Raw genomic sequence first — 55000 nt, 5'->3', positions numbered from 1 at the left:
GGATTCGAACCCCCGTGGGCTTGCACCCTAACGGTTTTCAAGACCGCCCCGTTATGACCACTTCGGTATCCCTCCGCATAAAAATGGAGCGGGTGATGGGAATCGAACCCACGCGACCAGCTTGGAAGGCTGGAGTTCTACCATTGAACTACACCCGCATAAGAATGGTGCCGGTAGAGGGACTTGAACCCCCACGGTTTCCCTCACGATTTTGAGTCGCGCGCGTCTGCCAATTCCGCCATACCGGCAAATATGAAATTACATGGTCGGGAAGACAGGATTCGAACCTGCGACCCCTTGGTCCCAAGCCAAGTACTCTACCAAGCTGAGCTACTTCCCGACATCTCATTATTAAGGGTTAAAATGGCGTGCCCTGAGAGATTCGAACTCCCGACCTTTTGATTCGTAGTCAAACGCTCTATCCAGCTGAGCTAAGGGCACATATATATGGAGCGGACGACGGGGCTCGCTTCCACTGGCAATACCTCGTCGAACATTCTTCTTTGCGTAGCCAGATCTGAAGTACCCGAGCATTTCTTCGTGTTTTACCACGAGGGTAAACCCGGCACGGGTGAGAGACCTGCGTACGCATCATGGAGCGGACGACGGGGCTCGAACCCGCGACCTTCGCCTTGGCAAGGCGACGCTCTACCAATTGAGCTACGTCCGCATATGGTGCGGTCGAGAGGACTTGAACCTCCACGGTGTTGCCACCACTAGAACCTGAATCTAGCGCGTCTGCCAATTCCGCCACGACCGCATATGAATGAAAGAAACTGGTGAGCCATGAAGGACTCGAACCTTCGACCCTCTGATTAAAAGTCAGATGCTCTACCAACTGAGCTAATGGCTCAAACTAAAATGGTGGGGAGAGACGGATTCGAACCGCCGAACCCATAGGGAGCAGATTTACAGTCTGCCGCGTTTAGCCTCTTCGCTATCTCCCCAAAAAAGTGGTGCCGGCGATAGGACTTGAACCCACAACCCCCTGATTACAAGTCAGGTGCTCTACCAATTGAGCTACACCGGCATGGTGTTGTATTTCATAATGGTGGCTCGGGACGGAATCGAACCGCCGACACGAGGATTTTCAGTCCTCTGCTCTACCGACTGAGCTACCGAGCCGAATAATGTTAATCCGCAAACGCTATCCTCAAGGGATAAATGGCGGAGCTGACGGGACTCGAACCCGCGACCTCCGGTGTGACAGACCGGCGTGAACTCCAACTTCACCACAGCTCCATATTTGGTTGCGGGAGCAGGATTTGAACCTGCGACCTTCGGGTTATGAGCCCGACGAGCTGCCAGACTGCTCCATCCCGCGACGATTTTTATATATTTTATATAAATGGTGGAGGCTGACGGGATCGCTTCCACTTGCGACACTGCGTCGATTACTCTTCACATGCGAGCAAGATCTGAAGTGCCCGAGCAATACTCCTTTGCGCTTCTTCGAGGGTGAACCGGAACGGTGAGATCCCGTTACCGATAGCTACGAATAAAGCATATGGTGGAGGCTGACGGGATCGAACCGCCGACCCTCTGCTTGTAAGGCAGATGCTCTCCCAGCTGAGCTAAGCCTCCAAATTATGGTGACCCGTAGGGGATTCGAACCCCTGAATGACAGCGTGAAAGGCTGCTGTGTTAAACCGCTTCACCAACGGGCCATGATGGCGGATGGAGTGGGATTTGAACCCACGAGACGAGTCATCCCCGTCTACACGATTTCCAATCGTGCTCCTTCGGCCACTCGGACATCCATCCATATAGAATCAAAATAGATTGTAAATCCGAGATAAGGTTTGCATTCGCTTTGAACTTTTAACCCCTCACGGAATTCCTATGTTAGCACACTCTTTATCAGAAATCAATAGATTTTTTAAAAGAAGTTTAAAGTTTGTAGCTCATGTGAACGTCAACTCTATTATTATACAAATTGAAAACCTACAAAGCAAGATAAAAAAGCTGGTAATCCAAGAAAACTTGACTGCCCTTTGATTTGCTTAATTTTTAACCCTATTGAATATCGGAATCGTACATCTCTATCATCTCCTGAAGCCTCTCTCTTATTAGCTGTACCATTATTACCGGTTCTTTCACTACAGCATTCCTGCCTAATCCGAGAAAGAAATCGGCAAAAAAGGAGATTTCACTCGTAGGAATCATCCCGTCAATCGTGCCGGAGCCGTCTTCAGCTATGTGCAGGTTTGGCACTTTCCACAGCTCCGCCTCACACCTCTGAACACCTTCTTTGCTCAAAACCACATACATCCGTGTCCATTCGATCTTTTTCCGGGTAAATTCCTCCCAATTCCCCAGATGCACATGCTTTAAATCTAATGGTGCCACATCTGACGAACTGTATTCCGCTGAGCGGATGCGATCTCCTCGGAACAAGCGAAAATCCTCCCGCAAAAAGCAGTACGCCGGACAATACCAGTAGCCGTTTCGTGCATATATTCCCACTGGCTGAATATGACGAATAGATCCGCCTTCCCGAGATTCGTAGTCGATGCTAATCACTTTTTGCCAAATGGCTCCGTCCAACAGAACAGACAGATGCCGGACCGGCTTTTGCCGGGTAGGAGCCACTATGTCGACGCGGTTTTTCATCTGGTCGATTCGATCTCGTACATCCCCGGGCATGTACAAATAAAATTTGTTCAAGGCGGAAGCCGCTTGTGTTTCAAAAGGAAGAGAGGAATAATGACGCAGCGCATGACTGGCAAAAAACATGGCGACTGCTTCATCCTCCTTAAATGCAATCGGTGGAAGCACCCGCTCGCTTAGCACCTGATAGCCGCCATGCGGTCCTACCTCAGAGTACAGCGGGACACCCAGTTCGCTAAGCTCCTGAAGGTCTCGCAAGATCGTCCGCGTAGATACCTCAAACTGATCGGCCAGCTCCTTGACAGTAAACTTGCGTTTGCGGTTAACCGTCATCATCAGTTCCATGAGCCGTTTGGATTTGGGCATGCTGTCCTCCTGAACAAAATAAAATGATAATGATGACAAAACCTGTCACTATTATACGTTACACTTCCTCCTATAGCGAACTTTTTCAGACATAGACATTGAGGTAAAAGTACGATTACCGATGGGAGGAAGAAAAATGAACGCAGTGAACGAGATCAAGGGACTGTTATTCGAGGAATTGGAGCTGATCGTCAGAACGACTTCAAATCTCATCCGCCGCATCGAACAAGATCAATGGGAGTACAAGCCAACTGATCAGATGCGGACATTAAGGGAGCTGGTTGAACATCTGGTAGCGATCCCCTCTGTCGATCTGCTCATTCTCAAAGAAAATCCCCAAGAAGTTATTCGCCAGCTGGAATCGGAAATATCCGCGCTTTCTGCTCCTGAAGAGCTGATTGAACAAATGACGAGCGGCTTGGATGATCTGAAGGATTACATGCAAGGGCTGTCAGACGAGGATTTTTTGCAGAAAAAGACGACGCCGTTTTACCTGGAGCACGGCTCTGTTCAAGCAAAATGGCTGATTGAAATTGCAACTCACGCACAACACCATCGCAGTCAGCTATTCACTTATCTGAAGCTGCTTGGACATGACGTCAATATGTTTGACTTGTACTAACCGGATTGACGGGCTAATAATCGCCCTTCGTGTGCTCCGCTGATTGAAATAAACAGCCCATGACGACTCATAGTGACTGGATATTGGGATTGGTCGAGGTTGAACAAAAGGCTTGATATATGGACATAGAAAAAGACCGGGGCATAATGAATATGCACTCCGGTCTTTTCGTGTTTGTTTCTGAGTATGTTACTTTCTGGTTGCTGCTTCAATATCCTTGTATGCCCAATGAGTTGGAGGTACATCTGGCCAGCTTTGTCCACTTACGGCGCTTAATTGTGTACCGTTCACCAAGCGATTGATGATAGTAACCGTTTCTGCTCGCGTCAAGGTCTTTTCAGGATGGAATGTACCATCTGGGTACCCCGTCATCAAACCTGCTTTGCTTACCGCAGCGATGATCTGTGTAGCCCAGTGATCTGCCGAAACATCCATGGCTGGGTCGAATTTTCCGATTGGAAAGCCTTTCAGTAGCCTGTGCGGTCGCCAGTTACTTCACCCTTGGTCGGGCTGGTTGGCTCGCTAGGCTTTACTTCCGTTTGACCGGAGTTGCTACCCGTGAAGAAGCCGAAGTGACCTTCATCCGTTTTATCACGGCCATTATCGCGGTCTTTATCACGGTCTCCGCCGCGTTTTGTAACAATTCCCAAATATTTACTGACTCTTTTCAGATCAAGCCGTTTTACTAATAAAAAAGCATAAAACAGCCATTGCGACCATTTTATGCTTTCCTTCTATAACAATCGATCCATCGACCGATTCAAAGTCATTATTAAGGCGGAGAGAGTGGGATTCGAACCCACGCACGCCTCACGACGCCTAACGCATTTCGAGTGCGTCCCCTTATGACCACTTGGGTATCTCTCCACTATGTCAGGAAACAAAAATAAATATAGCAGAAATTTTTTTGTTGTGCAAGAGTAAATCATTGGCACCCCTTGATTTGCTGAGGTCATTGGGCCAATATAAGAAAAGCACAGTTGATCACGAACAGAAACGGGGAATTCGCATGAAGCGAGAACGTTTAGATAAGGTACTGGCCAACATGGGCATTGGTACCCGCAAGGAAGTCAAGCAATTGGTGAAACAAAAGCTCGTTGTCGTCGACGGCACCGTTGCGACCGATCCCGGCATGCATGTCGTACCGGAGGAACAGGAGATCAGCGTAGACGGCGAACCCATCAACTACAAGCGTTGGCTCTACATCATGCTGAACAAGCCGCCAGGCGTCGTCTCCGCAACGGAAGACAATCTGCATGAGACGGTTGTCGATCTGCTTCCTTATGAATGGGCGATCAAGGTTTTCCCGGTAGGCCGTCTGGACATCGATACGGAAGGCTTGCTGCTGCTTACCAACGACGGGCAGCTCTCTCATAATCTGCTCTCGCCGAAAAAGAAGGTGGACAAGGAGTACTTTGCCCGCATCCAAGGACGTGTGACCGAGACCCATGTCCAGGAATTCGCCCGCGGTGTAGAGCTGGAGGATTTTACGACCCTTCCCGCCAAGCTGGAGGTGCTCTCCTCCGGGGAAATTTCCGAAATTCGCGTCACGATCATGGAGGGAAAATTCCATCAGGTGAAACGGATGTTTGCCGCCTTTGACCTGGAGGTTATTTACCTGCAGCGCATTCGCATGGGCCCCATCCGGCTGGATGAATCACTCAAGCCAGGCGAGTACCGCGAATTAACCGATGAGGAAATGGAATTCCTGAAAGCCTATACACAAAAAGAGGGGCCCGCTCAATCCTGAGGGAGCCCCCTTTTTTTGCGCAATCCACGGAAAAAGCTCTTGAGCATTTGGCCGCACTCCTCGGCCAGCACTCCTTCAATAACAGGCACCTGATGGTTGAACCTTTGCTCGTCGAGGAGGTTCATCAACGTCCCCGCGCAGCCCGCTTTGGGGTCCCTTGCTCCGTATACGACCTGCTCGATCCGGCTTTGGACAATCGCTCCCGCACACATCGGGCACGGCTCCAGCGTGACGTACAGCGTACATCCGATAAGCCGCCATCCTCCCAAGCGGGCACTCGCCTCCCGGATCGCGATCATCTCAGCGTGAAGTGTCGGGTCCTTTTTGGTCTCGCGCAAATTAAAGCCCCGTCCGACAATTTCTCCATCCCGGACGATGACCGCCCCGATTGGCACCTCTCCCAGTGCTGCCGCTTTCTCCGCTTCTTGCATTGCGGCTCTCATGTATTTTTCATGATCGCCTTCGTGTATGCTTTGCTCTTTATTCACTTTTCTTCAAATACTCCTTCAAATACGGTTTGCGACAGTTCCCGGCGGCCAGACGGCTTTTCCCGCTCCTGCAGCTGCTCAGGCAGCGCTTCTTTTTCCCCCTGATACCCGATGGCGATCACGGCATGAAGCTCGTAGTCATCCGGAACTCCCAGTACCTCTTTCGCTTTTTCCGGGTCAAAGCCGCCCATGGCATGGGTGATCAGGCCTAGTTTGGTTGCTTGCAGAGCCAGATAGCCCCAGGCTGCTCCCGCATCGAAAGCATGGGCGCGATTGAAAGTACCCCGTCCGCTTACAGTCTTGGACAGAATCAAAGCCAATACAGGAGCCTTTTCGCACCAGATGCGATTCCCTTCGGCGATGAACGGATAAAACCGCTGTTTGTCTTCCGCTGTCCGGGCAACGATAAATCGCCACGGCTGCTCATTGCTCGCGGACGGCGCCCAGCGCGCTGCTTCAAACAGGCTGAACAAAACGTCATCCGGCACCTGATCTTCCTTGAAAGACCGCGGAGACCATCTGTTAAGGAAAACAGGGTCAATTTCATACGCCGCACTTCGGTTTTCGGCGACCTCAGGGAAATGAGATTTCGTCATTTTTTGTCCCTCCATACTTTATTTTTGATGATCCATAACAGTTTGGTCTTCCTCACTCACATACTCTCCGCATGATTACATACATTAACAGTGTAAGCGAACGAATGTAATCATACCTCTACCGAGGGGGGATGTGAGTGGGATTAACCTATGAAAGCCCCGTTCTGTTTGACCGATTTCACAGTCCATCGCGGGGGCTTCTGGACAAGGCTGACGTGTTTTCCAACATCGAGCAAACCGTATCCACAAATAACGGAACCTACGAATTGATTGTCGGAGCGGACTCCCAGTTGCGCAGCCGGGGGACGTTTTTTGCGATTGTCATTACGCTGATTCAACAAGGGCGCGGCGGCATGTTTTTTTACCACAAATTTCAGGAGCGACGGTATACGTCACTGCAGCAGCGCATTTTTCAGGAAGCGATGTACGCGGTAAACCTCGCCTCCGAGCTGCGCCAATACTTGCGTGAGCACGAAATCGACTTACCGATTCGCCTCCATTTTGACATTGGAAAAAACGGCCCTACCCGAAAGTTTATCCAACAACTGCTAAGCCTAGCGGAAACCAATCACTTCCGGGCCGAAATCAAGCCGTACTCGTTTTGCGCCTCAACGATTGCCGACAAGTTTACCAAGTAGGATGAGCTACTCAATCTCCATGCGGTTCGCTCTGATGCGTTCCGCTTTTTTTACGGAAAGAATGAGGCCCTCCCTGTTTGACATATTCGTTTATCCGCCCATTCATTCCTGCCGCGGCTCCTTTCCCGGAGCGCATTTGCAAATGAATTGACATTCGTTTTTTCGTGCATTATGATAATGATTAATTGAAGCGTTTTCAAAAGGCGTGTTACTGGTCATGCAGGCATGAGCCGAGAAGATCTTTTTTACACAAAAAGGTTTTTTCGGCTCTTTTTTGTCTTATAAGGTAGGTGGTGGATGTTGACCCGTGAACAGGAAAAACCTCATACAATCACGCGCGTTTTGAATCATAACGTCGTGCTTGCCGAAGAGCCTGTTTCCAGACAGGAAATTGTCTTGTTCGGCAAAGGGATCGGATTTGGCGCCAAACCCGGGAACACCATTCTTCCCCATGACGCACGTGTGGAAAAACGCTTCCGCTTGGAAAATGAAAGTCACCAGCAGCAATACCATACGGTGCTGAGTCAGGTAGACCCGGCTGTCGTCGGCATTGCCGAAGAAATCATCGCGCTGATCGCCAAGGAAATTACTCCGAAGCTGAACGAGCATATCCATGTCGCCTTGCCCGACCACATCCAGTTTGCCATCTACCGCCTGCGCAACGGCATGGAAATCGTCAACCCGTTTTTATTTGAAATCCAAACGCTATACAGCAAAGAGTTTGCGCTGGCCAAAAGGGCAGCCGACATGATCAAATCCTCCTTCTCGCTGGATATTCCCGAGAGCGAGATCGGCTTTTTGGCCTTGCACATTCACTCTGCGATCAGTTATATGCCGGTTAATAAAGCCGTCCAGTTTACCAATCTGATTACGGAGCTCGTCGGCATTATCGAAGAGCGTACGGGAAAAACGATTGAGCGAAGTACAGTGGATTACGTCCGCTTGATCACACATCTGCGTTATGCTTGTGAACGCATCCGCCAGCAAAAATCCATTCAAAACCCCCTGCTGGATCGGGTCAAAGCCACCATTCCCGATTCCTACGAGCTGGCGGAAGAGCTGGCCCGGCACATTGCTTCCCGGTTGGATTCCCCCGTGCCGGATGACGAAGTGGGGTACATGGCCATGCATGTATTCCGGCTGACCAATCAGCCGACCGAATAAGCCTTCGTCTTTAAGAAAAGCAAAATAGCATGAAAAACCAGCGTGTTACTAGTTCGACTAGGCATGAGCGGTGATATCGTACGGCATAGTAAGGATGCCGTATGTTTCCCGACTCATGCCTTTTTTCGTACTCTCAGACGCAAAAGGAGGAGCTTATGTTACGCGGTTTGTTCTCTCGTAAAAAACAGCAGCAGGAAGTGACGCTACTGGCCCCCTTGACTGGCGAGGTCGTTGCTTTGACCGAAGTGCCCGATCCCGTTTTTGCCCAGAAGGTGGTGGGTGACGGTGCAGCCATTATTCCGACTGAAGGCGTGTTGGTATCGCCTTTGGCAGGAAGTGTCACTCACTTGTTCCCGACTCATCATGCCATCGCGCTGACAAGCGAAAGCGGCTTGGAAATTTTGCTTCATATCGGCATCGATACCGTCAAGCTGAAAGGAGAGGGATTTACTCCCCATGTCAAAGCCGGAGATCAGGTAAAACCGGGCGACAAGCTGATCAGCTTTGACCTGGATGTCCTCCAGAAAGCGGGCTGCCCGATCGTTACTCCGGTCGTGATTACCAACGGCGATCTGGTCGCCGAGAAAAAAGTCGTGTCAACCGGTAGCGTGCGGGCAGGCCAGGAGCCTCTCATGCAGGTGATCGTCAAAGGAGGAGCATCATGATTCGTTTTGACGTACATGTCACAGCCGAGGGTGGCCTGCACGCTCGTCCTGCAGCCCTCTTGGTCAACAAAGCAGGACAGTTTCAATCCAAAGTCACGGTGATCAAAGATCAAAAGAAGGCGGACGGGAAAAGCATTCTCGGCATCATGACGTTGGGTGCTTCCCTGGGAGACCGGCTGACATTTGAAATTGAAGGTGCGGACGAAGAGCAAGCCGCTGCCGCGCTCAAGGAACTGTTCGATAAGCAATTCGAAAGCTAATTGATGAGCCAGGACGGTGAACCAGTATGTTTAAAGGAATCCCGGTCTCGGCCGGCATCGCGATAGCTCCAATCGCCAGACTGACGGCCCAGCCTGCGGTCGCGGCAAACGATGAAAAGATTGATCCCAGCCGCAAAACGGAAGAATGGCAATGCCTGGAGCAAAGTATCGAGCTGGCCAAAGAACAGCTATCCCAACTGAAGGAAAAAGCGTTGGATCAGCTGGGGCCTGAGAAGGCGGAAATCCTGTCTGCCCATATCGCCTTCTTGGATGATCCGTCATTTACAGGCGAAATGAAAGCCCGCATCGAGAACCAACTCTGTTCGGCCCAGGCCGCAGTCCAGCAGGTCGCCGGGGAGTTTGTCGCTTTGTTTGAGGGCATGGACAACGACTATATGAAAGAACGGGCGGATGACATTCGCGACGTCAGCCGCCGCCTGCTGAAAAACTTGTCGGGCGGTGACAGCCATTCCATCGGTTATCCTGAAGAACCGTTCATCCTGGTTGCCGAGGATGTCACCCCTTCGGAAACGCTTCAGCTCCCGCTCAGCCATGTCAAAGGCATCGCCACTGCAAAAGGCGGCCCCACTTCTCACGCCGCGATCCTGGCCCGCTCGCTTGGCATTCCTGCCGTAATGGGCGGCGGAGAGGCATTTTTGACTGCTGCGGAAACAGGCAAGCTGATGATTCTCGACGGCGCTACAGGGGAGTTGTTTCTCGATCCCGATGAGGGACAGCTCGCCTCTTTCCGGGAAAGGGCGGAACAGGAAGCGGCCGACCGGGAAACGCTGGAGGCATTGAAGGATTTGCCGGCTGTCACACTGGACGGTCATCGCGTGCATGTCGTGGCCAACATGGCGGTTCCCGAGGAAACAGAGGCACTGGTCGCGTCCGGTCTCGATGGTGTCGGACTGTTCCGCTCCGAGTTCCTGTTTATGGACCGGTCCAATCTGCCGGATGAAGAAGAGCAATTTACCGCTTATCAGCGCGTGGTCTCCGCGTTTCAAGGAAAGCCTGTCATCATTCGGACGCTGGATGTAGGGGGAGACAAACATCTGCCTGCACTGGCTCTGCCCCGGGAGGACAATCCTTTTCTCGGTTTCCGGGCTATCCGCATCTCGCTTGCTCGGCCGGAGCTGTTCCGCACCCAGCTAAGAGCCTTGCTTCGGGCGAGCGCGTACGGCCGCCTCCTGATCATGTTCCCGATGATTTCTCATCTGGAACAGCTTCGCGAAGCCAAGCGGCTCCTGGAGGAGGTCAAAGCAGAACTGCGGAAGAGCGGAACCCCGTTTGACGAGGAGATCGCCATCGGGATGATGATGGAAATTCCCGGCGCTTGCCTTCAGGCGGACGCCTTTGCCAAAGAGGTGCAGTTTTTCAGTATCGGAACCAATGATCTTGTTCAATACACACTGGCTGTAGACCGCATGAATGAGAACATCGCCCACCTGTACAGCTACTACCATCCGGCGGTTCTGAGACTGATCTCACACGTCATCAACGCCTCCCACCGGGCAGGGATCTGGACCGGGCTTTGCGGGGAAATGGCCAGTGATCCGCTGGCAACCGAGCTGTTGTTGGGAATGGGGCTGAATGAGTTTAGCGGAGCAGCAGCCGTCATGCCGAAGGTAAAGGCGCGCATCCGCAGCACCACGATGGATCAGGCTAAACAGGTAGCACGGCACGTACTCTCGCTTTCCAGCACAGAGGAGGTCTACTCCTATCTACGCGACAAAACAGAATAACCTGTTTTGTCCCTGTCTCTTGTAAGCGCTTGCAGTCATATGCATTTTCCTGTAGCTGTCTTTTTAGTCTCGTCAGGCAGTCCGATTCTCCGGTACGCCCTGCTTTTGTCCATCCATTATCACTTTCTCACCGGAGAACGGCTTTCTGATATACAACATTCAACAAGGAGGTATTATTATGCTAGCTTTTCTGCAACGGATTGGGAAAGCGCTCATGCTCCCAGTCGCGGCATTGCCGGCGGCCGCACTTCTGGTTTCCTTCGGGCTTCTCGACTACGAGAAGAACATTCCGCTCGGTGCGACGGTGGGAGGCTTCCTCAATCAATACGTAGCTCCGTTTCTCCATGCGGGAGGTTTGGCCATCCTCGACAACCTGGCCCTGATATTCGCTGTGGGTGTCGCCATCGGTCTGGCAGGCGATGCGGTCGCGGCATTGGCGGCGGTCATGGCCTATCAGGTGCTGGTCGGCATTTTGGCTAAAGTGCCGGCTGCGATGCCTTTCATCGACGATAACGTCGTGCTGAAAATGGGCGTTCTCGGCGGTATTTTGGCCGGTGCGATTGCGGCATTCTTCTACAACAGGTATCACGACATCAAGATGCCGGATTGGCTCGGGTTTTTCAGCGGCAAACGCTTTGTGCCAATCATCACCTCGCTCAGCATGGTCGTGATCGGCCTCGTTCTCGGGATGATCTGGGCTCCGATCCAGAACGTTCTCGATATGTTTGGAAACTGGGTGGTCAGTCTGGGTGCGATCGGGTCCGGAATCTTCATGTTCTTCAACCGTCTGCTTATCCCGTTTGGCCTGCATCACGTACTCAACGCGATTGCCTGGTTCCAGATCGGCTCGTTTACCGATGCGGCCGGCAACGTGGCTCACGGGGACTTGCACCGCTATTTTGCCGGTGACAAAACAGCCGGGATGTTTATGGCCGGTTTCTTTCCGATCATGATGTTTGCTCTTCCCGGCGCAGCATTTGCCATTATTCATACGGCTAAAAAAGAGAAGCGCAAAATGATCGCCTCGGTTTTCATGAGTGCGGCGCTCGCTTCTTTTCTCACAGGAATCACGGAACCGCTTGAATTTGCTTTCATGTTCGCGGCACCATTGCTGTACCTGGTGCATGCTGTTTTGACCGGACTCTCCGGTTTCATCGTGACGTCTCTGGGCATCAAGCACGGATTCGGCTTCTCGGCCGGTCTCATTGACTATCTGGTCAATTTCCACTTCTCTACAAACGCGTGGCTGATCATCCCGATCGGTCTTGCCTTTGCGGTCGTCTACTACTTCCTGTTCCGCTTCATCATCGTCAAATTCAACCTGAAAACGCCGGGACGGGAAGATGATGAGGAAGAGACTGAGAAAAAGGCGGGGAATACGTCCATGCATGATAAAGCCCAGGCCGTTCTCTCTCTGATCGGCGGCAAGGAAAACGTAGTCAGCGTCGACGCGTGCATAACACGTCTGCGTCTGGTGCTGAAGGATGACAAGATCGTCAATGAAAAGGGATTGAAGGATCTGGGGGCTGCCGGTGTCATGAAGCTGGGACAGGGCAGCGTGCAAGTGGTTTTTGGCACTCAGTCCGAGGTGCTGAAGGACGAAATCAAGAAACTGTAAAACAGATGAAGGGCTGGAAGAATGCCAATGAAACGTTTGTTGGATTGCACGGCGTCCGACTTTGCGCGGATGTCGGGACAGGATTTGAAGCAGTCGATCAAAGCCTCTGAAGGCCGTGTCCTGGTAGCCGAGGTCATTTCCGCCTTCACTCCGCTGTATCCGAGCGTGAGCAATGCTGAGCTGGCAGCTTCTTTTGGGGCCGACATGATCCTGCTCAATTTCTTTGACGTCTTTTCTCCTCATGTCGAGGGATTGACAAGCGCAAAGCCTGAAGAAATAGTCCAGGACCTCAAGCGGCTGATCGGAAGGCCTGTGGGGCTGAATCTGGAGCCGGTCGACCCAGACGCCAGACAAGCGGAGCAGCTCCACTCCCTGCCTCCTGGCAGACTTGCTTCTGCCAAAACGTTTGCCGCTGCCAAAGATCTCGGTTTTGACTTCATCTGCTTGACCGGAAACCCCAAGACAGGGGTTACCAACCGGGAAATCCGGGAGGCAATTCAAACAGCCCGGACAGTGATGGGAGCAGAGATGCTGATTATCGCGGGAAAAATGCATGGAGCCGGCGTGGAAGGGGAAGCTGGCGGTGATTTGGTCGCAAAGCAGACGATCATCGATTTTATCGAAGCAGGAGCGGACATTATCCTGCTGCCTTCCCCCGGCACAATTCCCGGCATCACTCTCGACTCGGCAAAGGCCATGGTCGATACAGTTCATGCCCACGGAGCTTTGGCTCTGCTCGCGACAGGAACCAGCCAGGAAGGCTCCGATGAGGCCACGATCCGGCAGATCGCGCTTGCCAGCAAGATGGCAGGTGCCGACCTATACCATATCGGGGATGCCGGGTACAACGGAATCGCCATCCCGGAAAATATCATGCACTACTCGATTACCGTGCGCGGCAAGCGCCACACTTACGTCCGTATGGCTTCTTCTGTATTGCGGTAACTCGGCTTTCGGCTAAACGATATGGGCCCAGCGTATGAAAGCTTGCTAAAAACAGATGCAAGACGACAGGCAGCGATTGATCACGCCGAAGCATGCCGAAGCGGTTCTTTCACGGGGAGAACCGCTTTTTTCTGTAAACTGACATCCATTCTATGTTCGGATACACTCTCTTTTCCGCTCGATGTTTGGACAATCTGCAGGTCCTCCTGTTATCTGCTTTTCAAACCGCTCCAGACGGCTTAGAAATTCTCCGCAGGCAGATTCACTCCTCGGTGCCATCATGGCCAGCTCATACGCAATTGTTCGTTTCCATATATCCAGCTGCTTCCGATTCGCTTCGTGAACGTCCACCTCTCCCACCCCTCGCTACATCGTTAACGAAATCTCTTTCCTGCAATCGCCACTCCATTTTGCTATAACAGCAAAGTCAGACAGATAAATAAATCTCGCAGCTGGCATTTCAACATACGTGTCAGCACGGGAAGGTGATTGGCTTTAAAATCGTACTCCCCCTTTTCGTACTTGAGGTACGTAGACGCATTCTTGAACCCTAAAGCGGCAGCCATTTCCTTTAGGGTAATGCCGATTTCCATCCTTCTTCGTGCAATGAAATTCAGGTTTATCCTCTCCAACGGTAAACCCCCTTTTTTTGCCAAATAAGCAAAATGTTATTATCCATATCTTACCTTTTCATTTTCAGCAAAGTCAAGCATATCCTTGTCATTTCAACAAACCGCTATTTTCCATTATGGAAAATTGGTAGAATAGTATTGCTATGATGGAAAGGTTGTGACACTATGTCAATCGTCGGTCAACGGATCAGATACCTTCGGGAAAAACATAAATGGTCCCAAATCCAATTGGCCGAAAAATTGGGCATTCACAATACCGTTCTTTCCCGCATCGAATCGGGCGAGAAAAAAAGCGTGGATAATCACCTGATATCCAAGGCTGCTGACGTATTTTCGGTTACGACTGATTTTCTGCTCGGAAAAACGGAAAACCCTACTCGCAATGGGACATCGCAAACAACCGGGTCAGATGAGCACATCTCCTTTTTTGACCTGGAGGGGCTATCCGAAACGGAAATTGATGAAGTGAAGAAGCATATCGAGTACCTCAGGTGGAAGGCGCTGCACGGTAACAAAGGAACAAACAAGTAGCAGCGGTCATCCACAATTGTCCTGCTCTGCTCGAATATAAAGCTGGAAAAAGCCGCAAGCATTTTTCGTTGTGATGGCCGCCTTATTTCTGTGCCAGGCAACATTGCACCCTGCGGCATTTTTTACACCATGAAAAGGAACATACGTTCTCTGTTGTTTCGGAAGGGGGAATCACCACATGCTCTCTCATTACCGGCAAACGGATTTGGAACGCTGGTTGACCCAAATATATGCGGATGTTGGCATCAGTCATTGTGGCGACCTGCAAGAAAGGCCGCTGGCCGAGATGCTTGGCATCGAATTGTACTACCGTCCCTGCCCCTCGATGCGTTATGAATCCGGCAATTACCGCAGCATTACGGTCAATTCAACCCTGCCAAGGCCTGTTCAGCGCGAACATTTTTTTCATGAGCTGGGCCATATTTTACGGGGGCATACCGGGAAGCAGCACCAGATGAATCCCGCTTTTCGTCAGCTGCAGGAGGCGCAAGCCGAGCAATTTGTTCTCTATGCGGCCATGCCTTTCTTTCTCCTGGCGCCCCTGCTTCTCGCCTACCGTGAATGGGTACCGTCCTCGGTCTTGTCGATGGAATTTGGCGTGACAAGGGAACTGGCTGACAAGCGTATTGCCCAGATTAAACGGCGAATTATTTCTGAGGGAATACGAAGGGGAGGAAAAACGAGGAAAAGGAAAAGTGCTCAATGAGAAACCGCGATGTATGCAAACAAATAAAAAGTGCCGGAGAAAATAATCCGACACTTTTTTTATGTTAATTCGATCCAGGCCTGCGACCATTTCTCGATCCCCAGTATGACCGGTTCCAAAGCAAGCCCTTTTTCCGTTAGCGAATATTCCACCCGTACCGGGGCAGAATCTGTATACACGTGACGATGTACCAAGCCTTCTTTCTCCAAATCCTTCAGCCGCTCAGACAAAAGCCTTCCGCTGATCGGAAGCGCCTCTTCGATGGCACAGAATCGCTGCGGTCCGGAAAGCAGCTGATACAAGATCAAACCAGTCCACCGCTTGCCCAAGAGCTGCATTCCTTTTTCAAACTTCGGACAGAGAGAGGACTGCTTCATAGTAATCACCTCGATTCAATTCCAGTATAACGCTCTTTTGAAAATCCTTCAAAGTGTTGACGTGTTATAATTATTAATTTATACTTACTAACGAAATGTAACCTAATTACTATATTGAATAACCGTAGGATGTCACTTTATGGAAAGACAATTTGATCAACGTACCGAGTGGGGGCTTTTGCTCTTGCGCGTGGTTGCAGGTATAGCGTTTGTCATGCACGGAATGTCAAAATTCCAAATGGGACTCGATCAGGTTGCCGGTTGGTTTGGCAGCATGGGTATTCCCGGCTTTTTCGCTTATGTCGTCGCGTTTCTTGAGCTCTTGGGCGGAATTGGCTTGATTTTGGGCATTGGCACCCGAATTTTGGCAGCTCTGTTGGCAGTCGTGATGGCCGTCGCTACGATCAAGGTGAAAATTGCAATGGGCTTCCTCGGTGGGGAAAGTGGTCCTGGATATGAGTTGGATCTGCTTCTATTCTTTATCCTGCTGCTTTTCGTTCTCTCCGGACCGTCCTTCTATTCCCTCGACCGCCTTTTGTTTCAACGCCGTTCAAGCAAATAAAGACCGCAGCATATTGCAAAAACCGAATGGTGCCGGGACGATCCGGTCCATTCGGTTTTTTTGCGCTCAGTCACCAACTTTTGACCGGAACTTCTCTACAGGCGGCATGTTCTTGGGCCCGGGTACACATGATAGTAACGATGAGGAGGTGAGTCTATGATGCCAAACCAAAACAAGCGCAGCAACATTATCTACCACCCTGAAACCGAGGTGCCCGCAGGTTCGATTGACAAGCGGAAAGTGGTCAGATCCCAACCAGACGAGCAGTATCCGATTCCCCGTGCACATCCGGTTCCTTGGCAAGAGGATTGAGGAGCTTTACATACCGTTTTAAGGATGCGATCAAATCCCTACCCGATATTCAGGCAATCCCATCAACAATAGGAGGACTTTTCGCTGTGAAACGCATAACCTTTCTCACCGTTTTTGTCCTGATTTTGTCCCTGTTCACTGTCCATGCCGCAGCCAACCAGGATGTCCCCTACCACTTTGGATTCAAGAAGAGCAAGGGTGGACAGCTTCCCTCGATTGACCAGGAGGGCTTTAAAGGCATCGTCGATAAGCACGAAGCCATTTTTCTCGGGGATACCTCCAAAAAAGAGCTGTTTCTTACGTTTGACAATGGCTATGAAAACGGGTTCACCCCTCGTATTCTGGATATCTTGAAAGAAAAAAAGGTACCCGCCACTTTTTTTGTTACCGGGCATTATGTAAAGGATCAGCCGGAGCTGTTAAAACGGATGACCGCTGAGGGGCATATCATCGGGAACCACTCCTGGAGCCATCCGGATATGACACAGATATCCAATGAGCGGATCAAGGAAGAATTGGATAAGGTAAAACAAGCTGTAGCCGAAGTTACCGGGCAAAAAGAGATGGCCTTCTTGCGTCCGCCGCGAGGAATTTTCAGTGATCGTACACTGGCGGTCAGCAAGAAACTGGGGTATACGAATGTTTTTTGGTCGATAGCCTACAAGGACTGGGATACGAAAGCGCAAAAGGGCTGGAAGTACGCCTATGACAGTGTCCTCGCCCAGCTTCATCCCGGAGCGGTTATTTTGTTGCACTCGGTTTCAAGAGATAACGCCGAGGCGCTTTGCAAGATTATTGACGCCGCACGAGCGCAAGGGTACGAATTCAAAAGTCTGGACCTCCTGCGCCCGACTCTCCCGCATCCTGCTCCGTGAAATCTTTTTACCCATCATTCCCCCAGTTTTACCGGATTCATCACAACCAATCGAGTAGGAGGGGGCGACTAACCCCCGTCCTCTCACACCACCGTACGTACCGTTCGGTATACGGCGGTTCACCAAGCTTGACGAATTTGAGAATATCGTTGCACTAAGCTTTTCAGCCCTTGTTGTTGCCAGTAGGCAATGCCGAGGGCTTTGTGTATATGCGGAGATTTTGTGGTACGCCATGCACCCTTGCGGGTATTTGCAATTTCAATGGCTTTTACGTGAGATATGCCAAGAGAACGAAGTTCTCGATATCTGGTTCTCACGCGTTTCCACTGCATCCACAAACAAAGACGGAGCCTGCGCCTTGTCCATTCCTCAATGGATTGTAGAATGCCCTTCGCGTCTGCAAGGGCGAAATATCCAATCCAGCCCATGAGGTACTGATTTATTCTTTCAATCCGCTTCTCCATCGAGATGCTCCACACCGGATTCGTGATCGTGCGGATTTTCTCTTTTAGCTTGAGGAGGGATTTGGGGTGGATGCGAATCCTTGTCTGTTTTGCAAAGGTAAAACTAAAGCCCAAGAATTTTCGTTTCCATGGTCGGTCTATCGCGCTTTTCTCCTCATTTACTTTTAGCCTTAGTACCTTCTCCAAGTGGTTTTGAATACTCTTCTTTACTCGTTCCCCTGCCCGTTTTGTTTTCACGTAGATATTACAATCGTCTGCGTAGCGGCAGAAACGGTGGCCTCTCTTTTCGAGTTCCTTGTCCAAATCATCAAGTAGGATATTTGCCAAAAGTGGGCTTAACGGCCCACCTTGCGGTGTTCCTTCACTTGATGTTGTACAGACGCCATTTATCATGATCCCCGCATTCAAGTAGGAACGAATCAGTCTTAAAATTCTCTTGTCCTGAACTTTTCGAGCCACACGGCTCATTAGAATATCATGATTTACGCGATCAAAGAATTTCTCTAGATCGATGTCCACCACGAAACGATATCCTTCGGAGATATACGCTTGCGCTTTCCTTACTGCCATGTGAGCGCTACGTTTTGGACGGAACCCATAGCTAGATTCCGAGAAGGTGGGGTCGAAGATCGGCGTTAACACTTGGAGGATGGCCTGCTGAATAAAGCGGTCTACCACGGTGGGAATGCCTAATAACCTTACACCACCGTCAGGTTTCGGGATTTCGACTCTGCGAACAGGTGAAGGTCTATAGGTTCCCCTTTCCATCTTCTCGCGGATGGCTTGCCAGTGTTCACGTAGATAATCGCGTAGTTGTTCGGTTGAAACACCATCGACTCCACCGACACCTTTGTTTTCCTCCACTCGTTGGAGTGCCATCCGTAAGTTTTCCCGTGATAAGACTTTTTCCAGCAAATCCATAATGATGTTCCTTCCTTCGCACATGCGGACTCCGTGCTTGCTGTACGATACTCAGCCCTCTTTTGTACCCTCGGGGCTTCACCCCTGCTCTTCAAAAGTAGTTCCTTGACAGAATTCTGCTTCGACGTACCGTATCAAAAGACATGGATCGCATGCTGACTTGATGTTCGGCCCTTCCCCATTCAAGCGTCCTCTACTCGGGTACTATGGCCTCTGCTGACTTCTGCATGTTCAGCGTCTCCTTACGGAGACGGTTACCAACAGTTGAAGGCGTTTCATGCAGACCTCCCCAGGTAAGAACGATAACTTTCATCCCATGTACCTGCCCAAGTTTACTACTGTATCCCTTGGCTGTATGGGGCTTTGTCTTGTTTGGCAGACTCGCCCGGATACAACAGCCTCAAATTGGGTTCGTGTACCTCAGGTCGGGATTTTGCCGCCGGCTTCCTTCAGATTCGACCTCGCGGTCGACACCCTTGCCTTGAGCTAACGGTTGGTACAGCCAACCCCCGTTCGGGACTTTCACCCTATAGCTATCGCCCATGCTGGGCGCACAAACAGGAACCTGCCGCTACGCTTTGCACGGCAGGTTTTTTGTGTGGATCGCCACATGCGGCGGGGACCGCTTTTTCCCAATCGCATACGATGCAATAGAAGCACAATCCCGGTTCTTTAAAAAGGGAGGTGATTTTCATCCCGGCATACCGCATACGCATCTCGATCAATAAACTCCGCCTCTATCTCTTTGACGGCAATCGCCTCATCCGTTCTTATCCCGTCGGTCTGGGCAAAATTGCGACCTCTACCCCGCGCGGCAACTTCACGATCATCAACAAGGTTCCCTACCCCAATTCTTACCGCGGAGGTCCATTGTCCGTTTTCGGCACCTATTGGATGGGGCTGAGCAAGCCTCATTACGGCATTCACGGCACCAATAATCCATCATCGATCGGCCATTACGTCTCACGCGGCTGTATACGCATGCATAACCGAGATGTAGAGAGCTTGGCCAAGCTGGTTCCCATTGGTACGCCAGTGCAGATTCGTCAGGAATAGGCTGAGGTAGATCAACAAAAGCAAACTAGTTCAACATCGAATCGATGGCTGGGGGCCATACTCCAAGCCAAGAATAATTGTAGAAAAAAGTGCTTTATCCAATAAATTTGCTTGGAAGACAAAGGGGATGGTATTATATGTAAAATATATTTGAAAGGAGTTGATGATTTGCGGAATTTGTTCCTATTTTTCATATTTACCTGCTTATTCGTGACGGCTGGATGTGTTAAAAACGACAACTTATTACCCGATGACTCAATAAAAGAGCAAACGTTAAAAATTGGAGTCATTGGACAGTCTCCCGCCGTTACTGAAACAAATATTGTTTTCACAGAAACAACATTTGAAAAGCTGAGTAACGCCACTGATACGGATTTCGATGCTCTATTTATCATGCCGGAGAAACTTGAAGAAGCATCACATGGGCAATATGCCAAACTCTACAAAAGTGTAAAATACCCCGTATTCTTTATCGGATCTACAAAGTCATATTACCCATTCACAGAGGAAACTTTAACTTATTCCAACGCTCCCTCAACACATTCAGGTATGTATGCAACTGGGATGATTTATGAGGATGGACAGATTAAAATATTTGAGTATGGTTTAAAAAATGGAGAGAAGACAGAGGAGAATCTTAAAGCTTTGTACACTCTTATTTTTAAGACCATTATAAATGAATTTGTCTTAAGAAAAACGAACTAGCTTATAAATGTTTAATAACTACGCCGAAAAAGGGGCTATCCCTCGTCATTCTTTTGACTTTGGAATGCCCCTTTGTGTCATGTAATTTCCGGTGACAGAAAGATACTTGTATCCACTATAGAAGTATCGGTAATGTTTTAAAGCATTTGCGACACACTGCCATCTCTGCATTTGTTTACAATAGCAATAAATCTGGGTCGATAAGTATCCGAGACTTTTAACCTTTGGGACACTTCACCGTATCCACATGCAGCGCTTAAAGCGTCTAAAGACTGCAGTTTTTGAGGATGTTCTTTTTTCACTTCTTCCAACGGCCTTCCACTATATTTGGCAATACGTTGTGTTGCTTCTTCGTAAGTTAGGTCCTCAACAACAACTTTCTCTTCTTCCGTTGAAGCATGGGTACCTTCGGTTTGAGCGGAGGCAAAACCACCAAGGCTAAGAACGACGAACAGCATACTCAATACAGCAAAAAACGACTTTTTCATTTCTTCCTCCCTATGGGCTAACCATATTCGTTAACAAAAAGAAATGGTTTCCCAAGTATTGCAAAAAATATTATCAAATTCCTTTCCGAATAGTTGTATGATGGAAAAGAAATCCTACCATTCCGGAAGGGGCAATTTCGAATGAGCACACAAACGGCACTGATTATTGTCGATGTTCAATCCTCGATCGTGGAATACTGCTATCAGGGAAATAAAGTGGTGGAACGGATTCAAACGCTTCTCGAAAAAGCACGGCATGCGAACATTCCCGCCCTTTTTGTCCAGCATAACGAGCCTGAAGGCAGCCCGCTCGCCACTGGCACCCCCGGATGGCAGATACATCCCACCCTTTGCCCGCATCCGGATGAACCGATCATTCAAAAAACGGCATGCGATTCGTTCTTCGAAACTTCCTTGCAAGACGAATTAAAGGCTCGCAACATCGATCATTTGGTGATCGTCGGCTTTCAGACCGAGTACTGTATTGATACGACATGCAGAACGGCAGTCTCGCACGGCTACGAAGTCACCCTTGCCGGTGATTGTCACTCTACGACCGATGACGCCGTCCTGAAGGCGGCGGATATCATTGCCCATCACAATGCGAATTTGAATGGATTGGGTACTCCGAAAAACATTATTACCGTAAAAGAGTCTCGTGAGATTTTTGAATAAAGAAAATCCCCCGAGGAGTCTGCCTCCAAGGGGGATTTTGATTATAGGAATTAGAGCATTACTAATGCTACTTCTGACAAAGAAAATGACCAATTATTATTTTGCCAAAAAACTTACAAGCTCCCGATTAAACTTCTCTAACTCGTCATAAAACAACCCATGCCCGCTGTACAAAAATGGGACCAGCTCCGAGCCCTGGATACCGGCATGCATAAATTCGGCAAAGGGGTACGGACATACTTTGTCCTGAACGCCATGGAAAATAGCGGTTGGAACGGAAACAGCGGACAAATCCCGGCGCAGGTCCTCATCTCGCAGAGAGACGGCGCACATTGCCGTTGCGTGACCAGATGCCTCCATACCCAGTCCGTGCATCCAGTCTTTGATACCCTCCGTCACGTAGCTCGCAAAAAACATGTCCCCAAAGTCATTCAGCATTTTCGGCCGATCTGTATAGGTTGCCTGGATGAGACTGTTGACCTGCTCCTTTGTCATTCCGTACGGGTAATCCGGACGTCTGGTAAACAGAGGGGCTGCCGCCGCAAAAAGAGCCAGCTTGGAAACCTTATCTGCTCCGTATCGGGCCATGTATCTGATCGCGATGGCTCCTCCCATGGAAAATCCGGCGAGAGTGATATTCTCCAGCTCCAGGGTGTCTATGACCACCCGAATATCATCTGCCAATCGATCGTAGGAATACCCTCTCCAGGGACGGTCCGACTTTCCAAATCCGCGCAGGTCGACTCCAATGCATCTGTACCCCATTTGGGGAAGCTGGTTGAACTGATATTCATACATTTTGTGATTAACCGGCCAGCCGTGGATAAACAGCACTGGTTTTCCATTGCCCGGGTCGAGATCCTCCACGTAAAGATTTACATTTTGTTCAACCGCAACGTAATAGCCCATCAAAATTACTCCCCTTCTGGATGATTGCCTATGCATACCTTATGTGGGGAAGAGCAGGATAGATACTTGTCTTGCAACAAAGCATGTAGTCCGACCACCGCCGTGCAGCGCCGCAATGTGTTCGCGAAAGGCGCGCGTCCGGCCGCTGCCTCGATATAGCGGCAGGCTAGCCATCATCGCAAACGAACCGCCAGTGCCTTTTTCATTAACACGCTAGGCCAACATTTGCGTCTTGCGGGAAAAGACCTCAATTTGTTGCTTTATAACGATCAAAAAATGAACACCCGGTTCTCCAAAAACGTAGAGAACCGGGTTCGTCCATAACATAAAAGCTTGAACACTGTTTGGGGAGACGAAGCCGACATCAGACTCCGATTAATTCTTAGACGCTGGGGCAGGGGCAGGGCCGGCTTTTTCTGTTTGCGTCATACTGTCCCCTTTTGATTTTGCCATATCGATTTCTTCTTGCGTAGGCGGCGCTCCAACCGCAAAGCCCTTGATTATTTTTCCGAGCGTTGCAGTGTCAAAATCATCACGAGTGTACAATTCTACCGTGAATCCCTCATGCTCCCAAATCACGATACCGTTCGCGAAATAGACCTTGGCCCCTTCAATAACCTCAGTCTTGACCGGGTCAGTAGTGCCGATGCCATTTTCACCGCCCTGAGAGATCAAGAAATCAGCCGTTTTCTCGCCGTGACTGTATTGTACTTCCACCATGGTTTTTCCGTGAATGACAGTGTTGACGTATTCATAATCTGCGATCCAGGAGGGCGCGGGGAAATTCATGCCTGTTGCCAAGCGAGCTTCCTGCAGAGTCAGCTTTGGAGATGCCGGCCATTCTGTCACTGCGGAATCCGCTCCCCTATCCTGCCCGGCCGATACACTCTTTTCAGAAACCGGCAGTTCCTTGTATTGGACAATTTCCATATTCCCAACTTGAAAACGTGCCAGGATTGACTGGATCATGCCTTGCGCGTAGGAGGTCGTCGAAAGCGCACCGCCAATGAGAACTATAACAGCAGCAGCCGCAGCGGCCGTTTTCCATTTTCTATTCATCAGAGCTTTCCCACCCTTTTTCGTATTTTGGAGTTGAATGGTTCCCGTCTCGATTTTGTTTACCAGACGCTTGTAAATGCGCTCCTTGGCCAAGCTGTTATTGATCTCCGCCTTTTCAAGCAATTCAACGACGTTTCCATATGTCTTCGGATCATGTTTTTCACTCATCCTTGAACCTACCTGCCTCCAAGATTTTGTGTAGCTTTTTTAAACTCCTGTAGACCACGACACCGATATTGGACTCGCTTACACCCATTAGCTCGGCTATTTCTGAATTTTTCAGACCGGCAGCGAATTTCATTGCGATAATATTGCGTTCTTTGTCGCGCAGCTTTGCCAGTGCTTTAAACAGTGCCTGATGATCATCGTCCCGGATTGCCAGCTCGTCGGGAGACGGCTTGGGCATGATCAGCTCTGTTATGGAATCCAGCGAAAAGTGGAATCTTTTTTTCCGGGCGCGATAGTAATCTGTCACAGTGTTTCTGACAATCGCGAACAGCCATACATCAAATTTTGCTTTTTCCTCCGAGAAACTGTGGTATTTGGAGATGACCGTTTCAAAAACTTGACTGCAAATATCTTCTGCCTCGTACTGATTGTGAATCCGGTAGCAGATATACTTGTACACGCGATCGAAGTATATTTCGTAAATTTGAGAAAACTGCTCTGTAGATAAAACACCCTCACGGAGCCTGTCTTTTTGATCGTGGCAGATTTCCATATGTACTCTGGCACTTTCCAACTCCTTTCCTCCTTTCTGCCTTTCTCCCTTCCCATTTGTCCATCTTGTATAGGGAAGTTTTACGTATGTTAATACGTCGCCTCGCCAAAAGCATTAACAAATCGTTTTGAAATTGTTGTTTTTGAAAGGCGGGTGGTTTAGAAGGAGCCAGTTTAGAACGTACGCGGCTTTACGACAAGCCGAGCAAGCAGCTGCCACGGCAAAAAGCCCTCCCCGGATGGCTCTGAAGTGCACCCCTTAGAATGGACATTGGATTAAACCCCTGGTAAATCCGATGAAATTTAAGGGGTGCATTTTTTATGGTGAAAAAGGGGCAAACGTTTAGAAGTTATTCTCACGAATTAAAGGTGGAAGCCATACGACTGCATATCGAAGAAGGATGGACATACCGTCGAATCATGGAGCATCTGGGGATTCCGGACCGCCACCGGCTTAAAGTATGGATGAAAAAATATAAACAGTTAGGCGAATTTGGGTTGATGGATCAACGAGGTAGACGTGAAGAATATGTTGATCAAGATCGATATGTTAAAAAGCTAAAACGAGAGAACTCGATGCTAAAAAAGTGTTTGAAAATCTGGATGCGGGAGGTGCAGCCCATAAGTATGAGGCGATCAAGCAAGTAGCTGGTGAGTATACGACTAGTGAACTTTGCAAGCTGTTTGGAGTCTCAAGAAGTGGATACTATGCATACTTGAAACGGCAACAAGCGGACCGGGACAAGCCCGTGAAAGACCTCATCAAAGTAGTTTATAAGAAGTATGATGGTAAATATGGGTATCGACAAACCCAGCTGTTTCTCTTACGAGATCACGGGGTATGGGTCAACCATAAGAAGGTACTACGTCTGATGCAAGAAATGAAGCTCCGTTCTCGAATACGCCGCAAATATCGAGGTCACTATGCTTCAACCGAAGGTGGACGAGTCGCTGAGAATGTGATGCAGCGGAATTTCAAAGCGGATGCACCTAATCGAAAATGGGTAACCGATGTCACACAGTATCGTGTCGCGGATACGTGGCTCTACCTGTCTGCTATTAAGGATTTGTTTAATAATGAGATTGTGGCTTACCACATTGGAGTTCGCAACGACAATCAGTTGGTCCTACGGACCTTTGAGAAAGCCTTTAAAAAGACGAAAGACGTGACTGGACTGATCGTTCACAGCGATCAGGGATTCCAGTACACGTCCTACGCTTACCACGACATGTTGCCGAAGGTTGGCGCCCAAATCAGCATGTCTCGGAGAGGCAACTGTTATGATAATGCCTCGATGGAGAGCTTCTTCTCGCATCTCAAAACGGAAGGGCTCTACCCTTATGATATCCGAAGTGTGGATGAGGCACAAAGGCGAATTGAGGAATATATTCAATTCTACAACCAAAGTCGACCACAACGAAAATTAAAAAGGCTGACGCCTGTTGAATTCAGACGTCAGCTGTCGGTCTAACGGTCGGGTTTTTTCTTACTGTCCACTAAATGGGGTCTTGACCACTCCGCAGGAGGGCTCTTCTCATTTTTTCATCGACATATGCAGCTTTTCGACAGTTTTACAGTTTTTGTGGCTCCGTCCCATTCCACCTTCAAGCCAAGTGCCGAGGCGAGCTCTCGAGCGGAAGCATATGCCGTCCCGGACTCAATCGTTCCGTTCAAAGCAAGCCCATTTACGCTGACCTGCTTCGCCGCTGGATTCCATGCAGGAACCACTCCAACCGCTTCCGCAACCGCTCGAACAGGCAGGAGGGAAACTCCGTTTTGGAGATACCCCTGAGCCGAAAGCCGAACTCCGTTTATTTCAATCGTTACCTTCTGAGGCAGCGTACCTGCAGCGATTGCCCTTTTCAACCCATAAACTTCAGCAAGCCCGGTTACTATCGCTCTTGCACACGCACGCCGGTACGTATCGCTCTTCAACAGCTCAGCTTCTTCCCTATTGGTCATAAACCCGCACTCGGCGAGGATCGCGGTCATGTTTGTTTCCCGCAGCACATGGAAATTCTCTGCTTTGACCCCGCGGTTCTTCCGGCCGGTAGCGAGGACAAGCGCACGCTGAACGGCTTCGGCCAGCTTTACGGCTGCGGGAGGCCGCGATGTGTAGACAAACGTCTCGATGCCGTTTGCGTCGTTCCAATCATTCCCGAAGGCATTTGCGTGAATGGAGACGAATGCATCTGCCCTCCAGGCGTTGGCCTTGTCTGTGCGTTCCTGTAACGGCACGTCCCGGCTGCCGTCGTCAGCGTGGGTAAACAGCGTCTCTACCCCATCGTATTGTTTCAATTCATCACGGACATAACGGGCGACCACGCTGTTGAAGTGGAACTCCCGCATGCTGTCGTCCGGCGTTCGCTTTCCCGGTGTTTCCGGGCCGTGTCCTGCATCTATTGCTATCTTCACGACATATCACCATCCCCATACTTTTCCTTCTCCTGTCTCCGCTTGATGGCTCTGGCCAGCTTGTGTTCGATCTCATCCGAAACGGCATTCATCGCCCACTCCGGTACCCACTTTTCCCAACCAGCTCGAACCACATTGGCCGTCATGCTTTTCCAAATGTGCAAGCCGAATGCCGCAATCAGAAAACCAAAGCCAATCCCCGGTGTTCCGATTACCGTATCGATCAGGTGACCTACTGCCGGCATGAAGAGCAGGAATGCTGTCCGAAAAGCCCCGTTGATTCCGTATTCGGATGCGTAAGAACCATCAATTTTGGAGGCCCTGTATCCCGCTATCCAGTCCATGGCGATCAGAAAGACGTACCATGTCATGATTAACATCCTCACGGGATTTTCTCCGTATAAAAAATGAAAAGCCGAGATACAAGCGGCGCCAGCTGCACCAGATATGATTGAGTCTTTCATGCTTATCATCCCTCCCTTAGGAAAAAAAGTCGGGGAGCCGCAGCTCCCCATAAAAAAACGCCTTCACTCGTAGTTGAGGAATGGCGTCCGCTATTGTTGTTCAACTTGTGCGGCTAAAAGCTCGGCAACCGGAGCTTGATATTCTTCCGTGTGAATGACAGGCGGAAGAAGCATCGGCCCTTTTTTCAGCCAGCTTGGTAAGAAACGGGAAAGCCACTCGGATTGCTTCCGGGTGGCTTTCCATATTTGCTTACAGTACAAGATTATCATGGGTTTGGGAAAAAGGTTTCTCAGTTCTGTTTCAAAAGTTGATCAAGATTATATCACCGGTTACTCATCTGAAACCATAGTGAAGCTGGCCAGAGGTTTCTCCGAATATCCCGACAGGTGGTGCAGTAAAAATACTGTAAACAGCCCTTGAGTGTAGACTGACCACTGAAGAAGAGATGCCCTGAGGAGGGGAAAAGCAATGAGGAAGTTAACAAGTCTGCTATTCGTAGTGTTCAGTTTACTTATGCCGCTTACAGCTTTCGGGCAAACGCAAAACAACTATTGGTATCAATGTACGATTGACCCAAACCTTACCGATTTTGAAAACGGGAAACATTGGGTCCAAAAAATCACGTATCAAAATGGGGCAACGACAACGATTAATGAAGTAGATACATTTCCATTCCTGATGATAAACAATAATTTTATACCTAACGCGGATATTACAATCAAAAATGGTTATTCGCTAGTTCCCATCAGACTTGTCACCGAAGAATTGGGGGGCCGGGTGAACTGGGATGCGAAGAACAATACGGTAGTCATAGAATCTACAGGCAAAAAAATAGTACTAAAAGCAGGAGATCAAAATGCAGTCATCAATGGCAAACCAGTCGTCTTACCATTAGCTGCACAATTGATTGACAATCGAGTATATGTCCCTTTAAGAACCGTCGCAGAAGCATTTGGTGCAGACATCAGCTATACGATCGGGATTATGCCCTTTACAAATCCATTGCTATCGATTGATACCAGAGCGAAAAATGTAACCAAGGAAAAGGCAATCCAATTAGCCAGCAACGCCATGATCCAGGCATTCGCAACATTTTTGAAAAATGGGAAATATGCGGATGGCAGCTATACTTCCAATAGGACATTAGCTGAAATCAAACAAAGGATAAACAATATCTCCTATCAGGGTGAGACAGCGGGATACTGGATACTGAGTGGACCTTATGAAATCCTTGTAGATAAATCAACAGGAGCGCTATTTTTCAAATACGGCACAAAAAATGTAAGTGGTTCTTATGCGGAAGGGATTTCTCCGGTCGATGTGAATGACATGGATGTTTTCGCCAGAGGTTATTTTTTAGGCTGACATGTGGACTTACTATTGAAAAATGGAGATTCACTCCTAATATTTGGTTTATAATCGGGTTTGGTTCCACACTTATTTTTTAGGACGTGTCACGTATGAAAAAAATAAGAACCCTACTCGCCTCTCTTCTGCTAATTCTTGTGTTCATTATTGCTCTCAACAATTTCATTTACTTGCCAGGTTTTAAAAATTGGTCCTTTGATGAAATTATCACATTTGATAAAGAAAAAATCTCTTCAATTTACATTAGAAATAGCAGTAAAGAAATACATGTAACAGATCCAAACACTATAGACAAAGTATTGAATGATTTCACGAAGATGGAATTCAGTAAAAGAAGATTCGCGTCTGATATTAAAAAGTCTAATAGCAGTGGTAATAAGCAAAAGTATTTCATAGAATTGGAAGACAGCAATGGTGATCTTGTAGAAATGATTTATCTGTCAACGCCGGAATTAATTTGACCCACGAGCGCCGGTATAATTTTGACCCACCTGTGCGCCTGGTGTCGAATAGATTCCGGTTTTTAGTTTTTCTTTGAGCCGGTAGCTGTTCCCCCGGATGTTCACGACGTGGGAGTGATGCAATAAGCGGTCGAGAACAGCTGTAGCAAGAACGGGATCGCCCATGAGTTCGCCCCATTCGCCAAAGCTCTTGTTGCTAGTCAGAATCATGCTTCCTTTCTCGTAGCGTGCACAAACCAACTGAAAAAACAGGTTTGCAGCGAGCGGATCGAGGGGGAGGTAGCCCACCTCGTCCACGATGAGGATGCGTGGCCTGAGATATACCCTCATTCGTTTGTCCAGGCGATTCTCTTCATAAGCTTTTCGTAAATCGCCCACGAGCTGCGCGAGAGAGACGAAATACACAGGCAATCCTTGTCCAATGGCCTCCATAGCGATAGCAACGGCTAAATGCTGTTTATTGCACAATAGAAATGCCTAATATTGCAGCGTAAAAATGCTCAAAACAAATACAAAAAAGGCACTTGTCAGCATCAATAATTCCTCCTACCGTTAGGTTTGGGACAACTTAGCGAAGGAGAATGGAAAGGATGCTGAAAATGCCTCAACAACACTATATCAGGTTTTTACGCGAAGTAGAAGGATGCTCGGTAAACGAGATTGCAGGACGCGTAGGTGTTCACTGGCGGACTGCCAAAAAATATGCCGATAAAACCGATTGGAATGCCTCGATGACAAAACGAAAGGGCAGAAGTCCTGTCATGGGTCCATTTATGGAGATCGTCGATACCTGGTTAGAGGAGGACCGTTTGGTCCCCCGTAAGCAGCGACACACAGGTGTGCGCATTTTCCAACGTTTGCGCGATGAGCATCAGTTTACAGGTGGACAACGTACAGTATTGGCCTATGTGCAGAGACGAAAAAGTGAAATGGAACTGGACCGTGCCAAAACGTACGAACGGCTTGAACATCCACCGGGTGAGGCACAAGTGGACTTTACAACCATTGAGGTATGCCGAGATCATCGATTGGTCACATACAAACTGCTGGTAATGTCTTTTCCGTACAGCAATGCCGCTTTCGTCTATCCGACACCAGCGGAGAATCAGGAATGCTTTTTGGAGGCGATGAAGCTGTGCTTTGAACAAATGGGAGGTGTTCCTCAGCGAATCTGGTTTGACAATCTCTCCGCTGCCGTCGTTCATATCGAGAAGCAGGGCGAACGGCAATTAACGGATGGCTTCCAGCGATTCTGCGCTCACTACCGGTTTGAAGCTGTCTTTTGCAACCCATACAGTGGTCATGAGAAGGGGCACGTGGAGAACAAATGCGGGTACTCCAAGCGCAATTGGGCAGTGCCGATTCCCATCTATGAAAGCCATGAACAGTTAGTTGCCTACTTCGCCGAGCAAGCTAGCCGTGATCGTGGTCGTCAGCATTATGCCCTAAATCGTTGCATCGCAGATCTATGGGAGGATGATCGCCGTAAATTGCTTACCTTGCCGGAGCATGGATTTGAGGCTTTTCGCTTGGGTGCTGCAGTGGTGAATAAGTATGGAGAGATTCGGAAGGATGAATTGACGGTTCCGTTGCTGGGGATGGCAACGCCAGGCAGTGAGGTACTGATCCAAACGTTTTGGGATCGCCTTGTCATTCTAAACGGCCAACACCAGCTAATTCGGGAAGTACCCAGACCTTATACGGGACGAAATGTAGACATTCCGTGGTCACAAGTATGCGCTGGATGGCTGAAAAAACCACGTAGTGTAACGCACTCGCAGTTTCTCCGTATGCTACCGGAGATCTTGCAAGGGTATGTAACCGTGAAGGATCTAACAGAGCGAAAAGATCGTCTTCAGGCAATGTCGCACTGGTGTGATATTTACACCATCGAACAGATTCAAGAGGTAATTGCTCTACTAGGCCAAGACACACCGATTACGCGCATCACGGCCGTGCTAGGCGTAAAATATGGCAGTCGTGACCTCCCTGTCACGTGGGAGGAGACGTTGTCCCCTCCGGGAACTCGCGTAGAAGGTTCTCTCCAACGCTATGATCAACTTGTGGGGGTGAGCTGAGATGCCGACGGCATTGGGAGATTTGTGCCGACAACTCCGATTGGCGCATGTCGTGGACTACGTATCCGTTCAACAGAATGAGCAGATTCGTAGCATTGTGGAGCAAATCCTTGTTGCGGAACTGGACGGCCGCCGCCGTGCCAAGTTAGGTAAGCTTGTTCAGCAGGCGGGGTTCCCGCATATTAAGACTTTCGAGGGGTATGTGTATGACCATATCTCTTTCCCTAGTGGCAGTAGTCCGGAGCTGCTCCAGGAATTGGATTGGCTCGAACGCAAAGAAAATTTACTCTTAATGGGTGCCGTCGGCACAGGGAAAACCCATATGGCAACGGCACTGGGCGTGGAGGCTTGCCGCCGGGGCAAGGCGGTACAGTTCTACCGGGCTTCCGATTTGGTTTCTGTACTTCAGGAAAAATTTGTGGCGGGAACACTCAGCCGATTTCGCGAGAAATTGAAAAAGATAGATTTACTTATTCTCGATGAAGTCGGCTACGTGCCGTTCAGCCAAACCGGTTCTGAGTTATTGTTTAACGTGATTGCGGATTGCTATGAGCAACAGAGTGTGATCGTTACATCTAACCTGGAGTTTGGCCAATGGACATCGGTGTTTGGAGACACGAAGCTCACGTCGGCGCTCGTTGATCGTCTGGTACACCACGCTCATATCCTCTCATTCACAGGTGAGAGTTTCCGCTTCAAACAGGCAATGGATAGGATTCCTTTGTAGTTTCAAACGGCTGGCAAGTGCTTAGGCAATTTTGGCTGCAAAGCTGAGCATTTTCTACTTGCAAAACACAAAATGCGTTTTCCCCACGCCGGGAGGCCCGAGAAACAACACGTTTTCTTGCCTCCCAACGAACGTCAGCGCAGCCAGTTCACGAATCAGTCGTTCATCAATCCCCGGTTGAAACGAGAAGTCGAATTCGTTGAGCGTACGCCGATAAGGGAGGTGAGACAGCTTCATGCGGACCTCTACATTTCGGCGCTGGCGATCCTGAATCTCAGCGTCCAGTAGATCATTGAGGAAAGAGAGATACGTGCTTTGGCTCCGGCTGGCAGCTTCCAGCTTGGCATCAAGCGATTGGGCGGCTTGACCCAAACCAAGTTCCTCCAGACGCTGGCGGGCTTGTTCGAGCTCAATCATGCGCCCACCTCCACAAGACGTTCATACACGTCCAACGGACGCACTTCCACGTCTTGTACAGGAATCTGAACGCCTTGCGGCTTTGGATAAGCATATCCCTGAGCTGTACTCAAATTCGTGTATTGGTCCTCACACATCACTAGCCTTCGGGATTGGTACTGCTTCTCGTGCCGGGCGATGAGCTGCTTCTCGCAGTATATTTCGACGAATCTGTTTACCTCTCGTACCTTTACTTCACGTCCGCTATACCGCCATGGAACGCCATAACGAACGCCGTCGTAGCTCACAAATCCGTCACGGCTTACTTTCCTCGGTTCAAACCGGTACTTTGCCCATCGTTCCGGAGACGGAAGCATACCGAGCTTCTCTTGTGCCAAGCGATCGATCGGTCTTTCCCCAGTTGTACCGTGGATACGACGGTTTTGCTCATCGCACCAGTGTCTGGCTTGGCGATTTAGGTCACCAAGATCGGTGAATGATCGCCCTGGCATGAAGTTCTGCTCGATGAACTGAACGCTTCTCTCGACCTTTCCTTTCGTTTGGGGACGTCGTACGCGGCAAACTTTGGGGATCAAGCCGATAGCCGCAGCAAAATCTTCAAACAACGGATGCCATCTCGGCTTTCGATCATCGCCCATGCCAAGAATAACGGTCTTCATTTGGTCGGTTAGCATGGTCTTTGGAACACCGCCGAAGTATTCCAAACCGTTCATCAAGCAGCGTAAGAAACTGTGGATGTCACAGCGCTTTGTAAATTCGATGTACATCGCTCGGGAGTAACCCAACACCATCGTAAAAACGGGGATTTTACGCACTTCACCGTTTAAATCGATGTACTCGCAAATCTTCCAGTCCACTTGGGCTTGGTGTCCGGCTTTTGTCTCATAGCGTTGCACCGCAGGTGCCTGTTTTGGAGGTCGACGGGGCTTCACATAGTCCTTGATGATCGTAATGCCCCCCGTGTAACCTCGCTCTTTCAAGAGACGCAGCAGCACTTCACAATTGAAAATTCCCTTTTCGAGGTATAGATCCAGCAAGGCTTTGAACGGATCGAGTTTTGAGACTCTCTTCTTACGCGGACGAGGTTCCGGAATTCCTTCTGCGCGGAGGTATTTTCGTATGGTATTACGGGAATGACCCGTTTCCCTTGTGATTTCGCGGATACTCTTGCCGCTCACTTGAAGTTCGTGTAATCTGATCACAGTCCCACTCCTTAGCATATGTCTCCCCTCTGAAGCTACTTTGGTCGGTAATTTCAGAGAGAGGTATTCTACAGGGGTGGGTCATTTTCATTCCGGCGAACCGGGTCTGTCAAGATTTTTGTGTAAACTCAATCAACCGATATATGAACAGGTTTCATCCCCCTAATTGGAGAGTCCTGCAAAAGTCCACCTAATATCTGTAAACCGTAACCCTAGTGCCCTTAGGTACTGGGGTTTTAAGTATCGAGAATGTAGCTGTAGTGGGGAGAAGCATGTTTCCGATCTGCGCTCCGGTCTACGTCCTGCAAGGATGTGAAACTGTCCGCTCCACAGCGATCCCGGGGGAAGCGCAAAACGGCGCGCAGCTCCGGGGTTTACTCATAGATTGCGCTTCTGTTTCCCCGGGCTCGCTGTTCCGCTTGGCTGGACTCCGCCAGTCGCTCCGCCTGGAAACATGCTTCTCCTCCGAAACAGTAGGTTTTCAACAGGCTGAAACCCAATGCCCCTTCGACACTGGGTTTGTTGTACAATGAAAAGAAAACGAAAGAGTTGGAACCATTGCTACAGCCCTCTAAACAAATCACGGCATCCTTCCATGCCGAATTATATAAACTAATTCCCGCGGATCACCCTTTACGTAAAATCAATGAAATCGTAGATTTCACATTCATTCATGAGTTGGTTCGTTCCTCTTATTGTGAGCATTACGGAAGACCTGCTAACGAACCCGAACTCCTGTTTCGTCTATTGTTTTTACAAGTTCTCTACAATCTTTCGGATGAACGCATCATTCAGGAAACGCAGGTAAACCTCGCTTATAAGTGGTTTTTAGGTTTAAATCCAGAAGATCCCCTTCCTGACCCCTCTCAATTATCCCGCTTTCGTAATCATCGGTTAGGGGCCGGAGCCGTGGATGAGGTGCTTAAATCAGTTGTACGTCAGTGCATCGAAAAAGGACTTGTGAAGTCAAAGACGATCATCATGGATTCCACCCATACACTGGCAGCTTCACAAAAACAAAAGCCGCTTGAAGTACTGCGGGATGCGGCGAAGCGCTTATTCCGTGTTGTGGTGAAAAAGCATCCAAAACTCGAAAAGAAACTCCCACGGTTACCGGAGTTGAAGAAAGATCAAGAGGATGCTGAGAAGATCATGCTTCACTACTTGGCGGAACTTGGAGAGACTGTCGAGACTTTGTTACCCGATCATGAGGGTTCCATCTCGGAGAAGGTCAAGATCGCCAAGGCCATCGTGGAAGACGAACGTCTCCTCGCCAATAAAGGTATTATGTCGGCCATTGATCCAGATGCACGCTTTGGATGGAAGAGTAATACGAAATCCTTTTTTGGCTACAAAGAGCATATTGCCATGACCGAAGAAGAAATCATTACGGCTGTGGAGGTCACCGGAGGAAGTACGGATGACGGAAAACAATTCAAACAACTTTTGAACCAATCGCTTGACGTAGGAATAGAAGTACAAGAAGTGATTGCTGACACCGCATATTCGGGTAAAGATAACTTGGACGAGATGAAAGCCAAGAAGATTCAACCCGTCGTCCCACTAAACCCAATCGTACATAACGGAGGGCTAAGGCAAGAAGGTTTTGAGTACAACAAGGATGCAGACTTTGTTATTTGTCCGGCAGGACAACATAGTATCCGAAAGGCTGTCCAAGGAAGCAAGAGTGGCAAAAGTCGTTCTCTCGTTTTCTACTTCGATACGGAGAAATGTAAGACATGCCCACTTAGGGAAGGCTGTTTCAAACCAGGAGCGAAGAGCAAGACCTACTCCATCCGGATCGTGGCGGAAACCTACAAGGCGCAAATCGAGTTTGAAAACAGCGATACGTTCAAAGAACGTATTCGTCGCAGATCGATTATTGAGCACAAAAATGCTGAATTAAAAAGGTATCATGGGATGACCAAGGCCAAGTACCGTGGTCTCTTTCGTATGCGAATACAGGCAATACTTACGACTTTCGTCGTAAATGTAAAACGGATGATAAAATTGGCAGAAAAAATGCAGCCCGCCTCTTAAAGGAGAATGGGCTGCATTTTTCGTTAAAGTCCTTTTTTGTAAAAAATAGTGTGGGTTACCCGATCCGCAAACCTCAAAAGAGGTATTTTGCAGGCCTCTCCTAATTGGGACATCTTTTTCGGAGCCAATAGAGTCAAGGGCGTGAGGCGAAGCGAACCCTTGACGCGTTGGTGGAGAGAAAGATAATCCCTTCGGGGATGAAGCCTTTCATTTGCTAACGGATGTACGGCTGTACCCGATCTTCAAAGAAAACGGATAGCTGTAAGAGAATCTGGCCCCAGTTCTGGACTCGTCCCGTCCATTTTCGCAGAACATCCATGGTTACGAGATATAACATCTTCAAAAGGGCATCGTCTGTGGGAAACATGGCTTTTCCCTTTGTCACCTTTCGAAGCTGTCGATGATAACTCTCGATGACGTTAGTTGTATAGATCAGCTTTCGAATCTCGGGAGGATATTTAAAGAAAGTGGCGATCTCGTCCCAGTTATTCCGCCAGGAACGAACCATCAAGGGATATTTACTGCCCCAGGTTTGTTCAAACTGCTCAAGCTCTTCCAACGCGGCTTGCTCCGTTGGAGCTTTATAGATGGGTTTTAGCTCGGACGTGATCTTTTTGAGATCCTTATAGGAAACATATTTGATGGAATTTCGGATTTGATGGATGACACACTTCTGAATCTCCGTTTTCGGATAACATGCTGAAATGGCTTCTGTAAAGCCACGAAGGTTATCGACGCTTGTAATAAGAATATCCTGGACCCCACGATTTTTCAGTTCATTGAGTACATGCAGCCAGAATTTTGCCGATTCATTCTCCCCAATCCAGATCCCAAGCACATCTTTATGACCGTCAAGGTCAATACCAATTACCATATAGGCTGCTTTATTGACGATAGCTCCGTCCTGTTTTACCTTAAAGTGGATGGCGTCAAGGAAAACAACAGCATAAACCGCTTGCAAGGGGCGATTTTGCCACTCTTTGATCATCGGTACAATCTTATTGGTTACATTCGATATGAGCGTTGGTGAGACTTCGATGCCATAGAGCTGCTGCAGATGGTCTTGGATATCGCGTGTGGATACGCCTTTGGCATAGAGGGCAAGAATTTGATCTTCGATCCCTGTCACGTTGGACTGATGTTTCTTTACAATGTTTGGCTCAAAATCACCCTCTCGATCTCGAGGGACTTGGATGTCGACATCCCCGTACTCAGAACGGACGGTTTTCTTGCTATACCCATTGCGGCTGTTGGTTGTCCGCTTGTTTTTCATGTCATGCTTGGCGTATCCAAGAGAAGACTCGATTTCAGCTTCCAGCATTTCTTGGATTGTGTCTGCGAATAGATCCTTTAACGCTGACTGTACGTCGTCCACTGACTTCATGTTTTTCTCTTTGATCCACTGCTTGATCTGCTCTTTTGACATCATAAAAATCTCCCAACCTTTCTACTCCTAATTGTAGTTTAGAGGTTGAGAGTTTACACAAAATATTTTACAGACTCGGCGAACCTGGGTCAATTTTAACCCGGCGGTGACATTATCTCTCTGGAAATCTATTTAAACTATATGGCTATAGTACTGAGGAAACTGTTGTTTATGAAATAGTAAATAATCCTGAGTTAAAAATTCATAATGTATTTTCTGCACAATAGCATAGGTTATTTTATATCGTTCACACAAAACAAAGAATGCCCGGATATTATCCCGAGCATTCTTTGTTTTGTGGATTTTTATTCGATTGGAATCCAGCCATTTCGAGTTTTAACTCGAGTTACTACTCCCTTACCATAGATAAGTCGGAAATCGCCAAAATCCATAAATGGCACTTCGATTTCAACCTTTTCATACCTTGGATTATCCCGTATAAAACGGCGGATTTTGTTTAACAGAGATTTTTTATTAAGCCTTTTCTATCCGTCTATTTTTTAACCCATTGATGTAATCTATAAGATCTGGTTTTTTTTCAAGGTTGTATTTTCTAACCCCTCTAATGATCCTTATACACACTTCTTGTCTGTAATCCTCTCTCACATCGTAATTTATTCCGCTCAGAGATTTCCTGATTTTTGGTTCGAACATTTGAATTATCACCATCATCGCTTCATCGTCACGTTCCTTTGCTCGACTTACCAATTGAAGTAATTTCATCGTTGTTCCTCCTTCTTCAGTTCTTCTCTGATCTTTTGTAGTGCCCTCCGCTTTGTTTTTGAAACTGCCTGTTGAGAGATGTTTAAGTACCGTGCGATCTCTGCTTCTTTTAGCTCCTTATAAAAAATAAAATAGATGATGTTTTTTTCTTTTTTAGTAAGTGATTTGAAACATTCGATAGGTATTTTATTGTCGAGAATTGTGTCTTGGGCTGTGTTCGTAGTAGAGAAATGCTTGTCGTGTATCGTCTCATCATATGGCAATAGGGATTTTTCTTTTTTACTACTTCGTAAATCCAACTCGATTACAGAGTTATGAATTATGGTCGAAATGTATTTTACAAGTCTGATCTCCAAGTAAAAGTCAACAAAGCGTTTATTGAGTTCTTTCAGTGCATTCTCATTATGTTTTGATTCAATTACTTGATCATATAAACTTTTGTTCTCAGGTATTTCCAAAAATAATTTGATGACTTTATTGTTTCGGATTGCATTATCCCTTAATAAATTGATTTCCAAAATTCAAAGCCTCCTTTTTAGTGGGAAGTTGAGGCTTTCCATGATGAATCAATCTATTCCCATCATTAACAGGCACTTTCGTTCTTGATTATTGTACATATTTCGATATTTTCAACCAATTTATTCAGCTCGACTTAAATTTATGGTTTATATAATGAAAGGATGGATTCCTGCATCAGGTTTGACAAAGATGTTGAACCTCTTTGTGATGCAGTCTGACCGCTCTTTTGGAATGTGCTTGCGTGACTCCCATTCCTCATTCAGAGTTTCCGGCTTTAGCGTAAGGCCAAGGTTCGGGTTTGCCTTTTACCAGTTTTCCTGATCTTCAATGTCATCTCCTTCATTCAATTCGGCTATGAAATTAAAAGAAGCGCTTATCTTGGATGGATCTACGTCCAACAGGTCCAGAATTGCTACCTATACCTCACCCATTCCTCTACAACTCTCAATTTAGATGTGCATAAAAACAGGAATGTTTTACATTTAACGTAAAAAGACTCTCAATCGTTGATAAGCTTACAGTTACTTTTTACGCTCAGTATTTAACAAATAAAGTCACCTTTGAAAGCATCACCATCCCATTGAATCGTATAAGCGAGAAAGCCAGATATCGGATGGTAAGAAAACAAAAAAGCCACTCGGATTGATTCCGGGTGGATTTCCATATTTTGCTTACAGTACAAGATTATCATGGGTTTGGGAAAAAGGCTTCTCAGTTCTGTTTCAAAAGTAGGTCAAGATGGTTTCAACATAATCCAAAGTGACTCATAGTCTCGTGGGAAAACACGATTGTAAAATAAAAAAACCGCGCACAATGCGGTTTTCCAATGGCGTCCCCGAGAGGATTCGAACCTCCGACCTACAGTTTAGGAATTATACACCGTCCATTCCGGACTATGCCGATGAGTACCTGAGAGTCTATCAAAACCCTTGCTACAGTTAAATTTTGACTCGGTTTCAATCCGATAACTTCCCTTTCATTCCGTAAAGTTGGTTTGCAATTGGGTTTGCAATGTTTGCACAGAAAGGCCCCTCTTATGGAGAAGGGCTTATCTTCTTTCTGATAACCTCTCCAGTCTGGAATCTCTTAAACTCATAAAATACACCCGTTTAGCAGTAACAATTTTTGGTAAATAGTTCAAATCTCAGTTGATGTGGCAATCGAAAAAAATATATAATCACTCTTGCATGGTCATCATGTAGATTAACCCACGTTAAAAATCCATTTTTAAGGAGTTGATTATCATAAGAAAGATGGCGCTTACAGTGGGGGCAATAATCCTCGTTTTATTCGTTTATATTTTTAGCCTTCACCACGACAAAAGGCATCTAGAGTTAAAGTTGGAATCTACAGTAGGTCACAATTTGTTCCTATTACTGACTTCTTCCCAAGAAGTTGAGGATATGCTCAGATCAGAGAATGTGAACAGTCAAACATTTAAGAAAATTGATGAGAAACTAGTTGAGATATATGGATATTCCATGAGCATTGATAGCATTTTGGGGAATGACTCTCTTCACAACGTAGCATATAAGTTTAGACAGGTCTTCTCTTTGCTTAGCGAGGTGCAAAATAACCAACAAGGTATTTACCTATCTCAGAATTCCACCAGAATTGGGGATTTGCTCCAAGAATGGAAAGATACTATAGAAACAACATACTATGATAAAAGTGATCTTGAGGGAGGTAAAGCAAAGTTAGAAAATATTGATTTTAGCAAGGTGGAAACGTTTGAAAAGAAAATTGAGGATTACTACCAGAGTATAAGAAAAAAATAAAACACTCATCCCGGGTTGTAAAATCACTAGAAACTTCACTTTATATATACGAAAAGTAATTTCTGGCCAGATTACTTTATCTCATTTATAAAGGTGGAGTTCAAATGGATTTGAGTGGAAAAAAGATTCTTATCGACCCAGGACATGGCGGCGAATTTTCTGGTAAGACATATAAAGGTCGACAAGAAAAAGATTGTACTCTGAAGATTAGTAAAGCTCTCGAAAACCTGCTTGAAGAAGAAGGGGCAACCGTCTGCATGACTCGTACTCGTGATAAGGACTTTGGTGGTAAAAATTTAGATGACGATATCAACAAGCGGGTAAAATACATTAATGAAAGGTACTCCGGTAAGGGTATTGACGTATTGCTTAGTATTCATGTAAATACTGAGCGGTTGATTAGCCGAGTTGGTGTCCTTTATCCCGAGAAAGGAAAAGCTTCCAAGATTTTGGCTGAAAATCTTGCAAGAAAATACGCAACCTTTATGGGTAATACAGGGTATGGTGAGGCTGACCTTGCAATATTGAGGGATACTAAGGTTGCTGGAGCAAAAGCATTAATTGAAACCGGAAAGATCAACCAATCCTGGTACGATGATGATGAGGAAGTTGAGCGAGCGGCATTCGCAATTGTCGCTGGTCTTTACGACTACTTCCGAGAAATTGATTAATAAATATATGGGTGAAGTGACCAATACAGTCACTTCACCTTTTTTTTCGCTCTCTTTACGAATTAATTTACATGTGAACGGCACTGTTAAAATCCTCAATAACGGCACTTGAAAATTCCCCACTTTCGGCAGAAAATCTCTCCCTGGAGGAGAGAAAATATGCTTAAGAATGGGGAGTTTTACTTGATCAAAGACATGAGACAAAGAGGAATGAATATCACACAAATTGCTGATTCATTAGGGAGGGATCGAAAAACAATTCGTAAGTGGCTGAAAAAGGATGAGCCTTCGAAATACCAACGATCTGTTAAAAAAACAAGCATTCTCGATCCATTTAAACCCTATATCAAAGCGAGAATGGAAGAAGGCTGCTTCAATGCTGTCGTTTTGTTTGATGAGATCAAAGCCCAAGGTTATCCAGGGCAAATTCGGCTCCTTCGCTCATTCATGGAACCATTGCGCCCGGTTGTTAAGACCAAGGCAACGCTCCGTTATGAAACGGCACCCGGAAAGCAAGCGCAAGTAGACTGGGGACATTTTAAGGTAGAGTGGAATGGTGGATATAAACGGCTGTACGCCTTTGTCATGGTTTTGGGATACTCGAGAATGTTGTATGTGGAATTTACAGAGAATGAACGGCTTGATACCCTCATCGGCTGCCACTTGCGTGCCATGCAATACTTTGGCGGCAGACCGGAAACATGCTTGTATGACAATATGAAAACCGTCATTGTCGGTTACGACGATCAAGGGCATGTATTGTGGAATGAACGATTTTCCCAGTTTGCAAGCCATCACGGTCTTACGCTGCGACGCTGCGCTCCCTACCGTGCACGAACAAAAGGGAAAGTGGAAAATGGAGTAGGATATGTTCGCAAGAACTTTTGGCCTCGGGTGCAGACGTTTACCAGCCTTCGTGACTTGAATCAGCAAGTACGTCATTGGTTGGATACGGTGGCTAATGTACGGGTACACGGCACCACGCATGAAAAACCAGTAGATCGATGGAAACACGAACAGTTGAAGCCACTTAACCCGATCCCATTCGAAGAGGTAGAACGCCATACTCGAAGAGTATCGAATGATTCACTCGTTTCTTACGGAGGAAGCCGGTATTCAGTCCCCTATGTTTATGTAGGTCATACGGTAGAAGTACAAGATCTCCAGAATGGCCATATCCGGATCTATCAGGGCAACATGATCATCGCTGAACATCCTAAAGCTACTCGTACCAAGCAAGTCATAACCAATAAAAAACACTTCGAGGGGATTCAAAACCAAATTGGCGCGAAGGCTCCCCAACCTATGCCGCGTTTGGTTCCCAATCCAAGCCCCGAAGTGGTGGAACGTGATTTGTCTGTCTATGAGCAGTTTGCTGACGAGGAGGTAATCGTACAATGATACTCCAGGCCCGTTTAGAAGAAGCCTTTGTACAGATGGGATGGGTACGAATCCCGGAAATTATTCACCACCACGCAGAAGAAGCTGCTGCTCAGAATATATCGTATTTGGAGTTCTTGGACAAGCTTTTGCAAGAAGAAATCATGGCCAAGAGGGATCGGTTTATCCGCATGAAAACGCGATTGGCTCATTTACCCTACCATAAAACGTTGGAGCAATTCGATTTCAGTTTCCAGCCCTCCATTGATGAAAGACGGATTCGTGATTTGGCAACCCTCCGGTTTGTACAACAACAAGAGAATCTCATTTTACTTGGTCCGCCAGGGGTCGGCAAGACTCACTTGTCTGTTGCTTTGGCTCTCGAAGCTATCAAACAAGGGTTGACGGTTTACTTTACAACTGCTCATGATTTGGTTCAGACGCTCCAGATTGCTCATCAAAACAATAGCATCAAACAAAAAATGCGAGCATTTATAAAACCGAATGTACTCATCATTGATGAAATTGGATATCGCAAAATGGATGAAACCGCAGCTCACTTTTTCTTTCAAATTGTATCAGAACGTTATGAATCCGGCTCAATTATCCTTACTTCGAACAAATCCTATGGTTCGTGGGGAGAGATATTTGGGGATACAGTACTTGCTACAGCCATCCTTGATCGATTATTGCATCACTCCCACACGATCAACATTAAAGGGGAAAGTTATCGCATAAAGGAGAAGAAAAAAGCAGGTTTCTTTCGACCCGAGTCAACCGAAGATAAAACAGAATAAACGGAATTTTGGTCGCCACCCGCCCCCCTCAGAGGGGGCATCATTCAGACAAACCTATTGCCTATAATGGGGAAAATTCGAGTGCAGATAATGGGGAATTTTCATTTGCAGTTGACATACATAACCGCTCTACATCTAAGTCACTTTACATCTTTTAAATTTCCAATAGCGTTCGAGGGTGGTATCATTTCTCCGACGATTATAAAACCGATCCATATATTTGGCTTTCGCAACTAGTCTTTACATCGGGTGGACAGTTCCTTTCTAAGTATCCAATCAATCACACCAAAGTTTTCGGTTATACCAATATTTAAGTTGAAAGAATCGGTCCAAGGTATCTAATGTTGACAGTAAAGCTAAACAACCAACTGGAGATATCATAATGAAGAATAATCATAGACTATTACATCCGTAGGAGGGCTTAAATTACCGGTTATGTTTGTCTTCCGTAGACAGGGATACTTGTATTTTATCAGTTGTTCCGGTATCTTCTACAAATTACATCCTTTCGGGTTCAGCCGTTCAGTTGTAATGTACCAACATGCACTTTAGTTTAATAAAAGTTTGTAAAATGTTTGCAAACAGGCACTTACAGAAGAATGGCGCGGTTAGCCATCCGACTAAGACCCGCGCCATTTCTACTTTTCCAATGGCGTCCCCGAGAGGATTCGAACCTCCGACCTACAGTTTAGGAAACTGACGCTCTATCCTGCTGAGCTACGGGGACATATTCGTTTACACTCCTTCTATTATAGGGCGATTTCGCGCATTTTGCAAACGAAGGACCAGAGAGCTTATCCCTGGTCCTTTCCCTTTTTATTTACTTTAATTAAACACCTTAATGGTGAGTAAACTGCTCTTCCTCAGTAGAACCAGTCAATGCCGTCGTCGACGATGTGCCTCCTGCAATTACCTGCGCGACCTCATCAAAATACCCGGTGCCTACCTCCCGCTGGTGGCGCGTAGCCGTGTAGCCGTACGCCTCGCTCGCAAACTCCGCTTGCTGCAGCTCAGAGTAAGCAGCCATGCCGCGGTCGCGATAGCCCCGTGCCAGTTCAAACATGCTGTAGTTGAGGGCGTGGAAGCCGGCCAGCGTGACAAACTGGAACTTGTAGCCCATATCGCCCAGCTCGTTTTGGAAACGGGCGATGTCTGCTTCATCCAGCTTCTTCTTCCAGTTGAAGGACGGCGAGCAGTTGTAAGCCAGCAATTTGCCAGGGTATTTGGCGTGAATCGCTTCGGCAAAACGGCGTGCTTCCTCGAGGTTCGGCTCAGACGTTTCGCACCAGATCAAATCGGCGTATGGAGCATAGCTGAGTCCGCGGGCGATCGCGGCATCGAGTCCGCCTCTCATTCGGAAGAAGCCCTCTGGTGTCCGCTCCCCGGTCAAAAACGGCTTGTCGCTGTCGTCGATGTCACTTGTGATCAAAAACGCTCCGTTTGCATCGGTCCGGGCTACGATCACGGTCGGCACACCCATGACATCCGCCGCGAAACGGGCCGCTACCAGGTTGCGAATGGCCGCCTGTGTCGGAATCAGTACCTTGCCGCCCATATGGCCGCATTTTTTCTCTGATGCGAGCTGATCCTCAAAGTGTACACCCGATGCTCCCGCTTCGATCATGCCTTTCATCAGCTCAAAGACGTTGAGCGGTCCGCCAAAGCCGGCTTCCGCATCTGCCACGATGGGTGCAAACCAATAGGTGTCGCCCGTCCCTTCGGACTGTTGGATCTGATCTGCCCGCTGCAGTGCCTGATTGATCCGTTTGACCACCTGTGGGACACTGTTTGCCGGGTACAGGCTCTGGTCCGGGTACATCTGTCCGGCCAGATTGGCGTCGGCGGCTACTTGCCAGCCGCTTAGATAGATGGCTTTCAATCCCGCTTTTACTTGCTGGATCGCCTGATTCCCGGTCAAAGCGCCAAGCGCCTTGATGTGATGCTCCGTGTTGAGCAACTGCCACAGCCGCTCTGCCCCGATCCGGGCAAGCGTATGCTCGATTTGGACCGAGCCCCGCAGTCTGACTACATCTTCCGCCGTATACGGACGCTGCACCCCTTTAAACCGGTCTGTCTTCCAGCTTTCCTCTAATTGTCGAATAGCCTCTTGTTTGTTCATTTCTCCCACTCCCTTTTTTTAATCAAGATAGGCATAGCCTGGAACGGTCAAAAACTCGGAAAACTCGTCGGCCGTCACCAGCTGGAGGAACAATTCCCCTGCCAGCTTGTATTTGCCGGTTTCGTACCGTTCCTGGCCGATTTGCTGTTTCAAGGTTTGCAGCTCTTCGCTCAGCCACTGGGTGACCAAAGCAGTCGTAATCTTACGGCCATCCGGCAAAACACCCCGGCGGTGCTTGATCCATTGCCACACCTGAGCGCGGGAAATTTCCGCTGTTGCGGCGTCTTCCATCAGGTTGTTGATCGGCACGGCGCCATAGCCGCGAAGCCATGCCTCGATGTACTGAATCCCTACCCTGATGTTGGTGCGGACTCCTTCTTCGGTGATCTGGCCTTCCGGTACGGCCAGCAGGTCAGCGGCAGTTACATGGACGTCCTCGCGCTTATACCAGATCTGGTTTGCTTCCGGCATCAGGCGATTAAAGACTTCCATCGCCACCGGAACCAGTCCGGGGTGGGCCACCCAGCTTCCATCGTGTCCGTCGTACGCCTCCCGCTCTTTGTCTGCTTTCACTTTTGCCAGCGCTTCCTCGTTTTTTGCCGGGTCGTTTTTTACCGGAATTTGTGCGGCCATCCCGCCGATGCATGGTGCTCCCCGCCTGTGGCAGGTCTTGACCGCCAGTGTCGTGTACGCCCGCATAAAGGGCACCGTCATAGTCACCGTTGACCGGTCAGGCACAATCACATCGGGCCGGTTCCGCAGCTTTTTGATGTAGCTGAAGATGTAATCCCAGCGGCCGCAGTTTAGCCCTGCACTGTGTTCTCTCAGCTCGTACAGGATTTCTTCCATTTCAAAGGCGGCCAAAATCGTCTCGATCAAAACCGTTGCCTTGATAGTGCCTCGCGGTATGCCCAACTCATCCTGGGCAAAGCAAAAGACGTCGTTCCAGAGCCTCGCTTCCAGATGATTTTCCAGCTTGGGCAGATAAAAATAGGGGCCGCTTCCCGAATCGAGCAATATCCGGGCATTATGGAAGAAATAAAGGCCAAAATCGAACAAGCTGCCGGACATCGGGTTTCCGTGAAGCCTTATGTGCTTTTCATCCAAATGCCAACCGCGCGGCCTTACAATCAGTACGGCTGTTTTCTCCTTGAGGGCGTACTGTTTTCCCTCAGGGCTGGTATAGGAAATCGTTCTCCTTACGGCATCCCGCATGTTGATCTGGCCTTCGATCGTATTGGCCCATGTGGGAGAATTGGCGTCTTCAAAATCAGCCATGAATACCCGAGCTCCGGAATTGCACGCATTGATGACCATTTTTCGGTCTCCGGCAGGACCGGTAATCTCCACTCTCCGGTCCTGGAGATCGGTCGGCAAATCGTTCACTTTCCAATCGCCGTTGCGAATATGGGCTGTTTCAGGCAAAAAATCGGGAAGCTGCCCTGAGTCGATGAACTCCTGCTTCTTTCTGCGCAGCTCCAAGAGCTCACTCCTCCTGCCGCCAAAGGCGCTCTCCAGCTTGATCAGAAACGAGATCGCTTCCGGCGTAAGTATATCGGCGTACTGCGGCGGCATTTCGCCTGTAATCAAAACATCTGCCGGGTACTGATTGGTTTGAATCGCAGTCAATATGATCTCCTCCTCTCCTTGTGCAGGAAACGTTATAATACAGGTAAATTAATCTTTGTGTATTATAGTACAGTAGGTTCAAAAAAAATGGCTTTAATCCAATAGCCCGCTTCCACTGCAATGACTGCAGGAGATACATCCGTCACCATGGCAGTGATGGCATGCTGACCCGTGATCATCGCGCCCGGCGCCGCCGCACTGGGGACAATTCTGCTCACCGTTTCCTTCACAACGATAACAATTCATCGTTAACTCCTCCCATCAACTGTATTAATACAATATTCGTAATGTTTGAAGTTATTATATAACAGTCATTTCTGTTGTGCAACACATTTTCTAAAAATTCCGCCACTCATTTAACTCTTTGTTTTTGCAGACAAAAAAGCAGCTTTCTGTATTAGAACAGAAAACTGCTTTTCTAGATAGCCAGAAATCATTTTGATCTGCATTATTTGGGAGCGATTTTCTCCAGACCACCCATATATGGACGAAGCACTTCCGGAATCAGGATGGTGCCGTCCTCCTGCTGATAGTTCTCCATCAGCGCGGCAACTGTCCGGCCAATCGCCAGTCCCGATCCATTCAATGTGTGCACGAACTCCGGCTTCGATTTGCTGTCGCGGCGGAAACGAATGTTGGCCCGACGCGCCTGGAAATCCTCAAAGTTGGAACAGGACGAGATCTCCCGGTACGTATTGTAGCTCGGAATCCACACTTCCAGGTCGTACTTTTTCGCCGCTGTAAACCCGAGGTCGCCGGTGCACATGCTCATGACACGGTAAGGCAGACCGAGCAGCTGCAGGATCTTCTCCGCATTTTTCACCAGCTTTTCCAGTTCCTCATAGGAATCTTCCGGCTTGACGAACTTCACCATCTCGACCTTGTTGAATTGATGCTGGCGAATCAGTCCGCGCGTATCGCGGCCTGCCGATCCCGCTTCCGAACGGAAACAAGCGCTGTATGCCGCATAGTAGCGAGGCAGCTCTGCACCATCCATGATCTCGTCGCGGTGCATGTTGGTTACCGGCACCTCTGCTGTCGGGATCAGGAAGTAATCTGGTCCTTCCAGCTTGAATGCGTCTTCCTCGAATTTTGGCAATTGACCTGTTCCCGTCATGCTTGTCCGGTTCACGATATACGGCGGCAGAAGCTCTTCATAGCCGTGCTCCGTCGTATGCAGATCGAGCATAAAGTTCATCAGCGCGCGCTCCAGACGGGCACCCAGTCCTTTGTAGAAAACAAATCGGCTGCCGGTCACCTTTGCCGCTGTTTCGAAGTCGATGATGCCCAGTTCTTGACCAAGCTCCCAGTGCGGTTTGGGCTCAAAAGAAAACTTTCTTGGCTCGCCCCACGTCCAGGCAACGACGTTGTCATCCTCCGACGTGCCTACCGGAACGCTCTCATGAGGAAGGTTGGGCAAGCTCAGCAGAATTTGCTCAAGCTGTTCATCGAGCTGGCGCAGTTCTTCGTCCAGCACCTTGATTCGGTCGCTTACTTCCTTCATCTCTGCGATCAGATGGTCAGCGTTCTCTTTGTTGCGCTTCAATACCGCTACCTGTTCGGATACAGTATTTCGTTTGTTCTTCAAGCCTTCCGCTTCCTGGATCAACTGGCGGCGCTTTTCATCCACCTCGGCAAACTGATCCAGTGCAGAAATATCCTCATTGCGATCCGCCAAACGGCGTCTTACTCCGTCTAAATCGTTGCGCAACACTTTTACGTCTAACATAGATACCCCTCCAACATCGTTGATTCTTCTTGCACGCAATGAAAAAACACCCGTCCCCTATGGTAAGGGACGAGTGTTGGTAACCCGCGTTGCCACCCTTGTTGATATATGCCTGCTTCCGTTTCCCGGCATATACCCGCTTGAATCCGCCGTAACGGGGCGGTGCCGGGCAAAGTTGATCCTTTGCCACTCAGAGATGGATTCCCTTGCAGACTGGGTCGGTTTTCACCTGCCACCGACTCTCTGGGCCAAGCGCTTGCAAAGTACTAGTCTCTTCATCGCGTTCCTTGTTTGTTATCTTCTATTGTTAACTGTACTACAGGTTCTATACCTGTGTAAAGATCGTGAAAAAAACCGGCACCATTATCGGTACCGGTTTTGGACATGCATCTTTTACGGACAATCAGCCGCGGTATTCCTTCACCATGTCGACGAAGTATTGATGCAACCGTGCATCCTCCGTCAACTCCGGATGGAATGCTGCCGCCAAATAATGTCCTTGCCGAGCAGCCACGATCTTTTCTTCATACTTGGCAAGTACCTGACCGGCTTCGCCTACTTCCATGATATACGGCGCGCGGATGAAAACGGCTGGATAATCCGCCGCTACTCCTGCGACAGGAAGCTCGACTTCAAAGCTTTCCTTTTGGCGGCCAAAGGCATTGCGCTCCACCTTGATATCCATCAATCCGAGATGGCAGTCGTCTTGGCCGTTTATGCGTTTGGCGAGCAAAATCGCTCCCGCACATGTACCGAATATCGGTTTTCTGGCTTGGCCAAACTCGCGCAGCGCTTCGATAAAACCGTATTTATGCATCAGCTTGCTGATGGTCGTGCTCTCTCCGCCGGGAATGACCAATCCGTCCAGATCTTCAAGCTCGTCCACTTTTTTAACTGCGACTGCTGTCGCACCTGCTGCCTCCAGCATGCGGATATGCTCAGCGACAGCTCCCTGCAAGGAAAGAACGCCAATTTTCATGATCGGTCACCTTACCATCCGCGCTCTTGCATGCGGTCTGCTTCACGCAGCTTGGAGATTTCCAGACCCGGCATAGCTGTACCCAGTCCTTTGGAGACGCGGGCAATCAGTTCATAGTCAGTGTAGTGTGTGGTTGCTTCTACGATCGCGCGAGCAAATTTCTCCGGATTTTCCGATTTGAAAATACCGGAACCTACGAATACGCCATCAGCGCCGAGCTGCATCATCAGAGCCGCATCGGAAGGGGTCGCTACACCGCCTGCTGCGAAGTTGACCACTGGCAGCTTGCCGTTTTTGTGTACGTATTCCAGCAGATCGTAAGGAGCACCGAGGTTTTTCGCTTCTGCCATCAATTCATCGTAGGACATGCTTTGCACTTTGCGAATTTGCGACTGCATGGTGCGCATGTGACGAACAGCTTCCACGATGTTTCCTGTACCTGGCTCACCTTTGGTACGGATCATGGACGCGCCTTCACCGATGCGGCGAAGAGCTTCGCCGAGGTCGCGTGCGCCACAGACAAACGGGACAGTGAATTCTTTTTTATTGATATGGTACATGTCATCAGCAGGAGTCAGGACTTCGCTCTCGTCGAGATAGTCAACACCCATGGATTCGAGAACGCGAGCTTCGACGAAATGTCCGATCCGAGCTTTTGCCATAACCGGAATCGATACAGCATTCAATACTTCTTCCACGATACCCAGATCAGCCATCCGGGCTACCCCGCCTGCTGCACGAATATCAGACGGTACGCGCTCCAGTGCCATAACGGCAACAGCGCCGGCTGCTTCTGCAATTTTTGCCTGTTCCGCATTGACAACGTCCATGATGACGCCGCCTTTTTGCATTTCCGCCATACCTCTTTTAACGCGGGAAGTTCCTACTTGTACCATTTCTAAGCCCCCTACCCAATTGTCTTGTAATGCCTGCATCACATTGTAATGGCTGTCTTAATATTCACCATTGTAATCCAAGTTTGATTTTGGGTACAACCTTATTTGCCGGTTAAGCTGCTGAAAATATTGCTAAAGAACTGGATGATGCTGCGGAAGAACAGGCGGATCCAGCTGCCTTCCTCGACTTCTTGTCCAGCTACGAGGTCGACTCCAGCCTTGGCCATGTCCTCTGGCTGCAGGTAGTCGGTTTCTTTTGTTCCCTCTTCTACAAAGGCTACCTTTCCGATTACCTGATCTTTTTTCAATGGAGCAGTGAGCTCCTGGAACGTGACGGTTGGGGTGAATTTGCTCTCTGACCCGATTTTTGTCAGAGTCATTACCGCATTGCTTGTAACTGCCGGCACAGTCAGCTCCACGCCGTTTTTCACAGGAGCGGTTTCATACCCCTTGATTGGCACGCCTTTGTCGAGTTGTTTGGTTAGCTTGAAGTTGCTGAAGCCGTAATCAAGCAGTTTTTTCGTTTCGACAAAACGCTTGGTTATTTCTGCGTTTTTACCCCCAGCTCCCATTACAACACTGATGACACGCATATTGTCTCGTACTGCTGTACCTGTAAAGCAATAACCCGCAGCGGCAGTATACCCTGTCTTTAAACCGTCTACACCTTCATAATAGTTGGGAAGGCCGGGAAGCATCCAGTTGTAGTTTGCCTTTTTTATTTCATTTGGCATACCTGCCCGGAATGTTAAACGAGGAATTTTTGCTATTTCCAGTGCTTCTGGGAAGTCCCGGATCAACGCTCTAGCCAAAATAGCCGAATCCCGTGCAGACATCAGGTTTTCTTTTTGGTCGCTTTGAATGGAGTAGGGACCTAATTCATCAGCCGGCAATCCTGTTGAAGTTAGAAACTTTGTGTTCTTCATCCCCAGTTCTTGGGCTTTTTTATTCATCATAGCTACAAAGTTTTGTTCACTGCCTGCTATTTTTTCAGCCAGCAAGACAGTTGCATCATTTGCTGACAACACCGCCATTGCCTTATACAGTTCTTTTACGGTATGTGATTCGCCCAAATTTAAGTAAACACCCGACGAATCTGACATTTTAGCAATAAAAAACGCATATTCACTTACCGGAACTTTCTCGTCCCAGGTAATCTTTTTTTGTTTTACCGCTTCATTGACCAGATACTCCGTCATCATTTTACTCATGCTGGCAGGTGGCAGTGGTTGGTCAGGGTTGAGGCTATATAATACCTTACCTGTAGAAACCTCCACTAAAATCGCCGAACTGGCAACCAACTGCAAGTCAGCCTGCGGGGCAGCTCCTGCATTTGCTGTCATGGAACCCCACGCAGTGATAAAAACAGCGACAGAAAGGAACAGACCCGTCAATCGCTTCGTCCATGTTCTCGGTTTCATTTGAATCTCTCACCCTCCCACTTCTGTCGGTCTTGGCCACTAAAGGCACGGACACACATTTGTAAGTGTACCATAGAAAGCAACCCCACTTGAAGCTTGTTTCCACTAGTTTCCCGGTAGGAATGGCTAGAAAAAAACCCCTTTCGCAAACGGAAAGGGGTTTTTGATTCGATAGTCCTACGAAATAGAGTAGTTTGGCGCTTCTTTTGTAATTTGAACATCGTGCGGATGACTCTCGCGCAAACCAGCTCCGGTAATCCGGATGAACCGGGAATTGTCGATGAGCTCCTGAATGTTTTTCGTACCACAGTAGCCCATACCTGCGCGGAGGCCACCGATCAGTTGATAGACGACATCGGCCAATGGTCCTTTGTAAGGTACGCGGCCTTCGATACCCTCAGGAACGAGCTTTTGCGCGTTTTCCTGGAAGTAGCGATCCTTGCTGCCGGCTTTCATCGCACCGATGGAGCCCATGCCGCGGTATACCTTGAAGCGGCGGCCTTGGAAGATCTCGAATTCGCCCGGGCTTTCTTCTGTTCCGGCAAACAGGCTGCCGATCATGATCGCTGATGCGCCTGCACCGATTGCTTTTGGCAAATCACCGGAGTATTTAATCCCGCCATCGGCAATAATTGGAATATTGTATTCCCTGGCTACGCGGGCGCAGTCGTAAATGGCTGTAATTTGCGGTACCCCAATCCCCGCCACAACGCGCGTCGTACAGATTGATCCGGGTCCGATCCCTACTTTTACGACAGACGCACCGGCTTCGATCAAATCGCGAGTGGCTTCGCCAGTCGCTACGTTACCGGCTACGATGGTGAGATCCGGGTATGCTTGTCTCAGTTTTTTCACTGCGTTGCTGACGTTGATGTGGTGTCCGTGCGCTGTATCCACGACCAGAACGTCAACGCCCGCCTTCACCAATGCTTCTGCTCGTTCGAAAGTATCGGCGGATACACCTACAGCCGCGCCGCACAGCAGACGTCCCTGCTGGTCTTTGGCTGCATTTGGGTACTGAATCGCTTTTTCGATGTCCTTGATGGTGATCAGGCCCTTTAGCACATTATGCTCGTCCACCAACGGGAGCTTCTCGATCTTGTATTTTTGCAAAATGGCTTCAGCCTGCTGCAGGGTAGTCCCTACTGGAGCTGTCACCAGATTTTCCTTCGTCATTACATCTTTAATCGGAATCGAAAAGTCATGAACGAAACGAAGGTCGCGGTTGGTAAGAATTCCGACCAGATGATTTTGGCTGTCGACAATAGGAACCCCGGAGATGCGGTACTTGCCCATCAACGCGTCCGCGTCTGCGACGGTGTGCTCCGAACTGAGGGAAAACGGGTTGGTGATGACTCCGCTTTCAGAGCGTTTTACCCGGTCAACCTCACTGGCTTGCTGCTCGATTGTCATGTTTTTATGGATAATCCCGATTCCGCCTTGTCTGGCCATTGCAATCGCTAGTGCAGACTCCGTTACCGTGTCCATTCCCGCGCTGATCAGCGGAATGTTCAAGACGACCTTTTCGCTCAATCTTGTCGATGTATCTACATCACGAGGCAAAATTTCTGATTTTCCTGGAACAAGGAGAACGTCATCAAACGTTAAGCCCTCTTTTACGAATTTGTCTTCCCGCACAGGTATGAGCTCCTTTCGCCAAAATGTTTTATGCAAGTGTAACAAACGGCTTAATTTACTGTCAAGGTAACCTTTTAATGTTCGGTTATCTAAGCAATTATCCAGATAAATCAAAAAAAATAACAAGAAAGCGCTCTCATACACGAATGTTAGAAAGGTGATGGAAATGGATGCCTGGTCCTCTTTGCGCTTGCTGGAAACAGAACCGGCGGCACGCGCTTTTTTATACAAACACTATCACAGCAAAGGTATCGTGCAGGCTGAGCGACTCGCTTTTCAACAAAGCACGCGTTTTCTATACACATGGAAACAAGCACGCTTGTTTTATGAATCGGCCGCGAAGACACCCCTGTCCATTAAGCCCTTGCTGCTGTTCTACGGCTGTATTCATCTGTTGAAGGGATGGCTCATCGTCATCGATCCTGACTATCCGCAGAACAGCAAGGTTCTTCAACACGGTGTGACTACGAGGAAAGTCAAAAAGAACGGTTATCAATTCCTAAGGGACGAGGTTCGTCCACAAAAGGAAGGGTTGTTTTCCCATCTGGCTCATCTCCTCTCTGTATCGCCCCTTCAGGACCGTTACAGGATTCAGGAATTGATGTCATACCTGGCTGACATGCACGGACCTCTACAGGCAGCGATTGGACATATCTCTCCCTGGGTCCCTGTTGACTGGAAAAGTGAGACGGACGCGAGAACGAACGCGATATTTTGTCGTCTTCATTTTCCTGCTGCTTCAAAAGGACCACTCGCTTATTCACCAGAGACATTCCAGCAATACGTAAAGCGGTTTGACTACGATCAAGACATGCTCGCTTCTGTCCAGTGGTCAAGTGACGGAAGCAAAACCATGGTCGTTCCCTTCTCTTCCTTTTCCAGCCTAGACGAACATCCACTCTTTTGCTTACGGGAGCGATCATTGTTTTTTTGGAATGGGGATAACGACTCCCTTCCTCTTCCGGAGTGGGCCAACCATTATCTGCTTTTGTACGTACTTAGCATGCTGTCCAGATATGATACGGAATGGTGGGGCGAACTTACTTTGTCCCATTCTTACGCAGAGCAGTTTTTAATTGACTTCTTTCTGGAGCATCATGCAAATGTTTTTCCTACAGTTATTATGAGGCATATGCAAAAAAACAACACCCCGGCTGTCAAATAAGCAGATGTTGTTTATCGCCTATATAAGAAAAAATCCTCCCGGCTATCATGCCGGGAAGATTTCTTGCTTCGCGCCTTCAAAACTGGATATGCATGCTGTAAGGATTTGTGTGGATAAGTCCTCGACCGATTAGTATTCGTCAGCTCCACGCGTTGCCGCGCTTCCACACCGAACCTATCAACCTCATCGTCTATGAGGGGTCTTACCAGCTTAACGCTGTGGGAAGTCTCATCTTGGAGGGGGCTTCACGCTTAGATGCTTTCAGCGCTTATCCCTTCCGCACATAGCTACCCAGCTGTGCCACTGGCGTGACAACTGGTGCACCAGCGGTGCGTCCATCCCGGTCCTCTCGTACTAAGGACAGCTCTCCTCAAACTTCCTGCGCCCGCGACAGATAGGGACCGAACTGTCTCACGACGTTCTGAACCCAGCTCGCGTACCGCTTTAATGGGCGAACAGCCCAACCCTTGGGACCTACTTCAGCCCCAGGATGCGAT

Annotated in this window: 56 protein-coding genes, 18 tRNA genes, 1 rRNA gene, 1 pseudogene and 1 other annotated feature (2 of these 77 cut by a window edge); of the genes and pseudogenes, 29 read left to right on the top strand and 47 right to left on the bottom strand. The window is 48.4% G+C overall.

The annotated features are described in order from the left end of the window. The 17 genes from NSQ24_RS00475 to NSQ24_RS00395 form a co-directional block, all read right to left on the bottom strand. Positions 1 to 75: transfer RNA gene (locus NSQ24_RS00475), tRNA-Ser, on the bottom strand; it reaches 14 nt to the left of the window's first position. Positions 76 to 84: 9 nt separating this feature from the next. After that, positions 85 to 158: transfer RNA gene (locus NSQ24_RS00470), tRNA-Gly, on the bottom strand. 7 nt (positions 159 to 165) lie between these two features. Further along, positions 166 to 248 (bottom strand) — tRNA-Leu (locus NSQ24_RS00465). Positions 249 to 263: 15 nt separating this feature from the next. Next, positions 264 to 340, bottom strand: a tRNA-Pro gene (locus NSQ24_RS00460). 24 nt (positions 341 to 364) lie between these two features. Beyond that, positions 365 to 441 (bottom strand) — tRNA-Arg (locus NSQ24_RS00455). A gap of 153 nt (positions 442 to 594) precedes the next feature. After that, positions 595 to 670: transfer RNA gene (locus NSQ24_RS00450), tRNA-Gly, on the bottom strand. A gap of 3 nt (positions 671 to 673) precedes the next feature. Then, positions 674 to 760, bottom strand: a tRNA-Leu gene (locus NSQ24_RS00445). A 17-nt stretch (positions 761 to 777) separates the two neighbouring features. Continuing rightward, positions 778 to 853: transfer RNA gene (locus tag NSQ24_RS00440), tRNA-Lys, on the bottom strand. 9 nt (positions 854 to 862) lie between these two features. Further along, a tRNA-Tyr gene (locus NSQ24_RS00435) sits at positions 863 to 947 on the bottom strand. Between the two features lie 7 nt (positions 948 to 954). Beyond that, positions 955 to 1030, bottom strand: a tRNA-Thr gene (locus NSQ24_RS00430). 19 nt (positions 1031 to 1049) lie between these two features. Further along, a tRNA-Phe gene (locus NSQ24_RS00425) sits at positions 1050 to 1125 on the bottom strand. Positions 1126 to 1165: 40 nt separating this feature from the next. Beyond that, positions 1166 to 1242 (bottom strand) — tRNA-Asp (locus tag NSQ24_RS00420). 5 nt (positions 1243 to 1247) lie between these two features. Next, positions 1248 to 1324, bottom strand: a tRNA-Met gene (locus tag NSQ24_RS00415). Positions 1325 to 1508: 184 nt separating this feature from the next. Further along, positions 1509 to 1584, bottom strand: a tRNA-Val gene (locus tag NSQ24_RS00410). Positions 1585 to 1590: 6 nt separating this feature from the next. Continuing rightward, positions 1591 to 1667: transfer RNA gene (locus tag NSQ24_RS00405), tRNA-Glu, on the bottom strand. Positions 1668 to 1671: 4 nt separating this feature from the next. After that, positions 1672 to 1764 (bottom strand) — tRNA-Ser (locus NSQ24_RS00400). Positions 1765 to 2016: 252 nt separating this feature from the next. Further along, positions 2017 to 2976, bottom strand: coding sequence for a YafY family protein (locus NSQ24_RS00395; RefSeq protein WP_339166964.1), 960 nt, complete (start codon positions 2974 to 2976; stop codon positions 2017 to 2019). Between the two features lie 136 nt (positions 2977 to 3112). Here NSQ24_RS00395 and NSQ24_RS00390 point away from each other — a divergent pair, with 136 nt between their 5' ends. Beyond that, positions 3113 to 3598, top strand: coding sequence for a DinB family protein (locus NSQ24_RS00390; RefSeq protein WP_003393390.1), 486 nt, complete (start codon positions 3113 to 3115; stop codon positions 3596 to 3598). A gap of 189 nt (positions 3599 to 3787) precedes the next feature. Here the strand turns inward: NSQ24_RS00390 and NSQ24_RS00385 are convergent, their stop codons facing one another. Together NSQ24_RS00385 and NSQ24_RS00380 are read right to left on the bottom strand one after the other, a co-directional pair. Next, a complete protein-coding gene (locus NSQ24_RS00385) occupies positions 3788 to 4033 on the bottom strand; it encodes an S-layer homology domain-containing protein (RefSeq protein WP_339166962.1) in 246 nt (81 codons plus the stop codon). Between the two features lie 343 nt (positions 4034 to 4376). After that, positions 4377 to 4465: transfer RNA gene (locus tag NSQ24_RS00380), tRNA-Ser, on the bottom strand. 142 nt (positions 4466 to 4607) lie between these two features. On the opposite strand from NSQ24_RS00380, the gene NSQ24_RS00375 reads away from it, so the two are divergent. Then, positions 4608 to 5348, top strand: a complete 741-nt coding sequence (locus NSQ24_RS00375) for a pseudouridine synthase (protein WP_003392735.1) — start codon at positions 4608 to 4610, stop codon at positions 5346 to 5348. Here the strand turns inward: NSQ24_RS00375 and tadA are convergent. Both tadA and NSQ24_RS00365 read right to left on the bottom strand, forming a co-directional pair. After that, positions 5339 to 5836, bottom strand: a complete 498-nt coding sequence (gene tadA / locus NSQ24_RS00370) for a tRNA adenosine(34) deaminase TadA (protein WP_003392733.1) — start codon at positions 5834 to 5836, stop codon at positions 5339 to 5341. The genes NSQ24_RS00375 and tadA overlap by 10 nt on opposite strands. Beyond that, positions 5833 to 6432 (bottom strand): nitroreductase family protein, encoded by a 600-nt coding sequence (locus NSQ24_RS00365; protein ID WP_024985347.1) that lies wholly within the window; start codon positions 6430 to 6432, stop codon positions 5833 to 5835. The genes tadA and NSQ24_RS00365 overlap by 4 nt, the downstream gene beginning before the upstream one ends. A 137-nt stretch (positions 6433 to 6569) precedes the next feature. On the opposite strand from NSQ24_RS00365, the gene NSQ24_RS00360 reads away from it, so the two are divergent. The 7 genes from NSQ24_RS00360 to NSQ24_RS00330 all read left to right on the top strand — a co-directional run bounded on the left by NSQ24_RS00360 (position 6570) and on the right by NSQ24_RS00330 (position 13467). Further along, positions 6570 to 7070 carry a ribonuclease H-like YkuK family protein gene (locus tag NSQ24_RS00360; protein ID WP_003392728.1) on the top strand — a complete coding sequence of 167 codons (501 nt, stop codon included), beginning with the start codon at positions 6570 to 6572 and terminating at the stop codon, positions 7068 to 7070. Between the two features lie 300 nt (positions 7071 to 7370). Then, positions 7371 to 8234 carry a transcription antiterminator gene (locus NSQ24_RS00355; RefSeq protein ID WP_319800745.1) on the top strand — a complete coding sequence of 288 codons (864 nt, stop codon included), beginning with the start codon at positions 7371 to 7373 and terminating at the stop codon, positions 8232 to 8234. Between the two features lie 155 nt (positions 8235 to 8389). After that, positions 8390 to 8899: a PTS glucose transporter subunit IIA gene (locus NSQ24_RS00350; RefSeq protein WP_003392724.1), complete on the top strand. Its 510-nt coding sequence runs from the start codon at positions 8390 to 8392 to the stop codon at positions 8897 to 8899. Further along, positions 8896 to 9159, top strand: coding sequence for an HPr family phosphocarrier protein (locus NSQ24_RS00345; protein ID WP_003392722.1), 264 nt, complete (start codon positions 8896 to 8898; stop codon positions 9157 to 9159). Before NSQ24_RS00350 ends, NSQ24_RS00345 begins: the two co-directional genes overlap by 4 nt. A gap of 26 nt (positions 9160 to 9185) precedes the next feature. Beyond that, the gene (gene ptsP / locus NSQ24_RS00340) at positions 9186 to 10904 is read left to right on the top strand and encodes a phosphoenolpyruvate--protein phosphotransferase (RefSeq protein ID WP_003392720.1); all 1719 of its coding nucleotides are present in this window, start codon (positions 9186 to 9188) and stop codon (positions 10902 to 10904) included. A gap of 178 nt (positions 10905 to 11082) precedes the next feature. Continuing rightward, positions 11083 to 12522 (top strand): N-acetylglucosamine-specific PTS transporter subunit IIBC, encoded by a 1440-nt coding sequence (nagE, locus tag NSQ24_RS00335; RefSeq protein WP_003392719.1) that lies wholly within the window; start codon positions 11083 to 11085, stop codon positions 12520 to 12522. Positions 12523 to 12549: 27 nt separating this feature from the next. Next, complete coding sequence (locus NSQ24_RS00330) at positions 12550 to 13467, top strand: hypothetical protein (RefSeq protein ID WP_003392717.1); 918 nt, start codon at positions 12550 to 12552, stop codon at positions 13465 to 13467. Between the two features lie 150 nt (positions 13468 to 13617). Here NSQ24_RS00330 and NSQ24_RS00325 read toward each other — a convergent pair whose 3' ends face one another. After that, on the bottom strand, positions 13618 to 13818 hold the full coding sequence (locus NSQ24_RS00325; RefSeq protein ID WP_003392715.1) for a hypothetical protein: 201 nt from the start codon (positions 13816 to 13818) through the stop codon (positions 13618 to 13620). A gap of 62 nt (positions 13819 to 13880) precedes the next feature. Next, on the bottom strand, positions 13881 to 14099 hold the full coding sequence (locus NSQ24_RS00320; RefSeq protein ID WP_003392713.1) for a helix-turn-helix transcriptional regulator: 219 nt from the start codon (positions 14097 to 14099) through the stop codon (positions 13881 to 13883). Between the two features lie 165 nt (positions 14100 to 14264). On the opposite strand from NSQ24_RS00320, the gene NSQ24_RS00315 reads away from it, so the two are divergent. Both NSQ24_RS00315 and NSQ24_RS00310 read left to right on the top strand, forming a co-directional pair. Continuing rightward, positions 14265 to 14630, top strand: a complete 366-nt coding sequence (locus tag NSQ24_RS00315; RefSeq protein ID WP_003392711.1) for a helix-turn-helix transcriptional regulator — start codon at positions 14265 to 14267, stop codon at positions 14628 to 14630. A gap of 178 nt (positions 14631 to 14808) precedes the next feature. Next, on the top strand, positions 14809 to 15336 hold the full coding sequence (locus NSQ24_RS00310; RefSeq protein WP_003392709.1) for an ImmA/IrrE family metallo-endopeptidase: 528 nt from the start codon (positions 14809 to 14811) through the stop codon (positions 15334 to 15336). 59 nt (positions 15337 to 15395) lie between these two features. Here the strand turns inward: NSQ24_RS00310 and NSQ24_RS00305 are convergent, their stop codons facing one another. Beyond that, entirely contained in the window at positions 15396 to 15713 is a 318-nt protein-coding gene (locus NSQ24_RS00305) for a helix-turn-helix domain-containing protein (RefSeq protein ID WP_003392707.1), read from the bottom strand. Between the two features lie 139 nt (positions 15714 to 15852). Between NSQ24_RS00305 and NSQ24_RS00300 the strand changes: the two genes are divergently transcribed. The 3 genes from NSQ24_RS00300 to pdaA all read left to right on the top strand — a co-directional run bounded on the left by NSQ24_RS00300 (position 15853) and on the right by pdaA (position 17462). Continuing rightward, a complete protein-coding gene (locus NSQ24_RS00300) occupies positions 15853 to 16275 on the top strand; it encodes a DoxX family protein (protein ID WP_024985353.1) in 423 nt (140 codons plus the stop codon). A 156-nt stretch (positions 16276 to 16431) separates the two neighbouring features. Next, positions 16432 to 16587 (top strand): hypothetical protein, encoded by a 156-nt coding sequence (locus tag NSQ24_RS00295; protein ID WP_157211872.1) that lies wholly within the window; start codon positions 16432 to 16434, stop codon positions 16585 to 16587. Positions 16588 to 16682: 95 nt separating this feature from the next. After that, positions 16683 to 17462 (top strand): delta-lactam-biosynthetic de-N-acetylase, encoded by a 780-nt coding sequence (gene pdaA / locus NSQ24_RS00290; protein ID WP_243015067.1) that lies wholly within the window; start codon positions 16683 to 16685, stop codon positions 17460 to 17462. 119 nt (positions 17463 to 17581) lie between these two features. On the opposite strand, the gene ltrA is transcribed toward pdaA, so the two are convergent. Then, a complete protein-coding gene (gene ltrA, locus NSQ24_RS00285) occupies positions 17582 to 18847 on the bottom strand; it encodes a group II intron reverse transcriptase/maturase (protein ID WP_024985202.1) in 1266 nt (421 codons plus the stop codon). 684 nt (positions 18848 to 19531) lie between these two features. Between ltrA and NSQ24_RS00280 the strand changes: the two genes are divergently transcribed. Both NSQ24_RS00280 and NSQ24_RS00275 read left to right on the top strand, forming a co-directional pair. Then, on the top strand, positions 19532 to 19903 hold the full coding sequence (locus NSQ24_RS00280) for a L,D-transpeptidase (RefSeq protein WP_003392701.1): 372 nt from the start codon (positions 19532 to 19534) through the stop codon (positions 19901 to 19903). Between the two features lie 168 nt (positions 19904 to 20071). Beyond that, positions 20072 to 20608, top strand: a complete 537-nt coding sequence (locus tag NSQ24_RS00275) for a hypothetical protein (RefSeq protein ID WP_031933565.1) — start codon at positions 20072 to 20074, stop codon at positions 20606 to 20608. Between the two features lie 137 nt (positions 20609 to 20745). Here the strand turns inward: NSQ24_RS00275 and NSQ24_RS00270 are convergent, their stop codons facing one another. Further along, positions 20746 to 21096: a hypothetical protein gene (locus tag NSQ24_RS00270; RefSeq protein ID WP_024985356.1), complete on the bottom strand. Its 351-nt coding sequence runs from the start codon at positions 21094 to 21096 to the stop codon at positions 20746 to 20748. Positions 21097 to 21237: 141 nt separating this feature from the next. Between NSQ24_RS00270 and NSQ24_RS00265 the strand changes: the two genes are divergently transcribed. Next, on the top strand, positions 21238 to 21771 hold the full coding sequence (locus NSQ24_RS00265; RefSeq protein WP_339166961.1) for a cysteine hydrolase family protein: 534 nt from the start codon (positions 21238 to 21240) through the stop codon (positions 21769 to 21771). Between the two features lie 96 nt (positions 21772 to 21867). On the opposite strand, the gene NSQ24_RS00260 is transcribed toward NSQ24_RS00265, so the two are convergent. The 3 genes from NSQ24_RS00260 to NSQ24_RS00250 form a co-directional block, all read right to left on the bottom strand. Further along, the gene (locus tag NSQ24_RS00260; RefSeq protein ID WP_003392693.1) at positions 21868 to 22680 is read right to left on the bottom strand and encodes an alpha/beta hydrolase; all 813 of its coding nucleotides are present in this window, start codon (positions 22678 to 22680) and stop codon (positions 21868 to 21870) included. Positions 22681 to 23055: 375 nt separating this feature from the next. Beyond that, positions 23056 to 23907, bottom strand: coding sequence for a hypothetical protein (locus tag NSQ24_RS00255; RefSeq protein ID WP_003392691.1), 852 nt, complete (start codon positions 23905 to 23907; stop codon positions 23056 to 23058). Further along, on the bottom strand, positions 23900 to 24481 hold the full coding sequence (locus NSQ24_RS00250; RefSeq protein ID WP_339166960.1) for a sigma-70 family RNA polymerase sigma factor: 582 nt from the start codon (positions 24479 to 24481) through the stop codon (positions 23900 to 23902). Before NSQ24_RS00250 ends, NSQ24_RS00255 begins: the two co-directional genes overlap by 8 nt. A gap of 299 nt (positions 24482 to 24780) precedes the next feature. Here NSQ24_RS00250 and NSQ24_RS00245 point away from each other — a divergent pair, with 299 nt between their 5' ends. After that, positions 24781 to 25107 carry a helix-turn-helix domain-containing protein gene (locus NSQ24_RS00245; protein ID WP_024985204.1) on the top strand — a complete coding sequence of 109 codons (327 nt, stop codon included), beginning with the start codon at positions 24781 to 24783 and terminating at the stop codon, positions 25105 to 25107. Then, entirely contained in the window at positions 25047 to 25931 is an 885-nt protein-coding gene (locus tag NSQ24_RS00240) for an IS3 family transposase (RefSeq protein ID WP_155808033.1), read from the top strand. Before NSQ24_RS00245 ends, NSQ24_RS00240 begins: the two co-directional genes overlap by 61 nt. A 71-nt stretch (positions 25932 to 26002) precedes the next feature. Here NSQ24_RS00240 and NSQ24_RS00235 read toward each other — a convergent pair whose 3' ends face one another. Together NSQ24_RS00235 and NSQ24_RS00230 are read right to left on the bottom strand one after the other, a co-directional pair. Next, complete coding sequence (locus NSQ24_RS00235; protein ID WP_339166958.1) at positions 26003 to 26875, bottom strand: N-acetylmuramoyl-L-alanine amidase; 873 nt, start codon at positions 26873 to 26875, stop codon at positions 26003 to 26005. Beyond that, positions 26872 to 27246 carry a phage holin family protein gene (locus NSQ24_RS00230; RefSeq protein WP_003392684.1) on the bottom strand — a complete coding sequence of 125 codons (375 nt, stop codon included), beginning with the start codon at positions 27244 to 27246 and terminating at the stop codon, positions 26872 to 26874. Before NSQ24_RS00230 ends, NSQ24_RS00235 begins: the two co-directional genes overlap by 4 nt. Before the next feature lie 562 nt (positions 27247 to 27808). Here NSQ24_RS00230 and NSQ24_RS00225 point away from each other — a divergent pair. Both NSQ24_RS00225 and NSQ24_RS00220 read left to right on the top strand, forming a co-directional pair. Next, the gene (locus NSQ24_RS00225; protein ID WP_051925673.1) at positions 27809 to 28705 is read left to right on the top strand and encodes a stalk domain-containing protein; all 897 of its coding nucleotides are present in this window, start codon (positions 27809 to 27811) and stop codon (positions 28703 to 28705) included. Positions 28706 to 28800: 95 nt separating this feature from the next. Further along, entirely contained in the window at positions 28801 to 29169 is a 369-nt protein-coding gene (locus NSQ24_RS00220; RefSeq protein ID WP_031933571.1) for a hypothetical protein, read from the top strand. On the opposite strand, the pseudogene NSQ24_RS00215 reads toward NSQ24_RS00220, so the two are convergent. Beyond that, positions 29161 to 29622: pseudogene (locus tag NSQ24_RS00215) on the bottom strand (ATP-binding protein); the annotation flags it as partial. The gene NSQ24_RS00220 and the pseudogene NSQ24_RS00215 sit on opposite strands and share 9 nt — an antisense overlap. Positions 29623 to 29759: 137 nt before the next feature. On the opposite strand from NSQ24_RS00215, the gene istA (NSQ24_RS00210) reads away from it, so the two are divergent. Together istA (NSQ24_RS00210) and istB (NSQ24_RS00205) are read left to right on the top strand one after the other, a co-directional pair. Beyond that, positions 29760 to 31247 (top strand): IS21 family transposase, encoded by a 1488-nt coding sequence (istA, locus tag NSQ24_RS00210; protein WP_227278712.1) that lies wholly within the window; start codon positions 29760 to 29762, stop codon positions 31245 to 31247. A gap of 1 nt (position 31248) precedes the next feature. Next, a complete protein-coding gene (istB, locus tag NSQ24_RS00205; protein WP_172921002.1) occupies positions 31249 to 31974 on the top strand; it encodes an IS21-like element helper ATPase IstB in 726 nt (241 codons plus the stop codon). A gap of 54 nt (positions 31975 to 32028) precedes the next feature. Here istB (NSQ24_RS00205) and NSQ24_RS00200 read toward each other — a convergent pair whose 3' ends face one another. Continuing rightward, positions 32029 to 32391, bottom strand: coding sequence for an ATP-binding protein (locus tag NSQ24_RS00200; RefSeq protein WP_339166957.1), 363 nt, complete (start codon positions 32389 to 32391; stop codon positions 32029 to 32031). Further along, positions 32388 to 33611 (bottom strand): IS21 family transposase, encoded by a 1224-nt coding sequence (gene istA, locus NSQ24_RS00195; protein WP_024982953.1) that lies wholly within the window; start codon positions 33609 to 33611, stop codon positions 32388 to 32390. The genes NSQ24_RS00200 and istA (NSQ24_RS00195) overlap by 4 nt, the downstream gene beginning before the upstream one ends. A gap of 561 nt (positions 33612 to 34172) precedes the next feature. Between istA (NSQ24_RS00195) and NSQ24_RS00190 the strand changes: the two genes are divergently transcribed. Next, positions 34173 to 35633 carry an IS1182 family transposase gene (locus NSQ24_RS00190; RefSeq protein WP_327927883.1) on the top strand — a complete coding sequence of 487 codons (1461 nt, stop codon included), beginning with the start codon at positions 34173 to 34175 and terminating at the stop codon, positions 35631 to 35633. Between the two features lie 214 nt (positions 35634 to 35847). Here NSQ24_RS00190 and NSQ24_RS00185 read toward each other — a convergent pair whose 3' ends face one another. The 3 genes from NSQ24_RS00185 to NSQ24_RS00175 form a co-directional block, all read right to left on the bottom strand. After that, a complete protein-coding gene (locus NSQ24_RS00185; RefSeq protein WP_338462527.1) occupies positions 35848 to 37062 on the bottom strand; it encodes an IS256 family transposase in 1215 nt (404 codons plus the stop codon). A 471-nt stretch (positions 37063 to 37533) separates the two neighbouring features. Then, positions 37534 to 37782 carry a helix-turn-helix domain-containing protein gene (locus tag NSQ24_RS00180; protein ID WP_031933611.1) on the bottom strand — a complete coding sequence of 83 codons (249 nt, stop codon included), beginning with the start codon at positions 37780 to 37782 and terminating at the stop codon, positions 37534 to 37536. After that, on the bottom strand, positions 37779 to 38300 hold the full coding sequence (locus tag NSQ24_RS00175; protein ID WP_031933610.1) for a sigma-70 family RNA polymerase sigma factor: 522 nt from the start codon (positions 38298 to 38300) through the stop codon (positions 37779 to 37781). The genes NSQ24_RS00180 and NSQ24_RS00175 overlap by 4 nt, the downstream gene beginning before the upstream one ends. 1266 nt (positions 38301 to 39566) lie before the next feature. Between NSQ24_RS00175 and NSQ24_RS00170 the strand changes: the two genes are divergently transcribed. The 4 genes from NSQ24_RS00170 (at position 39567) to istB (NSQ24_RS00155) (ending at position 42927) form a co-directional block, all read left to right on the top strand. Then, positions 39567 to 40079, top strand: coding sequence for a hypothetical protein (locus tag NSQ24_RS00170; RefSeq protein ID WP_152562278.1), 513 nt, complete (start codon positions 39567 to 39569; stop codon positions 40077 to 40079). Positions 40080 to 40183: 104 nt separating this feature from the next. Then, the gene (locus tag NSQ24_RS00165) at positions 40184 to 40750 is read left to right on the top strand and encodes an N-acetylmuramoyl-L-alanine amidase (RefSeq protein WP_339166953.1); all 567 of its coding nucleotides are present in this window, start codon (positions 40184 to 40186) and stop codon (positions 40748 to 40750) included. Positions 40751 to 40909: 159 nt separating this feature from the next. Then, on the top strand, positions 40910 to 42151 hold the full coding sequence (istA, locus tag NSQ24_RS00160) for an IS21 family transposase (RefSeq protein WP_024985200.1): 1242 nt from the start codon (positions 40910 to 40912) through the stop codon (positions 42149 to 42151). After that, the gene (gene istB, locus NSQ24_RS00155; RefSeq protein WP_024985201.1) at positions 42148 to 42927 is read left to right on the top strand and encodes an IS21-like element helper ATPase IstB; all 780 of its coding nucleotides are present in this window, start codon (positions 42148 to 42150) and stop codon (positions 42925 to 42927) included. The genes istA (NSQ24_RS00160) and istB (NSQ24_RS00155) overlap by 4 nt, the downstream gene beginning before the upstream one ends. Positions 42928 to 43577: 650 nt before the next feature. On the opposite strand, the gene NSQ24_RS00150 is transcribed toward istB (NSQ24_RS00155), so the two are convergent. The 9 genes from NSQ24_RS00150 to guaB form a co-directional block, all read right to left on the bottom strand. Further along, positions 43578 to 43654 (bottom strand) — tRNA-Arg (locus NSQ24_RS00150). A 111-nt stretch (positions 43655 to 43765) separates the two neighbouring features. Further along, positions 43766 to 45046: an isocitrate lyase gene (aceA, locus tag NSQ24_RS00145; RefSeq protein ID WP_003392671.1), complete on the bottom strand. Its 1281-nt coding sequence runs from the start codon at positions 45044 to 45046 to the stop codon at positions 43766 to 43768. A gap of 18 nt (positions 45047 to 45064) precedes the next feature. Continuing rightward, positions 45065 to 46675 carry a malate synthase A gene (gene aceB, locus NSQ24_RS00140; RefSeq protein WP_031933540.1) on the bottom strand — a complete coding sequence of 537 codons (1611 nt, stop codon included), beginning with the start codon at positions 46673 to 46675 and terminating at the stop codon, positions 45065 to 45067. A 62-nt stretch (positions 46676 to 46737) separates the two neighbouring features. Continuing rightward, positions 46738 to 46893 (bottom strand): hypothetical protein, encoded by a 156-nt coding sequence (locus tag NSQ24_RS00135; RefSeq protein WP_172920533.1) that lies wholly within the window; start codon positions 46891 to 46893, stop codon positions 46738 to 46740. 230 nt (positions 46894 to 47123) lie between these two features. Next, positions 47124 to 48404, bottom strand: a complete 1281-nt coding sequence (gene serS / locus NSQ24_RS00130; RefSeq protein WP_003392668.1) for a serine--tRNA ligase — start codon at positions 48402 to 48404, stop codon at positions 47124 to 47126. A 62-nt stretch (positions 48405 to 48466) separates the two neighbouring features. Next, positions 48467 to 48692, bottom strand: a binding site (T-box leader). A gap of 115 nt (positions 48693 to 48807) precedes the next feature. Then, positions 48808 to 49386, bottom strand: a complete 579-nt coding sequence (pdxT, locus tag NSQ24_RS00125) for a pyridoxal 5'-phosphate synthase glutaminase subunit PdxT (RefSeq protein WP_171505955.1) — start codon at positions 49384 to 49386, stop codon at positions 48808 to 48810. 8 nt (positions 49387 to 49394) lie between these two features. After that, positions 49395 to 50279, bottom strand: coding sequence for a pyridoxal 5'-phosphate synthase lyase subunit PdxS (gene pdxS, locus NSQ24_RS00120; RefSeq protein ID WP_003392664.1), 885 nt, complete (start codon positions 50277 to 50279; stop codon positions 49395 to 49397). Between the two features lie 101 nt (positions 50280 to 50380). Beyond that, a complete protein-coding gene (locus NSQ24_RS00115; protein WP_024984188.1) occupies positions 50381 to 51700 on the bottom strand; it encodes a D-alanyl-D-alanine carboxypeptidase family protein in 1320 nt (439 codons plus the stop codon). A 177-nt stretch (positions 51701 to 51877) separates the two neighbouring features. Continuing rightward, on the bottom strand, positions 51878 to 53338 hold the full coding sequence (gene guaB, locus NSQ24_RS00110; RefSeq protein WP_003392661.1) for an IMP dehydrogenase: 1461 nt from the start codon (positions 53336 to 53338) through the stop codon (positions 51878 to 51880). 166 nt (positions 53339 to 53504) lie between these two features. On the opposite strand from guaB, the gene NSQ24_RS00105 reads away from it, so the two are divergent. After that, entirely contained in the window at positions 53505 to 54503 is a 999-nt protein-coding gene (locus NSQ24_RS00105; RefSeq protein ID WP_039071608.1) for a YaaC family protein, read from the top strand. A gap of 109 nt (positions 54504 to 54612) precedes the next feature. Here NSQ24_RS00105 and NSQ24_RS00100 read toward each other — a convergent pair. After that, positions 54613 to 55000, bottom strand: a 23S ribosomal RNA gene (locus NSQ24_RS00100); it runs 2576 nt beyond the window's last position.

This window comes from Brevibacillus sp. FSL L8-0520, from assembly GCF_037963895.1.
Classification (GTDB): Bacteria; Bacillota; Bacilli; order Brevibacillales; family Brevibacillaceae; genus Brevibacillus; species Brevibacillus borstelensis.
Note: the sequence above shows the minus strand (reverse complement) of the source record. Positions and strands in the feature narration are given on the sequence as shown.

Excerpts from the sequence above, each read along its gene's own strand:
- NSQ24_RS00200 (WP_339166957.1), bottom strand. The coding sequence starts at position 32,391 with ATGATTGAGCTCGAACAAGCCCGCCAGCGTCTGGAGGAACTTGGTTTG.
- NSQ24_RS00350 (WP_003392724.1), top strand. The coding sequence starts at position 8,390 with ATGTTACGCGGTTTGTTCTCTCGTAAAAAACAGCAGCAGGAAGTGACG.
- istA (WP_227278712.1), top strand. The coding sequence starts at position 29,760 with ATGCTGAAAATGCCTCAACAACACTATATCAGGTTTTTACGCGAAGTA.
- NSQ24_RS00165 (WP_339166953.1), top strand. The coding sequence starts at position 40,184 with ATGGATTTGAGTGGAAAAAAGATTCTTATCGACCCAGGACATGGCGGC.
- NSQ24_RS00220 (WP_031933571.1), top strand. The coding sequence starts at position 28,801 with ATGAAAAAAATAAGAACCCTACTCGCCTCTCTTCTGCTAATTCTTGTG.
- NSQ24_RS00245 (WP_024985204.1), top strand. The coding sequence starts at position 24,781 with ATGGTGAAAAAGGGGCAAACGTTTAGAAGTTATTCTCACGAATTAAAG.
- NSQ24_RS00345 (WP_003392722.1), top strand. The coding sequence starts at position 8,896 with ATGATTCGTTTTGACGTACATGTCACAGCCGAGGGTGGCCTGCACGCT.
- NSQ24_RS00260 (WP_003392693.1), bottom strand. The coding sequence starts at position 22,680 with ATGGGCTATTACGTTGCGGTTGAACAAAATGTAAATCTTTACGTGGAG.
- NSQ24_RS00375 (WP_003392735.1), top strand. The coding sequence starts at position 4,608 with ATGAAGCGAGAACGTTTAGATAAGGTACTGGCCAACATGGGCATTGGT.
- serS (WP_003392668.1), bottom strand. The coding sequence starts at position 48,404 with ATGTTAGACGTAAAAGTGTTGCGCAACGATTTAGACGGAGTAAGACGC.
- istB (WP_024985201.1), top strand. The coding sequence starts at position 42,148 with ATGATACTCCAGGCCCGTTTAGAAGAAGCCTTTGTACAGATGGGATGG.
- NSQ24_RS00105 (WP_039071608.1), top strand. The coding sequence starts at position 53,505 with ATGGATGCCTGGTCCTCTTTGCGCTTGCTGGAAACAGAACCGGCGGCA.
- NSQ24_RS00230 (WP_003392684.1), bottom strand. The coding sequence starts at position 27,246 with ATGACATGGTACGTCTTTCTGATCGCCATGGACTGGATAGCGGGATAC.
- NSQ24_RS00225 (WP_051925673.1), top strand. The coding sequence starts at position 27,809 with ATGAGGAAGTTAACAAGTCTGCTATTCGTAGTGTTCAGTTTACTTATG.
- NSQ24_RS00265 (WP_339166961.1), top strand. The coding sequence starts at position 21,238 with ATGAGCACACAAACGGCACTGATTATTGTCGATGTTCAATCCTCGATC.
- NSQ24_RS00385 (WP_339166962.1), bottom strand. The coding sequence starts at position 4,033 with ATGGATGTTTCGGCAGATCACTGGGCTACACAGATCATCGCTGCGGTA.
- aceA (WP_003392671.1), bottom strand. The coding sequence starts at position 45,046 with ATGAACAAACAAGAGGCTATTCGACAATTAGAGGAAAGCTGGAAGACA.
- NSQ24_RS00310 (WP_003392709.1), top strand. The coding sequence starts at position 14,809 with ATGCTCTCTCATTACCGGCAAACGGATTTGGAACGCTGGTTGACCCAA.
- NSQ24_RS00305 (WP_003392707.1), bottom strand. The coding sequence starts at position 15,713 with ATGAAGCAGTCCTCTCTCTGTCCGAAGTTTGAAAAAGGAATGCAGCTC.
- istA (WP_024985200.1), top strand. The coding sequence starts at position 40,910 with ATGCTTAAGAATGGGGAGTTTTACTTGATCAAAGACATGAGACAAAGA.
- ltrA (WP_024985202.1), bottom strand. The coding sequence starts at position 18,847 with ATGGATTTGCTGGAAAAAGTCTTATCACGGGAAAACTTACGGATGGCA.
- NSQ24_RS00365 (WP_024985347.1), bottom strand. The coding sequence starts at position 6,432 with ATGACGAAATCTCATTTCCCTGAGGTCGCCGAAAACCGAAGTGCGGCG.
- NSQ24_RS00300 (WP_024985353.1), top strand. The coding sequence starts at position 15,853 with ATGGAAAGACAATTTGATCAACGTACCGAGTGGGGGCTTTTGCTCTTG.
- NSQ24_RS00115 (WP_024984188.1), bottom strand. The coding sequence starts at position 51,700 with ATGAAACCGAGAACATGGACGAAGCGATTGACGGGTCTGTTCCTTTCT.
- nagE (WP_003392719.1), top strand. The coding sequence starts at position 11,083 with ATGCTAGCTTTTCTGCAACGGATTGGGAAAGCGCTCATGCTCCCAGTC.
- ptsP (WP_003392720.1), top strand. The coding sequence starts at position 9,186 with ATGTTTAAAGGAATCCCGGTCTCGGCCGGCATCGCGATAGCTCCAATC.
- NSQ24_RS00315 (WP_003392711.1), top strand. The coding sequence starts at position 14,265 with ATGTCAATCGTCGGTCAACGGATCAGATACCTTCGGGAAAAACATAAA.
- istA (WP_024982953.1), bottom strand. The coding sequence starts at position 33,611 with ATGCTAAGGAGTGGGACTGTGATCAGATTACACGAACTTCAAGTGAGC.
- NSQ24_RS00180 (WP_031933611.1), bottom strand. The coding sequence starts at position 37,782 with ATGAAATTACTTCAATTGGTAAGTCGAGCAAAGGAACGTGACGATGAA.
- NSQ24_RS00185 (WP_338462527.1), bottom strand. The coding sequence starts at position 37,062 with ATGATGTCAAAAGAGCAGATCAAGCAGTGGATCAAAGAGAAAAACATG.
- NSQ24_RS00295 (WP_157211872.1), top strand. The coding sequence starts at position 16,432 with ATGATGCCAAACCAAAACAAGCGCAGCAACATTATCTACCACCCTGAA.
- istB (WP_172921002.1), top strand. The coding sequence starts at position 31,249 with ATGCCGACGGCATTGGGAGATTTGTGCCGACAACTCCGATTGGCGCAT.
- NSQ24_RS00395 (WP_339166964.1), bottom strand. The coding sequence starts at position 2,976 with ATGCCCAAATCCAAACGGCTCATGGAACTGATGATGACGGTTAACCGC.
- pdxS (WP_003392664.1), bottom strand. The coding sequence starts at position 50,279 with ATGGTACAAGTAGGAACTTCCCGCGTTAAAAGAGGTATGGCGGAAATG.
- NSQ24_RS00270 (WP_024985356.1), bottom strand. The coding sequence starts at position 21,096 with ATGAAAAAGTCGTTTTTTGCTGTATTGAGTATGCTGTTCGTCGTTCTT.
- NSQ24_RS00390 (WP_003393390.1), top strand. The coding sequence starts at position 3,113 with ATGAACGCAGTGAACGAGATCAAGGGACTGTTATTCGAGGAATTGGAG.
- NSQ24_RS00255 (WP_003392691.1), bottom strand. The coding sequence starts at position 23,907 with ATGAGTGAAAAACATGATCCGAAGACATATGGAAACGTCGTTGAATTG.
- NSQ24_RS00330 (WP_003392717.1), top strand. The coding sequence starts at position 12,550 with ATGAAACGTTTGTTGGATTGCACGGCGTCCGACTTTGCGCGGATGTCG.